Here is a 45,904-nt window from a genome sequence, read left to right on the forward strand (position 1 = left end):
TCCCACGTGAAGGCGGGGTCTCCGACGGATCCGGAGGCCCCGCCCCTCGTGCTCCCCGCCACGTCCGTCTCCGCCGCGCCCCCGTCAGCTGCTGCCCGGCGCGTGCGAGGGCGGGAGTGCGGGAGCGTCCGTGGTCGTCGTTCCGGCCGGTGCCGCCGCCAGGGTGCCCTGCTGCGCGGACGGTTCCGGGGACTGCTGAGGGAGTTCCGGGGGAGGCGTCGGTTCGGGTGCCGGGGTCACCTCCTGCGGGTCACCCGCCGGGGTCCGGCCCAGCTGGTCCAGGGCCTCCTGGGCGGGTGGGGCGTCCAGAGGGCTGAAGTGGGGGTTCGTGCGCAGCGCCTCCTCCAGGTGGCGGCGGGCCGGGCCGTGGTTCCCCAGCCTCTGTTCGATCATGCCCAGGTGGTACGCGTACAGGGCCGTCCCACCGCCCGTGTCCGCCGCCTGCTGCGCGTATGCCAGCGCGCTCTGCGAGTCGCCCGATCTGTACAGCGCCCAGCCCAGCGCGTCCGCCACTGCCGCGCTGTGGTGCTGTCGGCCCCACTCCGCCCGCAGCAGCTCCACCGCCCGCGACGCATCACCGTGGTCGGCCTCGAAGCGGCCGAGGAGGAGGGACTCGTCGACCCCCTGGCCGCTCTCCTGGGTCAGGGTTCCGCGGAGCTTCGTGTACTGGCCCCGGGAGTCGTCGTCCAGCCCCAGCGACTCGTACAACTCACCGAGTTCCAGCATGTATGCGGGGCTCGGGAGCCGGGACAGCGCCGCCCGGTAGTCGCGCTGAGCCTCGTCCGTACGGCCCAGGGCCGCCAGCGCCCGCGCCCGGCCCGCGAGCGACGGAGAGTGGGCGCGGTCCGTCCGCAGGGCCGCGCTGTACTGCGCCACCGCCTCCTCGGACTCGCCCCGCTCCCAGGCCAGTTCGCCCAGCCGGAACAGGCAGTCCGTCTTCTCGGCTGGGGTGGCGGCCCGGTTCGCCGCATCCTGCGCGACCGCCAGGGCGTCCTCGCGCCGGCCCTCGTTCCGGTACATCTGCGCCGTCCACGAGAGCGCCGGCACGCCCGAGCGGAGCGCCGTGAACTTCTCCACCGCCCGGCCCGCCGCCGTGTACTGGCCGAGCCCGTTGTACGCGTCGATCAGGACCGGGTACGCCGTCCAGTCCTTCGGCCGCCGGGCCCGTACCGTCTCGCCCCACTTCTTCGCCGTGACGAAGTCGTGCCGCGCGTTGGCGAGCGCCGCCAGCCCCACCCAGGCCGCCGTGTTCCCCCGGTCGCCCGGCTGTGCGTCCAGCGAGCGCCTCAGCGCCTGCTCCGCCCGTCCGTAGTACGCCACGTCCGCGGAACGCCGCCCCCACTCCACGTACGCCGATCCGAGCACCGCCCACGACCGCGCGTCGGACGGATGCGTGCCCACCCAGCTCTGCCGGTCCCCGATCAGCGCCGTCAGATCGGCGAGGGAGACGGGGGCGCCCGCGTTCGTCGCCGTCAGGGCGCGCATGACCGGTCCCGGCACGGGCGGCGGCGCGGCTTCCTTCTCCTCGTCCGGTACGGACACGACCGCACCCGTGACCAGCACGGCAGCCGCCACCGCACCGACCGCGGCCCGGCGCAGCGTCGTGTGCAACGAGACCGGCGGGAGTTCGGCCGGCGCCGCGGGGTCCGGGGTGGGCGGCGGTTCGGAGCCGGGGAGCGACGACGTCTGCGGTGGGCGGTCGTACGGATCGGATGAAGGGGGCGCGTGATCCGACTGGGGGGACTCCGGAGGCTGCTGCGGCATGACATCCATGTCGATCACTCTGCGTCAGTATGAAGATCGCACCGTGTTGTGCGTACGCTGCCGCAGACGGGTTCACACCATTGGCCCCGGGTGTCACGCTTGGATCATGGACGATCTTCTCGAACGACTGCGCGCGGGCCTTCCCGCCGAGGCCCTGATCACCGATCCGGACGTCACGGCCTCGTACGCCCGCGACATGGCGAGCTTCTGTGACGCGGGCGCTCCGGCCGTGGTGGTGCTGCCGCGCACGGTCGAGCAGGTTCAGCACGTCATGCGCACGGCGACCGCGCTGCGTGTGCCGGTCGTCCCGCAGGGTGCCCGTACCGGCCTGTCGGGCGCGGCCAACGCCTCCGACGGCTGCATCGTGCTGTCCCTGGTCAAGATGGACCGGATCCTGGAGATCAACCCGGTCGACCGGATCGCCGTCGTCGAACCGGGCGTCATCAACGCCGTGCTGTCCCGCGCGGTCAACGAACACGGCCTGTACTACCCGCCGGACCCGTCCAGCTGGGAAATGTGCACCATCGGCGGCAACATCGGCACCGCGTCCGGCGGGCTCTGCTGCGTGAAGTACGGCGTCACCGCCGAGTACGTACTCGGCCTCGAGGTCGTCCTCGCCGACGGGCGCCTCCTGACGACCGGCCGCCGGACAGCGAAGGGCGTCGCCGGATACGACCTCACCCGGCTCTTCGTCGGCTCGGAGGGCAGCCTCGGCATCGTCGTCCGCGCCGTGCTCGCCCTGAAGCCGCAGCCGCCGCAGCAGCTCGTTCTCGCCGCCGAATTCCCGTCCGCGACAGCCGCCTGCGACGCCGTCTGCCGGATCATGGAGCGTGGCCATACTCCGTCACTCCTCGAACTGATGGACCGTACAACGGTCCAAGCCGTCAACACGATGGCCCACATGGGTCTCCCCGACTCCACCGAAGCGCTGCTCCTCGCCGCCTTCGACACCCCGGACCCCACCGCCGACCTCGCCGCCGTCGCCGCACTCTGCACCACCGCCGGTGCCACCGAAGTGGTCCCCGCGGCCGACGCCGCCGAGTCCGAACTCCTCCTCCAGGCCCGACGGATGTCGCTGACCGCCCTGGAGACCGTCAAGCCGGCCACGATGATCGACGACGTGTGCGTGCCGCGCTCCAGGCTCGGCGCCATGATCGAGGGGACGGCGGCCATCGCGCAGAAGTACGACCTCACCATCGGCGTCTGCGCCCACGCGGGCGACGGCAACACCCATCCCGTCGTCTGCTTCGACCACACCGACGCCGACGAGTCGCGCCGGGCCCGCGAATCCTTCGACGAGATCATGGCGCTGGGCCTCGAACTCGGCGGCACCATCACCGGCGAACACGGCGTCGGCGTCCTGAAAAAGGAATGGCTGGCCCGCGAACTGGGCGAGGTGAGCGTCGAGATGCACCGGGGCATCAAGGCGGCGTTCGACCCGCTGGGGCTGCTCAATCCCGGCAAGGTCTTCTGACGCCGCCGACGGGCGAGCTCAGCGCCACGCAGAGGACGTCGCGCCGCTCGATCGTGGCCGGCCGGATCCGGACGTCCCCGTGCCCGCAGGGCCGGAACACGCCCTCGACCAGCAGATCGCGGGCGAACGTCCAGTGCACGGGGAAGTCGGAGCCGATGTGAAAGACGACGTGCACGGCGTACGGATCCTCCGTGCGGTATGTCAGCCGGGCCGGGACGCGGATGCTCCGCTCCGGCGACAGGACCAGCTCGAGTTCCAGGTCGCGTTCCACAACGGTGTGCATGAGTGCGTCCTTTCGGTGCCGGTGGACCGGTCCCCTGACCGGCCCGCACCTGGAGAGAGCACCTTCCCCGCCACCTATGACGCGACTTCCGGAAAGAACTTCACCCTGACCGGAAAGTGCTCCAAACGCCGGGACCGGCCCGGGGGTACGCGGCTGTCTGATAGATGTGGTCCGTTGACTTGAGGCTTCGAAGAGATACGGGACCACGGTGATGAGCGCCCCAACCCCGGCACCCGGTGACGACAGGCCCCGCGAGGGGTATTACCCCGACCCGTCCATTCCCGGATATGTCCGGTACTGGAACGGCACTTCGTGGGTTCCCGGTACGAGCCGTCCCGCGCCCCAGCAGGGCGAACCGACGGCCGCGACGCCCTCCGAGGGGGCAACGCCCGAACCGCAGCCGCAGCCTTCGGCACCGATGCCCGCCCAGGCATCCGGCCCGACCTACGCGCCGGTGGACGAAACCGGTCCGGTCTTCCTCGACGAGGAGCCGAACGACAGCAACCGACCCGAACCCTCGTCCGCCTGGCAGGCCGACGCCTCCCGGCAGACCGGCTTCGGTGGGGAACGCGACCGGCGGGTGTCCTGGGGTGGCACAGGCGGTACGGGGCAGCCGGGCGGGGCCGGAGCAGCGGGCCAGGTCCCTGCGGACCGCGGGGCCCCCGCCGACCGGGCCCCCGCGGACCCACGCCTGCCCGCGCCGCAGGACCCCACGGGCGGTGCGCTGCCGGGCATGCGGGGCGGCAACAGCCAGGCCCCCGAGCGAACGGTCGCGATCCGGGCCGACCGCCCGGCCGAGCCCGGAGGCGGCAGCGGTGAGGCGGGGCGTCCGCCTGCCGACGGTACGGCCACGATCCGCCCCGTGGGACAGGGGGGCCGGTCGCCCCGTCCCCGCAACGCAAAACAGGAACCGGCCGACGGGACGATGTCGATCCGCGCGGTTCCCCCCGGCACCGGCGCCCCGCTGCCCTCCGCAGCGGCCCTCGCGCCGGCCCCGGTGCCCGCACTCGCGCCCGCCCCGGCCAATCCGCTCACCCCGGGCCCCGGCGGCGCCGCCGCCTCCTGGGCGCAGCAGGCCCACCAGCCGGACGCGCCCCAGCAGGCCGCCCACCCGCAGCCCCAGCCCCCGCAACAGCGGCAATTCGGGCCCAAGCAGTCCCAGCAGGCCGTGCCGCCCCAGCAGCGTGTCGGTGCGCAGGCGGCTCAGCCGGACGGCCCTGTCGTGCCCTGGAAGCCCCCGGTCGACGACCACTTCCAGCAGCTCGCACAGGCGCGGGCGGCCGCTCGCCCCGCCGGGCTCGGCAAGCGGTTCGCCGCCCGGCTCGTCGACACGGTCGTGCTGGGCGCGCTCGTCGGCGCGATCGGGTTCCCGCTCGTCTCGCGGGCGATGGACCACATCGGCGACAAGATCGACGCGGCGAAGCTGTCCGGCCGGACGGTCACCGTCTGGCTGGTGGACTCCACCACGGCCGGGCTGTTCGGCGGGGTGCTCGGTGCGTTCCTGGTGCTCGGCGTGCTGTTGGAGGTCCTGCCGACCGCGAAGTGGGGCCGTACGCTCGGCAAGAAGCTCTGCGGTCTGGAGGTACGGGACATCGAGTCCCACGGGGCGCCCTCCTTCGGTGCCGCGCTCCGCCGCTGGCTGGTCTACGGCGTGCTCGGTCTGCTGGTCATCGGCGTGGTCAATGTCCTGTGGTGCCTGTTCGACCGCCCGTGGCGGCAGTGCTGGCACGACAAGGCGGCACACACCTTCGTGGCGGGCTGACGACGAGCACGACGACGCCGCGCGGGCGACCCGCGCGGCTGACGGCTCACCGGGTGAGCGGCTGCTCCGTGCCGCGTTCCCCCGAACGCACCTGAGCCGTTGCGGGCACCCGCGGGCCGGGGTGCACTGCCCCCATGAGCAACGATCAGCCGACGTCCGGCCAGCCTCCCGAGGACGACCCGTTCCTCAAGAAGCCGCAGGGGCCTCAGCCGCCGTCGTCGGGTTCGCCCTACGACAGCGCTCCGCCTCCGCCGCCGCCGTACGAGCCCGGTCCCTACGGCGGTGGCCCGTACGGCGGCCCGGACCCGCTGGCGGGCATGCCGCCGCTCGGCGAGCCCGGCAAGCGGATCCTGGCCCGGCTGATCGATTTCCTGATCATCTCGATCCCGCTGTATCTGATCTCGCTGCCGTTCGGCGGCCCGGTCGAGGTGTCGCCGAACAACACCAATGGCAACTACGACAACTTCAGTAACGCCTTCAACCAGACCTACAGCGGCCGTCAGCTGCTCTGGTCGCTGATCGGGCTCGTGGCCTACGTGGCGTACGACACGTACTTCACGCACAAGGACGGCCGCACCGTCGGCAAGCGGCTGCTGAATCTGCGGGTCGCGATGCTCAATGACGGCCGTGTGCCGGACACCGGTGCCGCGTTCCTGCGGGCCGTGGTGCTGTGGCTGCCGGCGCTGCTGTGCTGCCCGTGCCTGTGGTGGCTGATCAACATCGTGCTGATGTTCACGGACAAGCCGTACCGCCAGGGGCTGCAGGACAAGGCGGCCAAGACGGTGGTGGTCTCGACCGCCTAGCCGACGTCCGCCTAGGTCCGCCCGAGAAGCGTGCCGCCGGTTGCCAGGTCAGCGGCGCAGGGAATGCTCACCCACGCGCTCGGCGGTGCGGGCGGCCGGGATCCTGGCCGGCTGGACGTCGTCGAGCTCGATGTCCTCGGCTGCGCCGACGGTGGAGACGGCGCCGTGGTTCGTACGAACCGCGGTCGCCGTCTTTGCCGTTTTCGCCGCGTTCCCTGTTTTCATCCGCAGCGGCAGGGGTACGGTGACGGCCACCAGCAGACCGAGCGCCAGTGCCGCCGTGCCGATGACGGCGATGCCGACGCCCGAACTCGTGCGGGACAGCAGGAGCATGGCGAGCGTCGAGAAGACGACGGTGACCGATCCGTAGGAGAGCTGTGCAGCAGTGGGACGCGGCATGGCAGTATCCGTCCTCGGGGCATCGGAAGGGGCAGTCTCTCAACGCGGTCGCACTGTCAAGCGACTCTACGACGGTGGATGCCCTGGAGGAACCGGTAGTAAGCGTGACCTAACCCACGGTGCCGGTGCATGGGGGGCGCACTGAGTCATCCAGTGCGTCAAAGGGGGGCATTGGCGCGCCGGTCGCCCGTTCGGTGAACGTCCGCATAACGGAACTGCACTCCCGCATAATGCACTTGGCCTGTTCAAGTCAAGATCTGTCTTTTCTCGTGTAACTCCGGTCGAATGACGTCACTTGTGACGCGTATCCGCGCGCGGCCTCCTCATCACTCCCGGGCCGCAGCCGCGAGCGCCGGGGAGGACTGCATCAAGTGACCACTAAGAGAAGGACGCTCCGCGCCGCGGCGGTTGTCGTGGCCATGGCCGCCACCGCTGCCACGGCGTCGACCTTCGCCACCGCACAGGCCGATGACAAGGCGTCAGGCGCCGCCGCATCCAGCATCGACCGCCGCGACCCGGGGTCGGCCGAGGGTAACGCGCACAACCTGAAGGGCCCCTTCAGCGAGCAGCAGGACGCACAGCGTCAGGCCGCCCTGGAGCAGGTCGTGTCCGGCGACAAGAAGGTGTCGAACCGCGACGGCTCCAAGGTCGTCAAGCTCGGCGACAAGAAGTACGTCGAGCTCGGCCGCGAGAAGACGGACAAGATCTTCACGATCCTGGTGGAGTTCGGCGACAAGGTCGACGACACGACCATGTTCGACCCGGACGGCGACGGCCCCGAGCCGCCCGTCAAGAAGTACGGCGGCACGCCCGGACCGCTGCACAACAAGATAGCCAAGCCGGACCCGGCGAAGGACAACAGCACCGCCTGGCAGGCCGACTACAACCAGGCGCACTTCCAGGACCTCTACTTCGGTACGGGCGCCGGCAAGAACTCGCTGAAGACGTACTACGAGAAGACGTCCTCCGGACGCTACTCGGTCGACGGCAATGTCTCGGACTGGGTCAAGGTCCCGTACAACGAGGCCCGTTACGGTTCCAACTACTGCGGCTCGACCAACTGCGCCAACGTCTGGGACATGGTCCGCGACGGAGTGAACACCTGGGCCGCCGACCAGAAGGCCAAGGGCCGTACCACGGACCAGATCAAGGCCGATCTGGCGCAGTACGACCAGTGGGACCGTTACGACTACGACAACGACGGCAACTTCAACGAGCCCGACGGCTACATCGACCACTTCCAGATCGTCCACGCCGGTGAGGACGAGTCCGCCGGCGGCGGCGTCGAGGGTTCGAACGCCATCTGGGCCCACCGCTGGTACGCGTACGGCACCAACGCCGGTGCGACCGGCCCGGCCTACAACAAGGCCGGCGGCACCCAGATCGGTGACACCGGCATCTGGGTCGGCGACTACACCGCGCAGCCCGAGAACGGCGGCCTGGGTGTCTTCGCCCACGAGTACGGCCACGACCTCGGTCTGCCGGACCTCTACGACACCACCAACCGCGCCGAGAACTCCGTCGGTTTCTGGTCCCTGATGTCGGCCGGCTCCTGGCTCGGCACCGGTAAGAACGCCATCGGTGACCTGCCCGGCGACATGACCGCCTGGGACAAGCTGCAGCTGGGCTGGCTCGACTACGCCTCGGCCAAGGCCGCGACGAACTCGGTCCACAAGCTGGGTGTCTCGGAGTACAACACCAAGGACAAGCAGGCGCTCCTCGTCTCGCTGCCCGACAAGCCGGTCACCACCGCTGTCACGAAGCCCGCGGAGGGCTCCAAGCAGTGGTGGAGCGACATGGGCGACAACCTGAACAACACCCTCACCCGTTCGGTCGACCTGACCGGCAAGTCCAAGGCGTCCCTGGACCTCGCGGGCTTCTGGGACATCGAGAAGGACTACGACTTCCTCTACACCGAGGTGTCCACGAACGGTGGCACCAGCTGGACCGCGATCGACGGCACCGCCGACGGCAAGGCGCTCCCGCGCGACGCCAGTGACAAGCCGGCCCTGACCGACGTCTCCGGCACGTACCGGAAGCTCTCCTACCCGCTGGACGCCTACGCGGGCAAGAAGATCGACATCCGCTTCCGTTACGCCACTGACGGCGGCGCGGGCGGTGTCGGCTTCGCGGCCGACACCATCTCGATCACCGCCGACGGCGCCGTGATCTTCTCGGACAACGCCGAGGGCGACGACAACGGCTGGACCGCCAAGGGCTTCTCCCGCGTCGGTGAGTCGTTCACCAAGGACTACCCGCAGTACTACATCGCGGAGAACCGCCAGTACGTCTCGTACGACCAGACCCTCAAGGTCGGCCCGTACAACTTCGGCTTCTCCGCGACCCGTCCGGACTGGGTCGAGCACTACCCGTACCAGAACGGTCTGATGATCTGGCTCTGGGACCAGTCCCAGAAGGACAACAACGTCTCCACCCACCCGGGCAAGGGCCTGATCCTGCCGATCGACGCGCACGCCAAGCCGCTGAAGTGGGCTGACGGCACCGTCATCCGCAACAAGATCCAGCCCTTCGACGCGCCGTTCAGCTGGCAGCCGACCGACGGCTTCACGCTGCACAAGGCCGACGTGGCGGTCAAGATCAAGTCCCAGCCGGGCGTCCCGGTCTTCGACGACCACGAGGGCACCTACTGGTACGCGGAGAACAAGACCGGAAGCGTGAAGGTCGCTGACACCAACACCCGGATCACGATCGTCAGCGAGCCGCTCAGCGGCTCGACGGTCACGGTCAAGGTTGGCGCCTCGCACAAGTAATTCCGCATCACCGCAGGTCAAAGCATGATCGGCCGACGCCCTCTAGCGGGCGGCGGCCGATCGTGTTTAGGTGCCTCTTATTCGGATTCTTATTGACGCGATGTCTCACGGGGGAGTGTGGAGCATGGCAGGCGGAGGATTCAGCACGTTGCCGAACGGCAGTGTGGTGGTCGCGATCACCCTGAACGGCCCGGCGGACGGGACGGGCCCGGGAACCCCGGTCCGGGTCCTGGTGCACGCGGCGAACCGGGCCCGCGCACTGACGCGCCTGCGCAATGTGGGCCTCCGGGCGGTCTACCTCCGCGGCAACGCGGAACCGCCCACGCCGGACGAGATCACGGCGGTGCTGCACCACCCGGACGGCCTGCTCTGGCGAGCGAGACCGGCGAACGCGCAGGAACTCTGGCACCCCATCCGGGCACTCCTGCGCCCACCGGTACCGGTCCACCAGTCCTGAGGGCGCCTGCGTCCCGCCCTGCCACGTCGAGCGGTCCGGTGCCCCAGAACAAGACCCGGGCCGCAAACCGGCCCGCACATCGAGCGCCACGCCGGCAAGGACAAGCCCGTCCGGCGATCGAGGACAACGCGGCCGCCGGACGGCCCCGGCAACCGCCCCCGCCCTACACCACCGGCTTGCCGGAGAGCTCAACCCCGGCCTCCCGGAGCTCCTCCAGCGCCCGCCCCGTGCTCGCGGCGGCGACCCCCGCGGTCAGGTCCAGCAGCACATGCGTCGCGAACCCTTCCCGGACCGAGTCCAGCGCCGTCGCCCGCACGCAGTGATCCGTGGCGATACCGACGACGTCGACCTCGGTGACCCTCCGGTCCCGCAGCCACTGCGCGAGCCCCACCCCGTTCTCGTCGACCCCCTCGAAGCCGCTGTACGCCGCCGCGTACGCCCCCTTGTCGAACACCGCATCGATCGCGCCGGAAGCGACCGCCGGGGCGAAATTGGGGTGGAAGCCCACCCCCTCCGTGCCGGCGACACAGTGCGCGGGCCAGGAGTGCTCGAAGTCGGGCTGTGCGGAGAAGTGGTTGCCCGGGTCGACATGGTGGTCACGGGTGGCGACCACATGGCGGTATCCGGCCTGGGCCTCACCGATCAGGTCGGTGATGGCGGCGGCGACATCCGCGCCCCCCGTCACCGCGAGGCTGCCGCCCTCGCAGAAGTCGTTCTGAACGTCCACGACGATCAACGCGCGGTGCATGGCGGGTGTCCTTCGTTGGGGAAGAGAAGCGGGGGAGGAGAGCGGAACGGTGAAGTTCGGGGGCTGCAATTCGAGCCTAGAGACAAAGACCGCCTTGCGGGAGAGGGCGTATCGCTGCTAACAGCGACCGTCGCCTTCCCCCAGTACGTTCACACGAACTCCGTCGGAATCACCGGCTCCCCCTTGGACAGCTGGATCGCCGACATCGGCAGCCCCCGCCGCGCCGCCATATGCCGCTCCCGCGCCGTGTCCAGCGACTCGCGCGCGATCACCTCACCACCCCTGACCAGCTCGGCCAGCAGCTGTCGGTCGGCCAGCCCGTCGGGCACCGGACCGGTGCCGACCACCTCGGCCTCGGCCACTCCGTTCTCGTCCAGTCGCCGCGCGGCCCACTTGCGACCGCCCATCGAGGACTTCGCCCCCAGCGACTTCTTCGCAACCGGCCGCAGCGGTTCCGCGGGATCGGCGGAGCTCGCCCGGGCAACCAGCTTGTAGACCATGGAGCAGGTCGGCTGCCCGCTGCCGGTGACCAGCTGCGTGCCCACGCCGTACGCGTCGACCGGTGCCACGGCCAGCGACGCGATCGCGTACTCGTCCAGGTCCGACGTCACCACGATCTTCGTCTCGGTGGCGCCCAGCTCGTCCAGCTGCTGCCGCACCCGGTGCGCGAGGAGCAGCAGGTCCCCGGAGTCGATCCGGACGGCCCCCAGCTCGGTCCCGGCGAACTCGACCGCCGTACGGACCGCCTCGGCGACGTCGTACGTGTCGACCAGCAGCGTCGTCTTCCGGCCCAGCGAGTCGACCTGCGCCCGGAACGCGTCGCGCTCGTTGTCGTGCAGCAGCGTGAACGCGTGCGCGCTCGTCCCGACCGTCGGGATGTGGTAGCGGAACCCGGCCGCCAGATCGGATGTCGCGTCGAAGCCGCCGATGTACGCGGCCCGCGCCGACGCCACCGCGGACAGTTCATGGGTGCGTCGTGCACCCATCTCGATCAGCCTGCGCCCGCCCGCCGCCGCCGACATCCGGGACGCCGCCGCGGCGACCGCCGAGTCGTGATTGAGGATCGACAGGATCACCGTCTCCAGCAGCACGCATTCGGCGAAGGAGCCCTCGACCCGCAGGATCGGCGAGCCCGGGAAGTACACCTCGCCCTCCGGGTAGCCCCAGATGTCGCCGCTGAAGCGGTAGTCCGCCAGCCAGGCGAGCGTCGGCCCGTCGACGATGTTCCGGTCGCGCAGGAAGGTGAGCATCTCGTCGTCGAAGCGGAAGTTCTCCACTGCGTCCAGGACGCGTCCGATGCCCGCGACGACGCCGTAGCGCCGCCCCTCGGGCAGTCGGCGGGTGAACGCCTCGAAGACCGAGTGCCGGTCGGCGGTGCCCGCCTTCAGTGCCGCCTGCACCATCGTGAGCTCGTACTGGTCGGTGAAGAGCGCTGTCGACGGCACACCGACCCGTCGCCCAAGGTCCGCAGAGTTCATGGCCCGGATGCTACCCCTATTTCGTCAGAGTGACGAGATCTAACCGTTTGTGCGATGCCCCCTCCCGGGTGGCAGCATGGGGTAGGTGAGTGTCGCCCCTGTAGAGATCGAGCGCCCCGAATCGGCCGAGGAGAACCTTGTCGTCCCCGAGCCCGACGTGCCCTGGGTGACCCTGGTCCACAACGACCCGGTCAACCTCATGAGCTACGTGACCTATGTCTTCCAGGCCTACTTCGGCTACTCCAAGGACAAGGCCCACAAGCTGATGCTCGACGTCCACCAGAAGGGCCGCGCCGTCGTCTCCAGCGGCAGCCGCGAGGAGATGGAGCGCGACGTCCAGGCCATGCACGGTTACGGGCTCTGGGCCACCCTGACGCAGGACCGCAACTAGCCTCCACCTCTGCCCCGCCCGACCCACCATCGGAGATAACCCATGGCCGGCCACTTCGAGGCCACCCCCGGCGGCGGCGCGGCCGTCGCGCTCGACGAGGTGGAGATCGCGATCCTGCGCTCTCTCGCCGTCCAACTGCTGGAACTGATCGGACCCGGCGACGAACCGGCCGACGGTGCGGACCCGCTCGCCGCCCTGTTCGCCGAAGGGCCCAGCGAGCCGCCGACCGACCCGGCCCTGGCCCGCCTCTTCCCGGAGGCGTACGGCGACGAGGACAGCGAACTGCGCGCCGCGTCCGCCGAGTTCCGCCGCTTCACCGAGAACGACCTGCGCACCCGCAAGCGCGACGACGCGCTCGCCGTCGTACGCACCCTCGACGCGCTCCCGTCCGGCGAGCAAGGCGCCGTCCTCACGCTCAGCGCCGACGAATGCCGCAACTGGCTCGGCGCCCTCAACGACCTCCGCCTCACCATCGGCACCCGCCTGGAGGTCTCCGACGAGGACGAGGGCGGTGAGGGCTCGCTCTACCGGCTGCCCGACAGCGACCCGCGCAAGCCGATGGTCATGGCCTACCTCTGGCTGGGCGCGCTCCAGGAGACGCTCGTCGAGACCCTGATGCCGTAGCGGCCGTCCGGCGGATCAAGGCCGGGGCCGCGACGCCTGGCACGTCCCCACGTGCTCGGCTTCGCTCGAACGGGGGAGGCCCCACGCCCGGCGTTGCCGAAACGCCCGTACGGCTCCGCTGTGCGCATGCTCCGGCGTCCCAGGGCCACCCCGTGGCGATGCACCGCACCGGACGCCGCGACTCACCCGCCTTTCCTTGATCGGGTTTTACCTCCCCTCGGGGCCGGGTCGGAGTGTTCGATCAACAGGCACTCAAATCCACATAACGATCCCATCACCTGAATGGCCTTTTTTGCGGCGATTAGAGGCCCTTGTCCGCTTTTTCCTATGGTGTGCACCACACGATGTCCAATGGGCCACCGGTGACTCCGTGATAAATCTTCACGACCACCCGGGGACGCCATCCCTGTTCCCGGGGGCGCTACCACCGGCGGACCGCCGGTCGCACTCCATCCATATCCGGGGGGATCAGGACCTGATCCGCAGCCGTCAGGCGCGGATCAGCGTGGAGAAAGGCGCAACACATGACATCGGCGCAGGTCGACAAGGGACAGGGCGGCTCGCAGCAGGCCGCGGAAGCCGCAGATGCCACCACCTCGGGCGAGGGCTATCACCGCGCCCTCGGCGCCCGCCAGATCCAGATGATCGCGATCGGCGGGGCCATCGGAACCGGCCTCTTCCTCGGCGCGGGCAAAGCCATCGCCAAGGCGGGACCCAGCCTCATCCTGGCCTATGCCATCGCAGGCCTGGTGATCTTCTTCATCATGCGGGCCCTGGGCGAACTCCTCATGTACCGCCCGGTCTCGGGCTCATTCTCGGAATACGCCCGCGAATTCGTCGGCCCCTTCGCAGGCTTTGTCACCGGCTGGACCTACTGGCTGTTCTGGGTCGTCACCGGAATCACCGAAGTCACCGCGGCAGCCCAGTACATGACGTTCTGGTTCGACATTCCCCCATGGGTGTCCGCACTGATCTTCACGATCATCCTGTACGGCGTGAACCTGATCTCCGTGAAGCTCTTCGGGGAACTCGAATTCTGGTTCTCGATGGTCAAGGTCACCGCCATCGTCGGCATGATCCTCATCTGCGCCGGAATTCTCACCCTCGGCTTCTCCGACGCCGGCGACACCGCGTCCGTCACCCACCTGTGGGCCGACGGCGGCTTCTTCCCGCACGGCATCAAGGGCACCTTGATGACCCTGCAGATCGTGATGTTCGCCTTCCTCGCCGTCGAACTCGTCGGCGTCACCGCAGGTGAGTCCAAGGACCCGAAGACCGTCCTGCCCAAGGCCATCAACACCGTGCCGTGGCGCATCGCCGTCTTCTACGTCGGCGCCCTCATCATGATCCTCGCCGTCGTCCCGTGGACGGAATTCCAGCCCGGCATCTCGCCGTTCGTCGCCGCCTTCCAGAAGATGGGTCTGGGCATCGGCGCGGGCATCGTCAACTTCGTCGTCCTGACCGCGGCCCTCTCCTCCTGCAACTCCGGCATGTACTCCACCGGCCGCATGCTGCGCGACCTCGCTCTCAACGGACAGGGCCCGACGTTCTTCACCCGGCTGACCAGGAGCGGCACCCCGCTCATCGGCACCACCTTCTCCGCCGCCCTCATGCTCGTCGGCGTCTGGATCAACTACCAGTGGCCCGGGGAGGCCTTCACCTACGTCGTCTCCTTCGCCACCATCTCCGGCATGTGGGCCTGGATCATGATCCTCGTCTGCCAGATCCGCTACCGCCGCCTGGCCGACCGCGGAGTGCTCCCGCAGTCCGCCTTCCGAGCCCCCGGCGCCCCGTACACCAGCGTCTTCGCCCTCGCCTTCATCGGCATGGTGATCGTGATGATGGGCATCGACAAGGACGCCAGGATCTCGCTGTACTGCGCCCCGCTCTGGGCCCTGATCCTCGGCATCTCGTACCTGGTCCTCAAGGCCCGTAACCCCCAGAGCACGGCCTTCGCCAAGCGCTGACCCGACCCGGCCGTCCGGCATACGGGCCCCGCGTACCACTCCTCGGTGCGCGGGGGCCGTCTGCTTATCCTGGCGCCATGCTGACCATCACCCAGGAGCTGTACGACCAGATCGTCGCGCACTCCCGCGCGGACCACCCCGACGAGGCGTGCGGCGTGGTCGCGGGCCCGGCCGGAACCGGCCGCGCCGAACGCTTCATCCCCATGCTCAACGCCGCCCGCTCGCCCACGTTCTACGAGTTCGACTCCGCGGACCTGCTGAAGCTCTACCGCGAGATGGACGACCGCGACGAGGAGCCGGTGATCGTCTACCACTCGCACACGGCGACCGAGGCGTACCCCTCGCGCACCGACATCACGTACGCCAATGAGCCCGGCGCCCACTACGTGCTCGTCTCCACCGCCGACACCGACGACGCGGGCCCCTTCCAGTTCCGCTCGTACCGCATCGTGGACGGCGTGATCACCGAGGAGGACGTCAAGGTCGTCGGGGCGTACGAACCCGCCTGACCTCCAGCGGGCCGGGGCGAACCCCCGCCCCGGTCCGCCGCGGCTCCCCGCGCTGCCCCCGACCGTCCACCAGGCGAACGCTCACCATCCACCAGGTGAGATCACATGCCGGACTCCGGACCGGGAATCGATACGATGAGCCCATGGTTCCCCATGACGTGAGCGACAAGACGCCGGGCATGCTGCTCGTCGCGCGCCTGCACGTCGACCTGTGCAGGCTCTCCAGCGCGATCTGTACAAGCCGCCTGCCCGCCGGCCGCAAGGCCTGAGCCGGGCCGCGGCCCCGAGCACCGTCCAGACACACCACCCCCGCGCGGGGGCAGAGCCGCGCGCCACCACTCCGCTTTCGACAGGAGCCACGCCATGGCCATCGAGGTCCGCATCCCGACCATCCTCCGCACCTACACCGACGGCGCCAAGGCCGTCGACGGCACCGGAGAGACCCTCGCCGACCTCTTCACGGACCTCGACAGCCGCTACAACGGCATCCGTGAGCGCATCGTCGACGGCGACCAGCTCCGTCGCTTCGTGAACGTCTACCTCAACGACGAGGACGTCCGCTTCCTCGACGGAATCTCCACCAAGCTCAGCGACGGCGACAGCGTCACCATCCTCCCGGCCGTCGCCGGCGGCATGAACTGATGCGGTACGACAGCCCGCTCGCCGCAGTGGGCAACACCCCGCTCGTCCGCCTGCCGCGGCTGTCACCGTCGGACGACGTCCGCATCTGGGCCAAGCTGGAGGACCGCAACCCCACCGGCTCGATCAAGGACCGCCCCGCGCTCCACATGGTCGAACAGGCCGAGAAGGACGGCCGGTTGACCCCCGGCTGCACCATCCTGGAGCCCACCAGCGGCAACACCGGCATTTCGCTCGCCATGGCGGCCAAGCTCAAGGGCTACCGCATCGTCTGCGTCATGCCGGAGAACACCTCGCAGGAACGGCGCGACCTGCTCGCCATGTGGGGCGCCGAGATCATCTCCTCCCCGGCGGCCGGGGGCTCCAACACAGCCGTCCGCGTCGCCAAGGAACTGGCCGCCGAGCACCCCGACTGGGTGATGCTCTACCAGTACGGCAACCCGGACAACGCGGGCGCCCACTACGCCACCACCGGTCCCGAAATCTTCGCCGACCTGCCCTCCATCACCCACTTCGTGGCGGGCCTCGGCACCACGGGCACACTCATGGGCGTGGGCCGCTACCTGCGCGAACAGAAGCCCGACATCAAGATCGTCGCCGCCGAGCCGCGCTACGACGACCTCGTCTACGGGCTCCGCAACCTTGACGAGGGCTTCGTCCCCGAGCTCTACGACGCCTCGGTCCTCACCACCCGCTTCTCAGTCGGCTCCGCCGACGCCGTCACCCGCACCCGCGAACTCCTCCAGCAGGAGGGCATCTTCGCGGGCGTCTCCACCGGCGCCGCACTCCACGCGGCGATCGGAGTCGGCACCAAGGCGGTCAAGGCGGGGGAGACGGCCGACATCGTCTTCGTCGTCGCCGACGGCGGCTGGAAGTACCTGTCGACGGGCGTCTACACGGCCCCCACGACGGAAGCGGCCATCGAAACGCTGCACGGCCAGCTCTGGGCGTAAGAGGAGCTCACACCAAGTCGCCGTACTCCGTCCCGCCCCCGGCCGCCGGACCCGCCGGAATTCCAGCGGGTCCGGCGGCCGAGGGCTTTTTCGACCGTCACCCGATCCCGCGCACCCGCTCCCACACCGCCGGGTCCACCGTCCCCACCCGCCGCCGGAACCCCCGCACCGCCACATCCCGCAGCTCGTCCGTCTCCAGGAAACTCGCGCGCCCCTGCGCGTCCCCCACCGAACCCGGCGGCAGCGCGATCACCCCGGGCCGCTCCTCGTGGTGTTTGCTGGTGATCTTCGCGACGAGCGCCGCACCGTCCCGAACCGACAGCACCAGACAGGGCCGGTCCTTCGCCCCCGGCCCGTCCTCGTACGGAACCTCCGCCCACCAGATCTCACCCGGCCGCGGCGCCCGTTCCGGCCCGCCCCGCGGCCCTTCCCGCCTGCCCGGCGGACGCGTCTGCCGCGCAGAACGCCCACCAGGGCGCTGACGCCCCCGCCCGAGCCGCCCCCGCCCGTCGGCAATCGCGGCAATGAGAGCGAGCAGTACGACCACGGCCAGAGCCGGCCACCAGGACATGTCCATGCCCCGACGGTACCGGCGCCCCCGCAGGCCCGCTCTCCGCACCCCGCTCTCCGCACCCCGCCCTCCGCACCCGCTTCCATCGAACCGGTGACAGAGCAGGTGAGTTCGCCCACAACGGCAGGCCCCAGAGGAGCGACCAAGTGTTTCGCGCCTTACGCTCAACAAATCGCACGAACCCTCCCCGTTCCCACGTCTCGGAGGTTCACGCTCCATGAAGCTCACCGTCGTCGGCTGCTCCGGCTCGTTCCCGTCCGCGGGTTCGGCATGTTCGAGCTACCTCGTAGAGGCCGACGGCTTCAGGCTGCTCCTCGACATGGGCAACGGCGCCCTCGGTGAGCTGCAGCGCCACGTCGGTCTCTACGACCTCGACGCCATCTTCCTCAGCCATCTCCATGTCGATCACTGCATTGACATGTGCGCGTACTTCGTCGTCCGCTACTACCGGCACGACGGCGGACGTCCCGCGTCCATCCCGGTCTACGGCCCCGACGGCACCGAACAGCGACTGACCACCGCCCACGCCGACACCCCGTCCGACCGGTCCATGGGCGAGGTCTTCGACTTCCACACGCTGAAGCCCGGCTCGTTCGACATCGGCCCCTTCTCGGTCCGTACGGAGAAGGTCTGTCACCCCATCGACGCCTTCGGTATCCGCATCGAGCACGGCGGCCGCACCCTCGCGTACTCCGGCGACACCGGTATCTGCGAGGCGCTGGACGAACTCGCGGAGGGCGCCGATCTGTTCCTCTGCGAAGCATCGTTCGTCTACGGCAAGGAAGACATCCCGGACCTCCACCTCAACGGCCGCGAAGCAGGCGAGATCGCCGCACGCGCGAAGGTGGGACGGCTCGTCCTCACTCACATCCCGCCGTGGACGGACGCGGACCGCAACCTGGCCGACGCCCGCACGGTCTACCGCGGACCGGCGGAGCTGGCGGTTCCGGGCGCGGTCTACGAGATCTAGTGCCGGGAGGGGCACCAGGGCGTCGGGTACGCACGACGGCCGGGGGCGGAGCCCGGCCGAAGACCTACTTGACGAGGTCTTTCTCGATCTGCGCCTCCAGTTCGTCGGGCTCGCGGCCGGGGGTCTGGAGGTTGAACCGGGTGATGGCGAACCGGAAGATCACGTAATACACCACTGCGAAGCAGAAGCCGATCGGAATGATCAACCAGGGCTTCGTGGCCAGGCTCCAATTGATGACGTAGTCGATCAGACCCGCCGAGAAACTGAAGCCGTCCTTCACTCCGAGCCCCCAGCTCACCGCCATCGAGACACCGGTGAGCACCGCGTGGATCACATACAGAAGGGGGGCGACGAAGAGGAACGAGTACTCGATCGGCTCGGTGATACCCGTCACGAACGACGTCAGACCGACCGAGAGCATCATGCCGCCGACCGCCTTCCGGCGATGCGGTTTGGCGCAGTGGTAGATCGCCAGCGCCGCAGCCGGGAGCGCGAACATCATGATCGGGAAGAAGCCCGTGGTGAACTGCCCGGCCGTCGGATCGCCCGCCAGGAACCGGTTGATGTCACCGTGCACGACCGTCCCGTCCGGTTTGGTGAAGTCGCCGAACTGGAACCAGACGAACGTGTTCAGGAACTGGTGCAGGCCGACGACCAGCAGTGCGCGGTTGGCAACACCGAAGATGCCGGAGCCCAGCCAGTTCAGGTCCACCAGCCACTTGGAGAAACCGGTCAGACCGTCACCGATCGGCGCCCACAGCCAGGCGCACAGGGCGGCGAAGGCCAGACCGACGAACGCCATGATGATCGGCACGAGACGGCGGCCGTTGAAGAAGCCCAGCCAGTCGACCAGCTTGACCCGGTGGTACCGCTGCCAGAACCACGCCGACATCAGCCCCATCACGATGCCGCCGAACACCCCGGGGTTCTGGTACTGGGCGACCGTCACCTTCGCGTTGCCGGTGACGCAGGTGCCGAACCAGGTGCCGCCCGCGGTGAAGGTGGAACCCGGTGCGCAGTCCACCGGGAAGGCGTGCAGCACCGCGTAGTAGACGAGGAAGCCGGTCACCGCCGCGAGCGCCGTCGAACCGTCCGACTTCTTCGCCATGCCGATCGCGACCCCGACGCAGAACAACAACGGCAGTCCGAGACCGGAGTCGAGGAGCGCTCCACCGGCAGCGGCGAAGACCTTCGCGACGTCGTCCCAGCCGAGACCCTCGTCGCCGAACACGTCCGGCTGACCGAGCCGGTTGAGAATGCCGGCCGCCGGCAGCACCGCGATCGGGAGCTGGAGGCTGCGTCCCATCTTCTGGAGGCCCTGGAAGAAGCCGTGCCACCACATCTTCCGTGGTGCTGTGGCGCTGCTCGAGCTCATCGGCATCCTCCCGGAACAGGCCACGTTCGGCGGTCGTCGCAAAGTGGTGCAGACCAGTTGCGGCGCGGTCCGCAACCCGCCCGGAGGACAGAGCACCGGTGATCGTCATCATTGGTGATGATCAGGTTGCTCGCTCGCGAAGTTGGGCCAATCGTGCGTTACCGTGACGAAACGGACCCATGGTGGGTCGGCGCCGGACGTGGAGAACCAGGGAGAACCACATGGCCAGCAAGGCTGAGAAGATCGTCGCCGGGCTCGGCGGGATCGACAACATCGAAGAAATCGAAGGCTGCATCACCCGCCTCCGCACCGAGGTCATCGACCCGAGCAAGGTCGACGAAGCCGCACTCAAGGCCGCCGGGGCCCACGGGGTCGTCAAGATGGGCACCGCGATCCAGGTCGTCATCGGCACCGACGCCGACCCCATCGCCGCCGACATCGAAGACATGATGTGACGACCACTCGCTGAGCCGGCCCGGCTCCGCACCCCACAGGCCCCGAACCCACCAGAACGGGGCCTGCGGCAGACCCCCACCAGCCCCCCTCTGCACCCCCCACCCGGCCCCCGGCACACCCCGACCGGCGCCCACGGCCCAGCCGATAGGCTCGACGCCATGTCTCGTATCGACGGCCGCACCCCCGAAGAGCTCCGCCCCATCACCATCGAACGCGGATGGAGCAAGCACGCCGAAGGCTCAGTCCTCATCTCCTTCGGCGACACCAAGGTTTTCTGCACCGCCTCCTTCACCGAAGGCGTCCCGCGCTGGCGCAAGGGCAGTGGCGAAGGCTGGGTCACCGCCGAATACTCCATGCTGCCCCGCTCCACCAACACCCGCGGCGACCGCGAAGCCGTACGCGGCAAGATCGGCGGTCGCACCCACGAGATCAGCCGCCTCATCGGCCGGTCCCTGCGCGCCGTGATCGACTACAAGGCACTCGGCGAGAACACCGTCGTCCTCGACTGCGACGTCCTCCAGGCCGACGGCGGCACCCGCACCGCCGCCATCACCGGTGCGTACGTCGCCCTCGCCGACGCCATCACCTGGGCCCAGCACAAGAAGCTCATCAAGCACGGCCGCAAGCCGCTGACCGGCACCGTCTCCGCCGTCAGCGTCGGCATCGTCGGCGGCACGCCGCTCCTCGACCTCTGCTACGAGGAGGACGTCCGCGCCGAGACCGACATGAACGTCGTCTGCACCGGCGACGGCCGCTTCGTCGAGGTCCAGGGCACCGCCGAGGCCGAGCCCTTCGACCGCAAGGAACTGAACGAGCTCCTCGACCTCGCCACCAGCGGCTGCGTCGACCTCCACGCCATCCAGCAGGCGGCCCTCGCCCGCACGCTCGGCGAGTAAAGAAGCAACCAAGAACGCGCCACAGAGCGTCGTTACGAGTACGGACGCACGGGTCGAACCGTGCGTCCGTCCGCGTATCCGCACCCGGGGAGGAACCGCACCATGGCCAAGGCCACCCGCCACCGCCGCGTCACCGTCGCGCTGACCCTGACCGCCCTCACCCTCACCGCCGCGGCCGGCTGCGGCGCCGTCGACAAGGCCCTCGACTGCGTCCGTACCGCCGACGCCATAGCCACCAGCGTCGACAACCTCCAACAGGCCGTCTCCAACGCCTCGAACGACCCCACCCAGGCATCCGAGGCCCTCGACAAGATAGACAAGGAACTCGGTAACCTCGGCGACAAGATGGACAACGCCGACCTCTCCAAGGCCGTCGACGACCTCCAGGCCGGCGTCAAGAACGTCCGCGACGCCATCGACAAGGGCGACGCCACCCCGGACATCACCCCGGTCACCGACGCCGCCAAGGAGATCGGCAACGTCTGCACCTCATAGCGGACCCCGCCCGGCACCCCGCGATAATCGGCATATGACCCGCCTGATCCTCGCCACCCGCAACGCCGGGAAAATCACCGAACTCCACGCGATCCTCGCCGACGCAGGGCTCACCCACGAACTCGTCGGCGCGGACGCGTACCCCGAGATCCCCGACGTCAAGGAGACCGGCGTCACCTTCGCCGAGAACGCCCTCCTCAAGGCCCACGCCCTGGCCCAGGCCACCGGCCACCCCGCGATCGCCGACGACTCCGGCCTCTGCGTCGACGTACTCGGCGGCGCCCCCGGCATCTTCTCGGCCCGCTGGGCCGGCACCCACGGCGACGACCGCGCCAACCTGGACCTGCTGCTGGCCCAGCTCTCCGACATCGACGACACCCACCGCGCCGCCCACTTCGCCTGCGCGGCAGCCCTCGCCCTCCCGGACGGCACGGAACGCGTGGTCGAGGGCCGCCTCCTGGGCACTCTCCGCCACACCCCGGCCGGCACGAACGGCTTCGGCTACGACCCGATCCTGCAGCCGGAGGGCATGACCCGGACCTGCGCGGAACTGACGGCGCAGGAGAAGAACGCGATCAGCCACCGGGGGAAGGCGTTCAGGGCGCTGGTGCCGGTGGTGCGGGAGCTGGTGGGGTGACAGCACGATGCCGGGTCTCCTCGGAGGAGCCCGGCATCGGCTTCGTATGGTGCGCCCGGTCGGACTCGAACCGACACAAAACACGACTACCTAAAAGTCGCCGCTCACCAGTTGGCGTACGGGCGCAAACCAAAGCAATGTTACTGCTTCTTGGGGGATGATCGGGAGCGATTGGCGAATGTATCCGTCTGGCTGTGGCAGGACGGACAGAGGTACCGCAGGTTCTCGCGGCGATTGTCCAGCCGGTCGCCATTGATGTGGTCGATCTCCAGCACCAGGCACCTGCCCCGCCAGACATCGCCAATGCCACACGCTGCACACTCGTGCGGAACGTTCAGGTCATCAAGCGCGCGTCGCAGATGAGCGGTCCTCGTCCGGGGCGAGGGCGGGTCGAGCCGCCTCAGGATCTCCCCCGCAGGTTTGCGATAGGGAGAGGAAGATCCGAGGAAGTGGCCCTGCCCTGTGAAGTGTTCGGTTGAAATGCTGTGCGCTTCGATGCTGCGCTTCACGAGAGCGCGACCGGCGCCGTTGTCGGCACGACCCAGAAGCTTGAGTATGCCTGCGAAGCTGAACGAGGCCTCCACGGCAGCCACCAGCTCGTCTCGGTTCAGGTAGGAGCGCACTCCGCTGCCGAGCGTGGCGCCGAGTCTGCGCATCAGATCCACCATGCTGGATGACTCGGCTGCAGCCGACGCCAGCCGCTCGCGCGTGTACTGGGGACTTTTCACGCCGCCTTCTGCTTCCGCCCGCGGTAAGTGTCGGTCACCGAGTGGCAGTTGGGGCAGAGGAACTGCAAGTTCTCCGGTCGGTTGTCCCACCAGTCGGCGTTCTTGTGATCCACCTCAAGCCGCAGTGGTTTGCCGTTCCATACGGCGCCTGTCCCGCATTCGGCGCAGAGCTCCGGTATTCCGAGCCGAAGGAGTTCTCGGCAGAGTCGTGAGCGTTGGATCCGCCCGTCCTGCGGAGAGCCCAGAACGAGTAGGTTGCCGCGTGAACCTTTCGCGCGGCCTCGGCGCATCGTGAAGTGGGATATGTCGATGCCCAGTGACGCGATCCGCCTGCTGATGTGCGTGTGGCTACCGCCGACAGGGTTGATCCCCAGCCGTTGCAAGACCTCTCTCACCGATGCGGACGCTGCAACCGATTCCCGCAAAGATTCCTCCGAGTACCGCACCCACTTCTTCGGGAAGTGGGAGGTATCGATGTTCGCCGCTCTCAGCTTCTCGCGCAGGTATCGCCTGCTGCCCGCAGTGGGTGTGCCCCCGCACCAGCGGACCGCGTCGTCGTAGTTGGTTGTCTCGCGTGCCGCCTCTTCGAGCAGCTCTCGCGTGTATCGAACCGCCATCGATCCCCTCCGTATCCGACCGCGCGTTCGCGGCCTCGTCCGGAGCAACGAACCGTTTATCGGATGGTCACGTCCGATATGCGGCGAGATGTGGAACGGTCCGCACCACTTCGGCTGAAGCGGTGCGGGCCGTTCCCGGGGGACGGGGCTTCTGCGCGGTCATGGCGGTCGCAAACCGATGGGGAGCGAAAACGCGATGCCCGTCACAGGGGCGTGGCGTCGGTCAGATGCCGAGGTCCTTGATGATTTTGGCGACGTGGCCGGTGGCCCTGACGTTGTAGAGGGCGCGCTCGACCTTGCCTTCTTCGTCGACGACGACGGTGGAGCGGATGACGCCCGTCACCGTTTTGCCGTAGGAGTTCTTCTCGCCGTACGCGCCGTATGCCTCGAGGGTCTCCTTGGAGGGGTCGCCGACGAGCGTGACCTTGAGGTTTTCCTTCTCGCGGAACTTGGCGAGCTTCTCGGGCTTGTCGGGGGAGACGCCGATGACGTCGTATCCGGCGCCGGCCAGGAGTTCCAGGTTGTCGGTGAAGTCGCAGGCCTGCTTGGTGCAGCCGGGGGTGAGGGCGGCCGGGTAGAAGTAGACGATGACTTTGCGTCCCTTGTGGTCGGCGAGCGAGATGTCGTTGCCGTCGGCGTCGGGGAGGGTGAAGGCGGGGGCGGTGTCGCCGGGCTGGAGTCGCTCGCTCATGGTTCTCCTCAGGGGCGTGTGGGCTGTACGGGACCGAGCGTAATAGGGGTGCCGTCGGGTGTGCGGGCGGCTGAGCTGACAGACTGGCGCTGAAGGTTTACCGGACGAGGACCACGGAGGCGGCGCAGTGTCGGATGCCAGGACCCCTGCGCAGATCGAGGCGGACATCATCAGCAGGCGTGAGCAGCTTGCGGTGGTGCTCGATGAGATCGGGGTGCGGGTGCACCCGAAGACGATCATCGGTGATGCGAAGGCCAAGGCTGCCGAGGCCGTGGACCGGACGGCCGGGCGGGCGTTCGTCGCGGTGAATCGGACGATGTCGGACGTGAAGGCGCAGTTTGTGTCGGAGGATGGGGCGCCGCGTCTGGAGCGGGTGGTTCCGGCGGCGTTGCTGGCGGCCGGCGTGGTGGGGCTGCTTGTGGTGTCGGCGCGGCGCAAGAAGCGCTGAGAAGGCTGACCCCGGGGGCGTGCGGGACGGCTGCGGGCAGGTAGGTTTCGGGGCGTGAGCGAGAACACCGACGACAAGCTGCCCATTCGCATGCTGCATGACCGCGTGCTGGTCCGGTCCGATACGCCTGAGGGCGAGCGGCGTTCGGGCGGCGGCATTCTGATTCCGGCGACTGCTGCGGTGGGGCGCCGGCTGGCCTGGGCCGTGGTGGTTGCGGTCGGCCAGAATGTGCGGACGGTGGAGCCGGGCGACCGGGTGCTGTATGACCCGGAGGACCGTGCCGAGGTCGAGGTGCGGGGTGTGGCGTACGTGCTGATGCGGGAGCGGGATCTGCATGCGGTGGCGGCGGACCGGTTCGAGGGTTCGGTGGATTCGACCGGGCTGTATCTGTAGCCCTGTAGCCCTGTAGCCCTGTTGTCTGCGAGATGTGTGGCGTAAGGCCTGGTGACACCCGTCACCAGGCCTTTTGTATGCTCTTTGCTATGTTGGTGGGACCCCGACGAGACGCGCCGTACCGGGTTTCCGCAAAGACGACGCACCTGTGATGTCCGTGTGTTTGTGGTGTTCGGAGGTGCCGTCGTGGCGTGGGTTCTGCTGGTTGTTGCCGGTCTGCTGGAAGTGGGCTGGTCGATCGGGATGAAGTACACGGATGGGTTCACCCGGTTGTGGCCGAGTGTGTTCACCGGGTTCGGGATCGTGGCCAGTATGGTGCTGTTGTCGCAGGCGGCGAAGTCGTTGCCGATCGGTACGGCGTACGGCGTGTGGGTCGGTATCGGTGCGGCGGGGGCGGCGGTGCTCGGCATGGTGGTGCTGGGTGAGCCGGTGACCGCCGCCCGGATTTTCTTCGTGTCTCTGTTGCTGGTGGCTGTGGTGGGGCTGAAGGCGACGTCGGGGCACTGAGAGGAGCCCCGTAGGTCACTCGTTCGGGGTCCCCAGGGTGTCGTCGGCGCCCTGCGGGAAGAGTTCTTCGATGCCGCCGTTGTCGTTCCCGAAGATGTCCGCGCTGCCGCCGTCCAGGGGGCCGGCGGGCGGTGCCGGGGTGGCGGGGCCGCTGCCGGCGGGGTTGGTGGGCGGGGTGCTGGGCGGGCTGCTCGGCGGTGGGCCGGACGGTGTCTCGGGCGGGGTTCCGGTGTTGGTGGGGCCGGTGCCTTCGCCGGTGGGCAGGGTGGGTTCCTCGCCGCCCCTTTCGAGTTCGAGGTCGAATTCTTCGATGCTGCTGCCGTTGAGTGCGGCGCCGGTGTACTGGGCCCAGGTCCGGGCGGGGGCGCCTGCGCCGCTGACGCGGGACAGGCCGAGTGCTCCGTAGAGCGGTTTCTGTACGCCGGTGTCGGGGTCCTGGCCCATGACGGCGATGACGGTCGCGAGGTTCGGGGTGTAGCCGGCGAACCAGGCGGCCTTGTCCTCCTCGGCGGTGCCGGTCTTGCCGGCGGCGGGGCGGCCGGCGCCCTGGGCGGCGGTTCCCGATCCGTTTTCGACGACGCTCTGCAGGATCGCGGTGGTGGTGTCGGCGGCTTCGCGGCTGACGGTTTGCTCGGTGTGACGGCCGGGGAGTGCGAGTTCCTCGGCGTCCTTGCTGATCTTGTCGACGAGGGTGTAGGTGCCGTGCTTGCCGTGGTTGGCGAGTGTCGCGTAGGCCTGGGTCATGTCGAGGACGCTGGCGGTGGCGGTGCCGAGTGCGATGGACGGCGAGGCGGTCAGGTCGGGGGTGTTCTTGGGGATGCCGAGGCCGATGGCGGTGTCTTCGACGTTGCCGGGGTCGACGTCCTCGGCCATCTGCGCGTAGACGGCGTTGACGGACTTGTCGGTGGCGGCTCGGACGGTGATGGGTCCGTAGCTGATGTCGTCCTCGTTGGCGGGGGCGTATCCGGTGGGTCCGTTCGGGCCCTGCACCATGCGTCTGTTGGTGCCGTCGTAGAGGGTGTTGGGGGCGATGCGCCGGCCGTCCTGGGTGGTGGACCGGTTGGCGACGGCGGCGGTGAAGACGAACGGTTTGAAGGTGGAGCCGACCTGGTAGTCGCGGCGGGTGGCGTTGTTGACGTACTGCTTGGTGTAGTCGATGCCGCCGTACATGGCGACGACCCGGCCGTTCGAGGGGTCGATGGAGGCGCCGCCGACGCGGACGTTGCGGTCGGCCGGGCGCTCCGTGCTCGTCATCGACATCACGTTGTCGTTGACGGCTTTGACCAGGGCGTTCTGTTTCTTCTTCTCCAGTGTGGTGGTGATGCGGTAGCCGCCGGTGGCGAGCGTGTTCTCATCGATGATCTTGTGGGTGGTGAGGTAGTCCTTGACGGCCTGGACGATGTAGCCGCGCTGTCCGGAGAGTCCGGTGGAGGTCTTCACCTTGTCGGGCACGGGGAACCGCATGGTGGCGCGTTCGGATGCGCTGAGCCAGTTCTCCTTGACCATGCCGTCGAGTACGTAGTTCCAGCGGGCGACGGCCGCGGGCTTGTTCTCGGGGTGGACGACGACGTCGTAGGCGCTGGGGGCGTTGAGCAGGGAGGCGAGGTACGCGCCTTCGGCGGCGGTGATGTCGCCGATGTCCTTGCCGTAGTACGCCTGGGCCGCGGCCTGGATGCCGTAGGCGTTGCGGCCGAAGTAGCTGGTGTTGAGGTAGCCCTCGAAGATCTGGTCCTTGCTCACTTCGCGGTTGAGCTTGATGGCGATGAAGAACTCCTTGGCCTTGCGCATGAGGGTCTGTTCCTGGCCGAGGTAGTAGTTCTTCACGAACTGCTGGGTGATGGTGGAGCCGCCCTGTGTGCCCTTGCCGGTGAGGGTGTTCCAGCCGGCGCGGAACATTGCCTTGATGTCGACGGCGCGTTCGGAGTGGAAGTTCCGGTCCTCGGCGGCGAGGACGGCGTGCTGGACGGTGAGGGGGACCTGGGCGAGCTGGATGTTCTGCCGGTTGATCTCGCCGTCGCGGGCGATGAAGCTGCCGTCCTTGTAGAGGTAGACGTTGGACTGCGCGGTGGCGGTGGGGTTGGCGGGTGGGATGCCGACGAGCTGGTATCCGGCGATGAATCCGCCGATCAGGACCAGGGCGATGACGAGGAGCGTGGCGAGCGTCACCCGCCAGGTGGGGACGGCTCGGCGCCAGCCGGTGCGTCCGGGGCGGTTCTTGCTTCCCTTTTTCTTCCCGCCGGGGGCGGCTGGGCCTGCGGGGGCGCCGGTGCCCGCAGAGGGGTCCCTCGGGGCCCAGTTCCCATTGCCGGGCTCCCCGCTCTGCTGCTGCGGCTCGTCGCTCATATCGGTGGAGGCTCCTCGGCTGCGGTCAATTCCCTCATAGTGCCCTTTTCTGTGGAATAAGCCCCGGATCGACCCCGGGTCGACCTGCGATCGCTCCCGGATCGGCCGTCGAAAAGCGGTCGCGGTGGCTGTTCCCGCCGCACTAAGGTCGTGCGCTTTGGTGTCCAACGCGGTTGGGCGCACGAGTGCGAACGAGCGCGGGGGTGATGGGGATGCGGTTGTACGCGGTGGTTGCGGCGGGCGGGTTCCGGCGCCATGCCACCTACCGGATCGCGACGGCGGCGGGGGTGTTCACCAACACCGTCTTCGGTTTCATCCTGGCGTACACCTATACGGCGCTGTGGGACGAGCGTCCGCACCTCGGCGGATACGACCTGTCCCAGGCGCTGACGTATGTGTGGCTGGGGCAGGCGCTGCTGGCGACCTCCGCGATGATGGGCGGCGGTTTCGAGGACGAGTTGGTCGAGCGGATCCGTACCGGCGATGTGGCGGTCGACCTCTATCGGCCGGTCGATCTTCAACTGTGGTGGCTGGCCGGTGACTTGGGGCGGGCTGCGTTCCAGTTGCTGGCGCGGGGCGTCGTGCCGATGGTGCTGGGGGCGCTGGCGTTCCCACTGGCTCTGCCCGGCTCGCCGGGGGTCTGGTTGGCGTTCCTGGTTTCGGTGACGCTCGGGGTCGTGGTCGGTTTCGCTCTGCGCTATCTGGTGGCGCTCTCCGCGTTCTGGCTGATGGACGGGGCGGGTGCGGCACAGATCGCGTTCCTGGCGGGGCTGTTCTTTTCGGGGCTGCTGCTTCCGCTGACGTTGTTCCCGGGGGCGCTGGGCGAGGTGGCGCGGACGTTGCCGTGGTCGGCGCTGCTCCAGGTGCCGGCCGATGTGTTCCTCGGGAAGCACACGGGGTGGGGGCTGGTGGAGGCGTTCGCTTTCCAGGGTGGCTGGGCGCTGGCGTTGTTGCTGGCGGGGCGGTTGGTGCAGTCGGTGGCGACACGGAGGGTGGTGGTTCAGGGTGGCTGAGGTCACCGAGGTCTCGAGGGCCGTCGAGGTTCCCGACGCGGTGTTCGCCGAGCGGTCGAGGCTGGTCGAAGGGGTTCGTGCGTACGGGCTGATCGTCGCGATGTGGCTGCGGTCGACGATGGCGTACCGTGCCTCGTTCGCCATGACGGCGTTCGGGAACTTCGCGGCGACGGGCTTCGACTTCGTCGCGATCCTGCTGATGTTCGCGCACGTCGACGAGTTGGGCGGCTACACGCTGCCGGAGATCGCCCTGCTGTACGGGGCTTCGGGCACCGCGTTCGGGCTGGCCGATCTGGTGCTGGGGTCGATGGACCGGCTGGGCCGCCGGGTCCGGGACGGCACGCTGGACACGCTGCTGGTGCGCCCGGTTCCGGTGCTGGCCCAGGTGGCGGCGGACCGGTTCGCACTGCGCAGGCTGGGGCGGATCACGCAGGGGCTGCTGGTGCTCGGTTACGGGCTGGCGGTGCTGGACATCGCGTGGACGCCGCTGAAGGTGGTCATGATTCCGCTGATGCTGCTGAGCGGGGCGGCGGTCTTCGGTGCGGTGTTCGTGGGCGGGGCGGCGTTCCAGTTCTTCGCGCAGGACGCGGCGGAGGTGCAGAACTCCTTCACGTACGGCGGGAACACGCTGCTGCAGTACCCGCCGACGGTCTTCGCGAAGGACCTGGTGCGCGGGGTGACGTTCGTGGTGCCGCTGGCCTTCGTGAACTGGCTGCCCGCGCTGTATGTGCTGGGCCGGGAGTACCCGCTGGGGCTGCCGGAGTGGGTGGCGTTCCTGCCGCCGGTGGTGGCGGGGGTGTGCTGGGTGCTCGCGGGGGCGGCGTGGCGGGCGGGGCTGCGCTCGTACCGGAGCACGGGCAACTGAGGACGAGCGGAGCGAGGACGGGGCATGACCACGGGTACGGGTTTCATTGAGCTCGACGGTGTCGAGAAGGTCTTCGAGGTGCGCCGCAGGACGGGTTTCCTGCGCAGCGAGCGGCGCGAGGTCCGCGCGGTCGACGGGATCGGCTTCCGGGTGGAGCGTGGCGAGATGGTCGGCTACATCGGTCCGAACGGCGCGGGCAAGTCGACCACCATCAAGATGCTGACGGGCATCCTCACCCCGAGCGGCGGGCGGCTGCGGGTCGCGGGCATCGACCCGTCCAGGGAGCGTACGAGGCTGGCGCACCGGATCGGTGTGGTCTTCGGCCAGCGCACCACACTCTGGTGGGACCTGCCGCTGCGCGACTCGTACCGGCTGGTGCACCGGATGTACCGGGTCCCCGACGCCCGGTTCCGGGAGAACCTGGACCGCTGTGTCGAACTCCTGGATCTGGGAGCGCTGTTGGATGTGCCGGTGCGGCAGCTGTCGCTCGGGCAGCGGATGCGCGGCGACATCGCGGCGGCGCTGCTGCACGACCCGGAGGTGCTGTATCTGGACGAGCCGACGATCGGTCTGGATGTGGTCTCCAAGGCCAAGGTCCGTGGATTTCTTCGGGACTTGAATGCCGAGCGGGGTACGACGGTGCTGCTCACCACTCACGATCTGACGGACATCGAGCAGCTCTGCCGTCGGGTGATGGTGATCGACCACGGCCGCCTGATGTACGACGGTGCGCTCGCCGGGCTGCATGAGGTAGGCGAGAGCGAGCGCACGCTGGTTGTGGACCTGGAGCGTGAACTCCCGCCGATCCGCCTGGAGTCGGAGCCTTCGGTGCGTACGGTGAAGGTGGAGGGGCCGAGGCAGTGGCTGGCGTTCCCGGCCTCGGAGTCGGCCGCGCCGCTGGTCGCCCGGATCGCCGCGGACTACCCGCTGGTCGACCTGTCGGTGCGGGAACCTGACATCGAGGCCGTGATCGCGAGGATGTACGCGTCGGCCACCGCCCAGTAGATCGGTGACGGGAGCGCACGCGTTTTCAACAGGCTGCGCGGTATGACACGTGAGCTTCCGGGCATGCGTGCTTCCGACGCCGAGCGTGAACGTGTCGCCGAGATCCTGCGCGAGGCGGTGGCCGAGGGCCGGCTGGACCGGGAGCGCGGGCGTGAGCGGGGGCGGCTGGAAAAGGGCCAGGGCTAGGGCCGTGACCCGCGCTGCTCCTCTACGACTGCACGGCGAGCGCCCGCTTGGTGTGCGGCGCGGGCCGGCCCCGAGGGGCCGGCCCGCGCTGTTTCACGGGGACAGGGTCACGGGGTCTTCTTCAGCGTGAAGTTGCCGGTCGTCGTCTCCCCCTTCTTGAGCTTCACAGTGGTGACCACCGGCTGGTAGCCGTCCTTGGCCACGATCACGGTGACGGGGTTGTTGCGGGTGTCGAACCACAGGCCGAAGGTGCCGTCCTTGGCGGTCCGCAGGGTGTAGCTCGTCGTCGAGGCGTTGATCTGGATGGTCGCCCCGGCCAGTGGCGCGGTGCCGCCCTTGCCGTCCGCGCCGAGCACGGTGCCGGCGTACTTGCCCCAGTCCTTCGGCGGGTTGACGTGCATCTTCACGCCGACGTCGGCGACCGAGTACGGGGTGTCGGTCTGGACGGTCAGCGCCGCGGTGTAGTCGCCGGGCTGGGTGACCTCGGGGACCGTGGCGTCCAGGCCGACGGTGATCGTGGTGCTCTCCCCGGGCTGGAGTGTCACCTTGTCCTTGCTCGTGGACAGCCAGCTGACGTCCGAGGACTCGCCGCCCTGGTCGTAGCCGGGCAGCACCTCGACGGTGGACACCGGCGGCGTCGAGCTGCCGCCGGGGTTGCCGCCGACCTTGTAGAAGCCGGAGGCAGCTCCCACACGGTAGACGCTGGTGTTGGCGTTGGGCAGTGCGGTCCAGCTGCCGGTGCCCGGGTCGAAGGCGTAGCCCTGGTTGGTGATGGCGGCGCTGTTGTTGACGACACCGCTGGAGACCAGCAGCTTGCCGTTGCCCACGCTGTACGCCGAACCCCACAGGTCGGCGGGCATGTCGACGACGGGCGACCAGCTGTCGGCGCCCGGGTCGTAGACGTAGGCGTGCTTGGTCGTACTGCTGCCGCTGCTGCCACCGGCGCAGTAGAGCTTGCCGTCGATGCCACCGCAGGACTGCCAGGAGATCGGCTCCGGGTAGGAGGCGATCTGGGACCAGCTGTCGGACGCAGGGTCGTAGACCGTGGCGTCCGTGGTGCCACAGCTGCTGGTGCAGCCGCCGACGACGTACAGCTTGCCGCCGAGCACCGCGCTGCCCGAACCGGCGTACGGCTTGGGCGAGGACGCCTTGGTGGACCAGCTGTTCGACGCCGGATCGTAGACCTCCAGCTTGGCGTCGGGGTCGCCGTCGGCACCCCAGCCGCCGACCACGTACAGCTTGCCGCCGATGAAGCCGTGGGCCGGGTTGCCCTCGCGGGTGTCGGCCGCGGAGGCCAGCTTGGTCCAGGAGCCGCTGTCGGGGTCGTAGGCGTACAGCGCGTTGGTGTCCGCGCTGCCTGTGTAGCCGAAGGCGGAGTAGACCTTGCCGCCGTAGAAGGCGACCGCGTTGTCCTGCACAGCGGTCGGCAGGTTGGCCACCGGCTGCCAGGCGTCACCGGCCGCGTTGGCTGCCGGAGCCGCATCCGAGGTCTTGCCCTTGCTGAGGGCCAGCGGGGAGTAGTTGCCCTTCACCAGGTTGAGCGGCGCGCCGCCCTTGGCCTGCTGGGTGAAGCCGCCCGGCTGCTCGCCCAGGGTGAGGCTGGCAGGCGCACCGCCGGTGTTCTTCACCGTCAGGTTCTGGGTGGCCTTCTTGCCCCAGTCGACCGTCTTGTCGATCGAGCCGGGGGTGAACGCCAGCTTGCCGGCCTTCAGGCTGAAGTTCGCCTTGTTGGTGCTGTCCGCCGCCACGCCCACCGACTTGTCCAGGTCGGCGTAGTGCGACTTGGAGGCGGTGAAGGTGTGGCTGCCGGTCTTGGAGGTGAACATCCAGTAGAAGCCGCCGCCGAGCGCCGGGTCGTCCGGGGTGGCCGCGGTGATGGCCTTGTCCTGCGAGGCGTCGGTGTTGACGACAGTGGCGCCGACGACGCCCTCGTCGGTGTTGGCGTCCTTCACGGTACCGGCCACCAGGCCACCGTTGACAGGCTCGTAGGTCCGCTTGCCCACGAACACGTTGTCGAGCTCCCACCAGTAGCCGTAGCTGCCCGTGAAGTGGAACCGCAGCTGCACGCCGGGCTTCCGGGCGTAGTCGGTCAGTGGCAGCTCGACATGGGCAGGGCCGGTCAGGGTGGTGGTGCGGTTCCAGATGTTGGTCCAGGTCGCACCGCCGTCAGTGCTGACGTCGATGTTGCCGGTCTGGTTGCTGTAGCTCTTGTAGTCGGTGTCGAACTCCAGTTGCGGGCTGTCGTTGCCGGTCAGGTCGAAGACCGGCGTGATCAGCGAGCTGTCCTGCTTCTTGCCGCTGCCGATCTTGTCACTGTCGACCATGGCGAAGGCGCCGGAACCGCCGGTCTTGTTACCCCGGTTACCGAAGTCGTTGAAGGCCCAGCCGCCGGTGGTGCCGTCGGCGTTGACCACGCTCCAGCCCTCGGGGGCGCCGGCGGTGGAGTCGAAGGGCTCGGTCGGGCCGGACCGCTTGACCTGGTAACCGGGCGCCGTGGCCGCCTGGGCGTCCACCGGGACCGCGACGTTCACGGTCTGCGCCGCGTCATCCACGGTCACCTGCTTGGTGACCGCCTGGTAGCCGGGGTACACGGAGGTGAAGTGCAGGGTGTAGTCAGCGCCCTGCGGCAGGTCGACGCTGTACGCACCGGTGTACGGGTCGGTGAAGACCGGGGCGCCGGGCACGTCATCGATGGTGATCTTCGTGTAGAGCGGCCAGCCGTGGCCGGAGCCGTCGGTCACCTTACCGGTCACGGTCTGCCGGGCCACCGCGTCCAGCGCGAAGTCGGTCGTGACGGTACCACCGTCGACGACGACGCTGTGGGCCTTCTTGGGCGCGTACCCGTAGGCGTACGCGGCCATGTTGTAGGTGCCAGGCGGCACCGTCAGGTTGTAGTGCCCCTGGGCGTCGGTGGTCGCCCGGTAGATACCGGCTACGACGGAGGCGCCGGAAAGCGCCTTGCCGGAGCTGTCGGTGACGGTGCCGGAGACCTCGCCGTGCGGGCCGACGCGGAAGGCGGCGAGACCGTTGGGCGTGCCCAGACCGGTCGGGCCGTCATAGCCCTGACCCGCGGTGCAGAGGTACGACGGGTTGCAGCTGCCGTTGGAACCCTGCGTCACGTCATTGAGCGCGGACGGCTTCTTGTACGGGTACGAGTTCGGGTAGCTGCCCTCGGCCGGGGTGCCGGCCGCGGCGTACGCACCCGCGATGATCGGCGACGAGGCACTGGTGCCGCCGTACACGGACCAGCCGGATCCGCCGTAGGTCTGGTACACCGAGACGCCGGTGACCGGGTCGGCGACCGCGGCGACGTCGGCGACGGCCCGCTTGTCACAACCCGTGTCGGTCTGGAAGGCCGGCTTGGGCTCGTACAGCGAACAGCCCGAGCCCGGACCGCCGTAACTGTTGTGCCACACCGACTCGGACCAGCCGCGGCTGGTGTTGGTGTCCCGCTTCAGGGCGGTACCGCCGACCGAGGTCACGTACTGCGAGGCGGCCGGGTAGGAGACTCCGTAGTCGCTGTCGCCGGAGGAGGCGACCATGGCCACGCCCGGGTGGTTGTAGTGGGCGTCCAACTCCGTGGTCTCGGACGGGTCCTCACCGCTGCCCGGCGTGGAGTCGTAGCCGGTTCCGTAGGAGTTGGACACGTACTTGGCGCCCTGCGCGACGGCCTGGTCGACGGCCGCGCCGATGTCCTCGAAGCTGGCACTGTCGGCCTCGACCAGCAGGATGTGGGCGTTGGGGGCGGCCGCGGAGACCATGTCGAGGTCGAGCGATATCTCGCCCGCCCAACCGGCGTTCGGCGCCGGGTAGTTCGTGCCACCGCGCTGGTCGATCTTCTTGAAGCAGCCGTTGTCGGTGGTGCAGGCGGGCAGGCCGTACTGCTGGCGGTAGACGGCCAGGTCGGCCTCGGCGGTCGGGCCGTCGTAGGCGTCGACGATGGCTATCGTCTGGCCCGCTCCGCCGTTCGCCGGCAGGTTGTACGCGCCCTGCAGGTCAGCGGGGCCGAAGCCGTTCGGCGTACTGGCCGTCGGCTGGACGCCCTTGACGCCCTCGATGTCGGTGCGACGCAGCGCCAAGCAGCTGAACTCGCCCTTCTTGGGCGTGCTGCAGACCTGTTCCACCCCAGGATGCGTCGCGGTGGCGGCGGTGCCCGGAGTGGCTGCTGCGGCGCCGGTGGCGGCCTGGGCGGCGGGGAAGCCCGCAACCGTGACGGCGACGGCCGCTGCGGTTAAAGCAGCCAGCCGCGCGGAGATCTTCCGCGCGGCCGGTCTCGAATTCCTCGATGTGCGCAATGTGTGACTCCATACTGTTGAGCTGGGGGTCGACCCTTGCGCTGGTTCTCGGTCGACAGCGGATGGAATTCACCCGCCGGGACGACCCTCAACCATGATCATGTCCTTGACAAGAGAGCATGCGATGGCGGATACATGACATGGCGTGAATCCGCCGGTGCCATGCGGGGGAGATTTCCCGACGGAACGTCACAACTTGTTTACGCCGTGCGCACAAGCGGACGCCGATGGACACCCCAGCCAGTGCCCCTGGCTGGACGACGTGATGACGCCCCCGGACGACCCGTACCGGCACGACGCGTCCCCGGGAGCAGCGGCGGAGCGGCTGAGGGTGCCCATCCGTGCTACGTCCGCAGTCCCGGCACCGGGGAGCCGGCGGTCGACGGCCGGAGGACCGCGCAGAGCGGCCGGGGCCAGGGGGCCCGCGCCGCCGTCACAGCTGGCCGGACGTGGGCCGGTCCCGTTCCAGGGCATCGGGAACTCGACGTGCGTCCCGGGAGTAGGTCAGGTAGGGACAATGCGTACGGGACACCGGGGGCGATGCGTACGCGGACGGGTGGAGCGGATGGAACGGATCGATCGGACCGGACCCGGGGAACAGGGTGCGGGGCAGACGCAGCACGCCCGGAAGCAGGTGGCGGGCGCGCCCGGTCCCGCGCCCGGTCCCGCGCCCGGCGGCCGCCCGGCCCCCCTCGCCTCGTTCGCGTACACCGCGGCCGACGAGGAGAAGCGTCGCGGCGTACGCCGGATGAAGACCACGGCCACGGGCCTCCTTCTGCTGGTCGCGCTCGTGTACATCCTCGCCACCTGGGCGAAGAACGCGGGCGTGGGCGGCTGGCCGGGCTTCGTCGCCGCGGCCGCCGAGGCGGGGATGGTGGGTGCGCTGGCCGACTGGTTCGCCGTCACGGCGCTGTTCAAGCGTCCGCTCGGTCTGCCGATCCCGCACACCGCCATCATCCCCACCAAGAAGGACCAGCTCGGAGCCTCGCTGGGTTCCTTCGTGGGCGAGAATTTCCTCTCCGGCGATGTCGTACGGAGCCGTATCCATGCCCTCGGTATCGGTGGGCGGCTGGGTGCCTGGCTGGCCGAGCCGGACCACGCCGACCGGGTCACCGCCGAGCTGTCGACCGCGCTGCGCGGTGCGCTGACGGTGCTGCGGGACTCCGATGTGCAGGCCGTGGTGGGTGAGGCGATCACACGGCGGGCCAACGCGGCGGAGATCGGCCCCGGGCTCGGCAAGATGCTGGAGAAGATCGTCGCGGACGGCGGTCACCGCAAGATGGTGGACCTGATCTGTGTGCGCGCCCACGACTGGCTGGTGCTGCACGGCGATTCGGTGATGGACGCGGTGCAGGGCGGGGCGCCGGGCTGGACGCCGCGGTTCGTCGACAAGCGGGTGGGGGAGCGGGTCTACAAGGAGCTGCTGCGCTTCATCACGGAGATGCGGGACATGCCGGAGCACCCGGCGCGCGCTTCGATCGACACGTTCCTGACGGACTTCGCGTCCGACCTTCAGACCGACTCGGACACCCGGGCGCGGGTGGAGCGGCTGAAGTCGGAGATCCTGGGGCGCGGCGAGGTCCAGGAGGTCATCGCGTCGGCCTGGTCGTCCCTACGCACGATGATGATCGCGGCGGCGGAGGACGAGCAGAGCGAGCTGCGGCTGCGGGCGCGCGCCTCGCTGCTGACGTTCGGCGCGCGGCTGGCGACGGACGGGCGGATGCAGGCCAAGCTGGAGGGCTGGCTGGAGGACGCGGCGGTGCATGTCGTCACGAGGTACCGCGCGGAGATCACCTCGCTGATCAGTGACACGGTCGCGAGCTGGGACGCGGACCAGACGTCGAAGAAGATCGAGGCACACATCGGCCGTGACCTGCAGTTCATCCGGATCAACGGCACGGTGGTGGGTGCGCTGGCGGGCCTGCTGATCTACACGGTGTCGCAGGCGTTCGGCGCCTGAGCACCGTCCCCCGGCGAGGGTTCCGGGTGCGTACCCGTCCTGTCGTACGGGTACGCACCCGGCTTTGAGGCCGCGGGGGAGTGCTCTTGAATACGGGCCCCGGCGCGCCCGCGTTCAGTGTGCTGCGGGCCTGATGGGAAAAAATTTCTCAGGCGGCGCGGCGGGTGACCGCCCACGACGCGGCGGCGACGGTGCCCGCCACGGTGAAGACGGCAGGCCAGGCGCCGACCTTCTTGGCCAGCGGGTGCGATCCGGCGAACGCGGCGACGTACGCCGTGGTCAGTGCGACGGCCGCACGTGGTCCGGCCTGCCGGTTCCACTCGTACGCGGCGACTGTGCCCGCTGCGGCGAGCGCGACCCCGCCGAGCGGCCGCTTCTTGGTCCACCGCGCGACCGCGTACCCGCCGACGAGTCCGCTCGCCGCCACTGCCGCCGTAGGAACCTTTGCCATCGCCGCCACCTTCGCCTTCTCGTGTTGTGGCTCTTGTTGTGGCTTCCGAGGCTAACGCGGTTGGCGGACACCCGGGCCCCCAGGGGGTGCACAAGCGTTTACCCTTGGGGGTGAACGTCTGTGCACCCCTTGGCTTCCACCGCCACCGCCGAGCACCCCACGGAGATCGCATGCCCGCGGACACATCTGCCCCCGACGGGGCAGCCGCCCGGACGCCGACCCCGCACCACCCCCGTTTCGCCGTGGGCGTCCTCGCCTTCTGCGGGGTCGTGGTCGCGGTCATGCAGACGATCGTCGTCCCGCTTCTGCCGCACATCCCGGCCCTCACCGGCGCGACCCCCGCCGCCGCGAGCTGGCTGGTCACCGTCACCCTTCTCACCGGCGCCGTCTTCACGCCCGTCCTGGGCCGGGTCGGCGACATGTACGGCAAGCGGCGGGTGCTCGTCGCCTCGCTCGCGGTGCTGGTCACCGGTTCGGTGCTGTGCGCGGTCAGCTCCCACATCGGCGTACTGATCACCGGCCGCGCCCTCCAGGGCGCCGCGCTCGCCGTCGTACCGCTGGGCATCAGCATCCTGCGCGACGAACTCCCGCCCGAGCGTGTCCTCTCCGCGGTCGCCCTGATGAGTTCGACGCTCGGCATCGGTGCGGCCGTCGGGCTGCCGGTCGCCGCGCTCGTCGTCGAGCACTTCGACTGGCACACCATGTTCTGGGTGTCGGGAGTGATCGGCCTCATCGACATCGTGCTGGTGCTCTGCTGTGTACCCGAGTCCCCGCTGCGCTCGCGCGGCCGTTTCGACGCTGTCGGCGCGCTCGGGCTGTCCGCCGCCCTGGTCTGTCTGCTGCTCGCGGTGACACAGGGCGCCGACTGGGGCTGGACGTCGGTCCGTACGGTCGGACTGCTCGTCGCCGCCGTCGTGGTGGCGCTGCTCTGGGGCGCGTACGAGCTCCGCGTGACGACGCCCATGGTCGACCTGCGGGTCTCGGCCCGCCCGGCCGTCCTGCTGACCAACGTCGCAGCTCTGCTGATCGGCTTCGCCTTCTACGCGAACTCCCTGGTCACCGCGCAGATGGTGCAGGAGCCGAAGGCGACCGGTTACGGGCTCGGCGCCTCGCTCGTCGTCAGCGGACTGTGCCTGCTGCCGGGCGGCGTGTCGATGGTGGCGCTCTCGCCGGTCTCGGCACGGATCTCCGCGGCGTACGGACCGAAGGTCAGTCTGACGCTGGCGGCCGGGATCATCGCCGTCGGCTACGTGGTGCGGTACTTCACCAGCCACAGCCTGTGGCTGATCATCGCCGGTGCGACGGTCGTCGCGTCGGGCACGGCCATCGCGTACTCGGCGCTGCCCGCGCTGGTGATGCGCGGGGTCCCGGCCGGCGAGACGGGCGCGGCCAACGGTCTCAACACGCTGATGAGATCGATCGGGCAGGCGTTCTGCAGCGCGACCGTGGCCGCCGTCCTGGCCGGCCTGACGTTCCGGGTGGGCGGCCGGACGGCCCCGACGCTCCACGCGTATCAGCTGGTCTTCCTGATCGCGGCGGGCGCGGCGCTGCTGGCGCTGACGGTCACATTGTTCCTGCCCGGCAGGCGTACGGCCGGTACGGGTACGGTCGGAGAGAGCCGCGGCGACCGCAAGGGCGGTGCGCGGACGATCACGATCGAGGAGGGCGCATGACCGGCAGCCAGGCCACCGCTCCGGCTCCGGCCCCCATCGACCCCGGCACGGGCCGGGACGCGATTCTGCGGGCGGCCCGGCGGGCGTTCACCCAGCGCCCGTACGCGGAGGTGACCATCCGGGGGATCGCCGCCGACGCGGGAGTCAGCCCCTCCCTGGTGGTCAAGCACTTCGGCCGCAAGGAAGAACTCTTCAACACGGTCGCCGACTTCGGCCCGGCCGCCGAGGAGCTCTTCGACGCCCCGCTGGACGAGCTCGGCCGCCACATGGTGATCACGCTCGTGCGCCGCCGCCGCGAACAGCAGATGGACCCGCTCCTGCGCGTGGTGTTCTCCCTCGGCAATCGGGACGAACGCTCGCTGTTGCGCGACCGCTTCCACGAACAGGTCACCGAGGCACTGACCGCCCGCCTCCCCGGCCACGAACGCGCCCTGCGCGCCGAACTGATCGCCGGCCACCTCCTCGGCCTCGGCGCCACCCTGAGCCTGCACCGCGAGGGCGCGGGTGCACTGGCCACCCCCGAACACCTCGCGGACCTGTACGCGCCCGCGCTCCAGACCCTGATCACGGGCTGAGAGCGGCACGATCCGCGGGTGCGGTGTGCCGCTCCAGACGGGTCCGGATGCCCGAGTAGCCCGGGCATCCGGATGCGGCATTCACAAACTGCCGCGTGTTGATCGCAAACTCACTGCGCTGGAGCCTCAGCGACCATGGCCGCCGCCGCCGAAGCCGTGGTCACCGCCGAAGCCGTGGTCACCGCCGAAGCCATGGTCACCGCCGAAGCCATGGTCAAAACCGAAGCCATGGTCGAAGCGGAAGCCATGGTCGAAACCGAAGCCATGGTCGAAGCCGTCGTGACAGCGGAATCCCGAGTCCCAGCCGTCACCAAACTGGCAACCCCAGCCCCAGCCGCCGTCGTGAGACGGGACGGAGGCGACGGCGGACGACGGGGGAGAAGCGGCCGCGCTGACAGCGCCGGCTCCGGCCGCGATAGCGAGGAGGGGCGCCACGCAGACCGAGGCGGCTATTCGCCGCATCCTGGTCGTATTCGCGCGCATGATGATGTCCCCCTTCTGGGGGTCGAGAAGAGATCTCGGGCGTTCGCAGGGGACGCCCATCCGCACCAGATCCTGCGCGCGGGTCTGGTGCGCGGTGATCCACCCATCGGAATTGCTGGCAGCGATTCCCTGGCGGGCTTCAGGATCTTACTATTGAGTACAAGAGGGCTCATACGGTACGAAACGCCTCGTATCGCCAAGATAGGGTCACTCATAGGGCAAAGTCAAAGGGTGCACCAGTGGCTCACAAAGGAGGCACACGGTGGTTACTCCCAGGCAGCAGAACGGCCGTCAGGACACTTTGGCTCCCGAGTACGCCGCCCAGCGCAACCGCATCGTGCCTCGCTCCGGGCGGAGGCGCCGGGAGTCTCACGAAGCCGTGCTCCGAGCCACGAAAGCCCTGCTCAGCGAGGTCGGATATCAGCGGCTTTCCTTCGAAGGCGTCGCACGGCGAGCCGGAGTCGGCAAGGCGACGATCTATCGGTGGTGGCCGAACAAGGCCGCGCTGGTGATCGAGGCCCTCAGCGGGGACGTCCCGCTTCCTCCCATCCATGAGACCGGCGACCTCGAAGCCGACCTGCGAACCGCCGTCCGGCTGACCGTCGAGCTCGTCTCCGCCATGCCCACGTGCCTGATCCTCCCGGCGCTGCTCGCCGATGTGATCGAGGATCCCACCGGTACCGGAGCCTTCGCCGAGCTCATCGAACCCCGCCGCGCGTCGGTCGTGGAAATGCTGGAGCGAGCCCGACTCGAAGGCCGGTTGCAGCCCGACACCGATACCTCACTGATGGTCGACATCTACTCCGGAACCGTCGTCTACCTGGCCGCGGTGAGCCGCGAACCGCCGGGCGAGGCGGTGATAGACCAGATCGTCAGCCTCCTCCTGCACGGCCGCCTCCCGACCCAGACCCCTCCGACAGAAGTGGGCTGCTGAATCGGTTTGCCGACGCCCATGTGGGTCACTTCGTCGGACTCCCCACCTGATGAGCCCGTACGCGGTCCTGGATCCCCCGGGGCGAGGACGGAAAAGCGGAGGCGCCCACGGTCCGCGGCTCCCTAAGCTCGCCCCATGCCACGCCCAGAACTGCGACGAATCAACGCGTTCCTCTCCGCCTTCGCCCGCCGTCAGGCCGCGCAGACCATCGACCTCCCGGGCGGATTCGCCGTACGCGACGACGCCTTCGCGCACTCGCACATGAACAATCAGGTCGTCATCGACGGGCCTGTCGCCCCCGAGGCGCTGCCCGGGATCGCGGACGAGGCGCTGGGACATCTGCCGTTCCGGCTGATCTCCGTCCTCGACGACGAGACGGGGAGGGCGTGCGCGGAGCCGCTGATCCGCGCCGGATACACCCACTCGATCGAGCTGGTCATGGCACACACGGGCCCGGTACCGGCCGGCGGCCGCGCCGAGGAGGTGGACCTCGACGCGATCCGTGCGCCGCTCACCCGGCGCTGGCGCGGCTTCCTCCCGGACGTCGACGACGCGGTCGTACGCCACCTCGTCGACCGCCGCGAGACCCGTCGCCGCGGCGCCGACGCCGTGCACTTCATAGCGGCCCGTACGGAGGAGGGCGAGGTCGCCTCGTGGGCGGATCTCTACCTGGACCCGGCAACCGGCATCGCCCAGATCGAGGACCTGATGACCTCCGAGACCCACCTCGGCCGCGGCCACGCCGACGCGGTCCTTGCCACGGCCCTGCGCATGGCCACCGACGCGGGCTGCGGTACGCGGTTCCTGCTCGCAGACGCGGACGACTGGCCACGCCATTGGTACGAGCGCCGCGGCTTCTCGGTCATCGGGCAGTCGCACTGCTTCGAACGCGGCTGAGGGCGGCTTCGGACGGCGCCGGCTGCGGCACCCCGCACTGGCCGTGGAGGCGGTCAAGTGGCCGGAGCGCGGCCTCGGCGAGCTCAACGACGGAGCAACACCCTTCGCCCCCGTCACGGCTTCCGGCCAGTGACAGGGGTGTGCGGGCGGCTCCTCCCGGGGGAGGCGTCAGTTGGCGGGGGACTGGTAGAGGCCGCGGCCGGCGCGGTGGGCGCGGGAGGTGCCGACAAGTCGGTCGAGTGTGCTGCGTACGGTGTTGATGCTGCCGGGGGTGAGCTCGCGTCCCAGGGCCTTCGTGACGTCACGCGCACGGACGGGGGTGTCGCCGAAGGAGGCCAGGACCTTCATGGCCATCTCGGTGAGGCTGCCACTGTCGTCGACTGCCGGCGCGGCGGGCGCAGCCTTCTTCGGCGCCCTGGCCTTCGAGGGCTTGACGGGCTTGGCGGGCTTGGCGGCCTTGGCAGCGACGGCCTTCTTAGCCGGCTCGCTCTTCTGCTTGGCGGGCGCCTGCTTGCGGCCCTTGGCCACGGGCGCCTTCCGGGCCGTACGGCGAACAGGGGTGGCTGCTGCCTTCTCCTGCGGGGCTTCCGCCTCGACGGCAGAGTCGGTGCCCCCCTGCGCCTGCCGCGGAATCTTAGGAGCGGCGACGTTCTCCGTCTCAGCGTTCGCCGACGGAGCGGGGACGGCGCCGGGCTCACTGCCGACCAGCGAAGGTGCCGGTGCCGGGGGAGCGGTGGACAGCGCCTGCAGAGCGGTCAGAGCGGTGCGCACCGACTCCAGGCGTTCGGTGACCGTCGCGAGTTCCTTCTCCAGAGCCTGCTGATGCTCTTCCAGGCGCGGAAGTTCCGCCTGCAGCAAGGCAGTTGTGGCCTTGACGGTGCTCTGTGTGTTGGTTTCTGAGGTCATGGTGTCGCCCTTCGTTTCCGGCCGACCGTTGCTGACCGACATGTCGCAGCGTAAGGGGCATTGTGTTGTGTCCTGAAATCGCCCCTTCAGTGCGCACTGGCAACAGGCGTCGTCAGCACTGGCCACCAGTCTTCGGGGTCGCCGGAAACCGTAGACGAAGGCCTGCACACCCAAGGTGTGCCTGCACTTCCTGGTGCTCGGCCGCCCGACCTGCTGGACGAAGCGAGGGGGCGGCTGCGCGCGGGCGTACGTGTGGGGAGGAGTTCGCCCACCTGGCAGAACTCTCGTACCTGATGGCCGACGAGGAGCCGCCGGCCGACCTACCCCGAGCGCGGTGGGCGCCGTTGGTTCTACGGTCCCGTCAACTGCCTCGGAGGTGGCGTGTTCTGATACCGGTCGGCACAGCCGGTGAAGAGACCGGCTGTGCCGACGACCCGTGCCGCGCTGCTTCGGCCGGCGGACGGCCGACGTCAGGGCTTGATCGGCTTCACCTTCGTGTCGACGCCGTTCACCCGCACGGTGACGTTCCGTTGGTTCCGCGCCCGGTCGGCCACGATCCTGTAGGACGTGACCTTTCCGTCGCGCCACGCACAGCTGATCTCATAGCCGCCGCGGGCGCGGAGTCCGGTGAAGGAACCCTTGGCCTTCCATTCGTCCGGCAGGGCGGGCAGCAGGTGGATGACGCCGTCGTGGCTCTGCAGGAGCATCTCCGCCACGGCGCCCGAGATGCCGAAGTTGCCGTCCATCTGGAAGGGCGGGTGGTTGCAGAACATGTTGGGCAGCGTGTTGTAGGTCAGCAGTCCGCGCAGCATGATCTGGGCGCGGAGCCCGTCACCGAGGCGGGCGAAGAGGGCTGCCCGCCAGGGCCAGGTCCACGAGCGGCGGCTGTCGCCCGACACCGTCCCAGCCGTGAACGGGACGCCTTCCTTCTCTCCGCACCGTGCCTTGAGCGAGACGAGGGCGGCGGCCGCGAAGCCGGGCGTCTTCGGGGTGATCTGGCGGCCCGGGTAGACCGCGAAGAGGTGTGAGGTGTGGCGGTGGATGTCGGTGGGGCTGTCGATGTCCTCCTGCCACTCCTGCAGCTGACCCCACCGGCCGATCTTGTTCGGCGCGAGGCGCGCCTGCATGTTTTTGACCTTGGCCCGGTAGCCGGCATCCGCCTCGAGCGCCGCCTCGCAGTCGACGAACGTGGACTGCATGCGCGTGTCGAACCCCTTGCCTTCCAGCACGACTTCCCCGATCTGGAAGCCGGTGGACGACTCGCCGGGGGTGAATGTGAGCCGGTAGGTGCGGTAGGCCGTGCTGTTGGTGATCCGGAAGGTCCGGGTCTCGCCGCGGCCGGCAAAAGGCGCGCCGGGGTTCTGCGTGTCGAGGGTCACCCAGGCTTGCCCGTCCTGCGATGCCTCGAGTGCCCATCGCCGGGGGTCGTCGTGCGGGCGGTCCGGGGCCGCCGTCAGCGTGTACGAAGTGACGGCGGTCGCGGTGGACAGGTCGGCCTGCCAGACGACCGCCGGTGCGACGGCGTCGACCCGCCAGACCGTGGCCGGATCGCGGTCCACCGAACTCGAGATGTCCGTGGCCTGACCGGATCCCTCGGAGTGCCCGCTGGGCGACGACAGGTACATCGAACCGGCCCCGCCGAGGTCGACGCCGGACAGACCGATCTCGCTCACCTGGAAGTGGCTGACCCCTGCTTCGGGAACGAAGTCGAACCGGTAGAAGCGGTAGGCCGCGGTGTCGGCACAGGTGAATTCCTTCGTCTGGAAACGGCTCTCGAAGGGCGTCGCCAGAGTGCGGCTGTCCAGTGTGGTCCAGGTGGCGCCGTCGGCGGAACCGGAGAACGTCCAGTCCTGCGGGTCGCGCTGCGGCACGTCGTTGGCACTCGTCAGACGGTAGGACGCGACCTTGACGGGGTCGGGGAGCTCGACCTGCCACTGCACCTTCGAGCCGGGCGCCTCGATGCACCACTTGGTGCCCGAGTTACCGTCGTACGTCTTGTCGACGCCCTCCGCCGAGGAGGTGCGGTACGGCCCGCCCGGGGCCGTCACCTTCGCACGGCGATCGAAGGTGGTGGTCCGCCAGGAAATCCCTGGCGGCCGGCTGCCGACGGAGCCCCATGGCACGCACCGCCCATCACCTTCCGCCTTCGCGGACGAAGAAGTCCCGCAGCGACCTGCCGGGAGCCCCGTGGCACTTGGTGGCGCTCCGGGATCTCCGCTACAGCGCCCGCTGTCTGGCCGCGGCGGCGCGCGAGTCCCACCGGCCTTGGCCCCACGCTGTCCGACGACGGGTGGATGTCTAATGCTTCCCTCGCCACAACCGCGACCGCGGGGTCTCGCGATGGTCCCGCCCTGGAGGAGCGCCGGGCCCGACACGGTTCGCGAAGATCAACGGGACGTCGGCGGCCCTGCCGGCTGAGAGCCTGTCGGGTGGCCGGTTGATTACGCTGCGATGAGGTCCTCGATGGTCTTGGTTCGGGCGGTCTTGCGGTGGGATTCATGGCTCCACCGTG

General features: G+C 69.3%; 44 protein-coding genes, 1 tRNA gene, 2 pseudogenes and 1 riboswitch. Of the genes and pseudogenes, 30 read left to right on the plus strand and 17 right to left on the minus strand.

Features of this window, described 5'->3' with window-relative positions; translation table 11 throughout:
- Window positions 1-84 precede the first annotated feature (84 nt).
- A complete protein-coding gene (locus ACGFSA_RS18975; protein WP_393305671.1) occupies window positions 85-1,773 on the minus strand; it encodes a tetratricopeptide repeat protein in 1,689 nt (562 codons plus the stop codon).
- A 97-nt stretch (window positions 1,774-1,870) separates the two neighbouring features.
- On the opposite strand from ACGFSA_RS18975, the gene ACGFSA_RS18980 reads away from it, so the two are divergent.
- On the plus strand, window positions 1,871-3,238 hold the full coding sequence (locus ACGFSA_RS18980) for an FAD-binding oxidoreductase (protein WP_393305586.1): 1,368 nt from the start codon (window positions 1,871-1,873) through the stop codon (window positions 3,236-3,238).
- A 4-nt stretch (window positions 3,239-3,242) separates the two neighbouring features.
- Here the strand turns inward: ACGFSA_RS18980 and ACGFSA_RS18985 are convergent.
- A pseudogene (locus ACGFSA_RS18985) lies at window positions 3,243-3,521 on the minus strand (SsgA family sporulation/cell division regulator); the annotation flags it as partial.
- Window positions 3,522-3,732: 211 nt separating this feature from the next.
- Here ACGFSA_RS18985 and ACGFSA_RS18990 point away from each other — a divergent pair.
- Window positions 3,733-5,283 (plus strand): RDD family protein, encoded by a 1,551-nt coding sequence (locus tag ACGFSA_RS18990; RefSeq protein WP_393305588.1) that lies wholly within the window; start codon window positions 3,733-3,735, stop codon window positions 5,281-5,283.
- A gap of 134 nt (window positions 5,284-5,417) precedes the next feature.
- Entirely contained in the window at window positions 5,418-6,086 is a 669-nt protein-coding gene (locus tag ACGFSA_RS18995) for an RDD family protein (protein ID WP_393305590.1), read from the plus strand.
- Window positions 6,087-6,134: 48 nt separating this feature from the next.
- Here the strand turns inward: ACGFSA_RS18995 and ACGFSA_RS19000 are convergent, their stop codons facing one another.
- Window positions 6,135-6,485 (minus strand): hypothetical protein, encoded by a 351-nt coding sequence (locus ACGFSA_RS19000; protein WP_393305592.1) that lies wholly within the window; start codon window positions 6,483-6,485, stop codon window positions 6,135-6,137.
- 371 nt (window positions 6,486-6,856) lie between these two features.
- Here ACGFSA_RS19000 and ACGFSA_RS19005 point away from each other — a divergent pair, with 371 nt between their 5' ends.
- Window positions 6,857-9,256, plus strand: a complete 2,400-nt coding sequence (locus tag ACGFSA_RS19005) for an immune inhibitor A domain-containing protein (RefSeq protein WP_393305594.1) — start codon at window positions 6,857-6,859, stop codon at window positions 9,254-9,256.
- 124 nt (window positions 9,257-9,380) lie between these two features.
- A complete protein-coding gene (locus tag ACGFSA_RS19010) occupies window positions 9,381-9,713 on the plus strand; it encodes a hypothetical protein (protein WP_393305596.1) in 333 nt (110 codons plus the stop codon).
- Window positions 9,714-9,876: 163 nt separating this feature from the next.
- Here ACGFSA_RS19010 and ACGFSA_RS19015 read toward each other — a convergent pair whose 3' ends face one another.
- Entirely contained in the window at window positions 9,877-10,461 is a 585-nt protein-coding gene (locus ACGFSA_RS19015) for an isochorismatase family protein (protein WP_393305598.1), read from the minus strand.
- Window positions 10,462-10,610: 149 nt separating this feature from the next.
- On the minus strand, window positions 10,611-11,939 hold the full coding sequence (locus tag ACGFSA_RS19020) for a nicotinate phosphoribosyltransferase (RefSeq protein ID WP_393305600.1): 1,329 nt from the start codon (window positions 11,937-11,939) through the stop codon (window positions 10,611-10,613).
- Window positions 11,940-12,024: 85 nt separating this feature from the next.
- Between ACGFSA_RS19020 and clpS the strand changes: the two genes are divergently transcribed.
- The 7 genes from clpS to ACGFSA_RS19055 all read left to right on the plus strand — a co-directional run bounded on the left by clpS (window position 12,025) and on the right by ACGFSA_RS19055 (window position 17,022).
- Window positions 12,025-12,330: an ATP-dependent Clp protease adapter ClpS gene (gene clpS, locus ACGFSA_RS19025; protein WP_018555894.1), complete on the plus strand. Its 306-nt coding sequence runs from the start codon at window positions 12,025-12,027 to the stop codon at window positions 12,328-12,330.
- 42 nt (window positions 12,331-12,372) lie between these two features.
- The gene (locus ACGFSA_RS19030) at window positions 12,373-12,954 is read left to right on the plus strand and encodes a DUF2017 domain-containing protein (protein WP_393305603.1); all 582 of its coding nucleotides are present in this window, start codon (window positions 12,373-12,375) and stop codon (window positions 12,952-12,954) included.
- Window positions 12,955-13,478: 524 nt separating this feature from the next.
- A complete protein-coding gene (locus tag ACGFSA_RS19035; protein WP_393305605.1) occupies window positions 13,479-14,921 on the plus strand; it encodes an amino acid permease in 1,443 nt (480 codons plus the stop codon).
- A 77-nt stretch (window positions 14,922-14,998) separates the two neighbouring features.
- Window positions 14,999-15,430, plus strand: coding sequence for a Mov34/MPN/PAD-1 family protein (locus tag ACGFSA_RS19040; RefSeq protein ID WP_393305607.1), 432 nt, complete (start codon window positions 14,999-15,001; stop codon window positions 15,428-15,430).
- A 143-nt stretch (window positions 15,431-15,573) separates the two neighbouring features.
- The gene (locus tag ACGFSA_RS19045) at window positions 15,574-15,699 is read left to right on the plus strand and encodes a putative leader peptide (RefSeq protein ID WP_268250412.1); all 126 of its coding nucleotides are present in this window, start codon (window positions 15,574-15,576) and stop codon (window positions 15,697-15,699) included.
- Between the two features lie 94 nt (window positions 15,700-15,793).
- Window positions 15,794-16,072 carry a MoaD/ThiS family protein gene (locus ACGFSA_RS19050; protein ID WP_358857702.1) on the plus strand — a complete coding sequence of 93 codons (279 nt, stop codon included), beginning with the start codon at window positions 15,794-15,796 and terminating at the stop codon, window positions 16,070-16,072.
- On the plus strand, window positions 16,072-17,022 hold the full coding sequence (locus ACGFSA_RS19055) for a cysteine synthase (RefSeq protein WP_327246117.1): 951 nt from the start codon (window positions 16,072-16,074) through the stop codon (window positions 17,020-17,022). Before ACGFSA_RS19050 ends, ACGFSA_RS19055 begins: the two co-directional genes overlap by 1 nt.
- A gap of 97 nt (window positions 17,023-17,119) precedes the next feature.
- Here ACGFSA_RS19055 and ACGFSA_RS19060 read toward each other — a convergent pair whose 3' ends face one another.
- Complete coding sequence (locus ACGFSA_RS19060) at window positions 17,120-17,599, minus strand: type II toxin-antitoxin system PemK/MazF family toxin (RefSeq protein ID WP_393305611.1); 480 nt, start codon at window positions 17,597-17,599, stop codon at window positions 17,120-17,122.
- A 211-nt stretch (window positions 17,600-17,810) separates the two neighbouring features.
- On the opposite strand from ACGFSA_RS19060, the gene ACGFSA_RS19065 reads away from it, so the two are divergent.
- Window positions 17,811-18,563, plus strand: a complete 753-nt coding sequence (locus ACGFSA_RS19065) for an MBL fold metallo-hydrolase (RefSeq protein ID WP_393305613.1) — start codon at window positions 17,811-17,813, stop codon at window positions 18,561-18,563.
- 64 nt (window positions 18,564-18,627) lie between these two features.
- Here ACGFSA_RS19065 and ACGFSA_RS19070 read toward each other — a convergent pair whose 3' ends face one another.
- A complete protein-coding gene (locus tag ACGFSA_RS19070; RefSeq protein WP_393305615.1) occupies window positions 18,628-19,938 on the minus strand; it encodes a PTS transporter subunit EIIC in 1,311 nt (436 codons plus the stop codon).
- Between the two features lie 221 nt (window positions 19,939-20,159).
- Here ACGFSA_RS19070 and ACGFSA_RS19075 point away from each other — a divergent pair, with 221 nt between their 5' ends.
- From ACGFSA_RS19075 to rdgB, 4 genes are all read left to right on the plus strand, one after another.
- Window positions 20,160-20,393, plus strand: coding sequence for a glucose PTS transporter subunit EIIB (locus tag ACGFSA_RS19075; RefSeq protein ID WP_037692518.1), 234 nt, complete (start codon window positions 20,160-20,162; stop codon window positions 20,391-20,393).
- A gap of 159 nt (window positions 20,394-20,552) precedes the next feature.
- The gene (gene rph / locus ACGFSA_RS19080; RefSeq protein WP_393305618.1) at window positions 20,553-21,290 is read left to right on the plus strand and encodes a ribonuclease PH; all 738 of its coding nucleotides are present in this window, start codon (window positions 20,553-20,555) and stop codon (window positions 21,288-21,290) included.
- 102 nt (window positions 21,291-21,392) lie between these two features.
- Window positions 21,393-21,785 carry a hypothetical protein gene (locus ACGFSA_RS19085; protein ID WP_393305620.1) on the plus strand — a complete coding sequence of 131 codons (393 nt, stop codon included), beginning with the start codon at window positions 21,393-21,395 and terminating at the stop codon, window positions 21,783-21,785.
- Between the two features lie 34 nt (window positions 21,786-21,819).
- The gene (gene rdgB, locus ACGFSA_RS19090) at window positions 21,820-22,422 is read left to right on the plus strand and encodes an RdgB/HAM1 family non-canonical purine NTP pyrophosphatase (RefSeq protein ID WP_393305622.1); all 603 of its coding nucleotides are present in this window, start codon (window positions 21,820-21,822) and stop codon (window positions 22,420-22,422) included.
- A gap of 47 nt (window positions 22,423-22,469) precedes the next feature.
- On the opposite strand, the gene ACGFSA_RS19095 is transcribed toward rdgB, so the two are convergent.
- The 4 genes from ACGFSA_RS19095 to bcp form a co-directional block, all read right to left on the minus strand.
- Window positions 22,470-22,548 (minus strand) — tRNA-Leu (locus ACGFSA_RS19095).
- Between the two features lie 14 nt (window positions 22,549-22,562).
- On the minus strand, window positions 22,563-23,150 hold the full coding sequence (locus tag ACGFSA_RS19100) for an HNH endonuclease (RefSeq protein ID WP_393305624.1): 588 nt from the start codon (window positions 23,148-23,150) through the stop codon (window positions 22,563-22,565).
- A complete protein-coding gene (locus ACGFSA_RS19105; protein ID WP_393305626.1) occupies window positions 23,147-23,767 on the minus strand; it encodes an HNH endonuclease in 621 nt (206 codons plus the stop codon). Before ACGFSA_RS19105 ends, ACGFSA_RS19100 begins: the two co-directional genes overlap by 4 nt.
- A gap of 223 nt (window positions 23,768-23,990) precedes the next feature.
- Window positions 23,991-24,458 (minus strand): thioredoxin-dependent thiol peroxidase, encoded by a 468-nt coding sequence (bcp, locus tag ACGFSA_RS19110; RefSeq protein WP_366135696.1) that lies wholly within the window; start codon window positions 24,456-24,458, stop codon window positions 23,991-23,993.
- Between the two features lie 127 nt (window positions 24,459-24,585).
- Between bcp and ACGFSA_RS19115 the strand changes: the two genes are divergently transcribed.
- The 3 genes from ACGFSA_RS19115 (at window position 24,586) to ACGFSA_RS19125 (ending at window position 25,806) form a co-directional block, all read left to right on the plus strand.
- Window positions 24,586-24,906 (plus strand): DUF3618 domain-containing protein, encoded by a 321-nt coding sequence (locus ACGFSA_RS19115; protein ID WP_393305629.1) that lies wholly within the window; start codon window positions 24,586-24,588, stop codon window positions 24,904-24,906.
- Between the two features lie 54 nt (window positions 24,907-24,960).
- Entirely contained in the window at window positions 24,961-25,299 is a 339-nt protein-coding gene (locus ACGFSA_RS19120; protein ID WP_030923137.1) for a co-chaperone GroES, read from the plus strand.
- 75 nt (window positions 25,300-25,374) lie between these two features.
- A riboswitch (guanidine-III (ykkC-III) riboswitch) is annotated at window positions 25,375-25,446 on the plus strand.
- 39 nt (window positions 25,447-25,485) lie between these two features.
- The gene (locus ACGFSA_RS19125; RefSeq protein ID WP_393305631.1) at window positions 25,486-25,806 is read left to right on the plus strand and encodes a DMT family transporter; all 321 of its coding nucleotides are present in this window, start codon (window positions 25,486-25,488) and stop codon (window positions 25,804-25,806) included.
- A 15-nt stretch (window positions 25,807-25,821) separates the two neighbouring features.
- Here ACGFSA_RS19125 and ACGFSA_RS19130 read toward each other — a convergent pair whose 3' ends face one another.
- Window positions 25,822-28,149, minus strand: coding sequence for a transglycosylase domain-containing protein (locus ACGFSA_RS19130; RefSeq protein ID WP_393305633.1), 2,328 nt, complete (start codon window positions 28,147-28,149; stop codon window positions 25,822-25,824).
- 212 nt (window positions 28,150-28,361) lie between these two features.
- On the opposite strand from ACGFSA_RS19130, the gene ACGFSA_RS19135 reads away from it, so the two are divergent.
- The 4 genes and pseudogenes from ACGFSA_RS19135 to ACGFSA_RS19150 form a co-directional block, all read left to right on the plus strand.
- Complete coding sequence (locus ACGFSA_RS19135; RefSeq protein ID WP_393305635.1) at window positions 28,362-29,162, plus strand: ABC transporter permease; 801 nt, start codon at window positions 28,362-28,364, stop codon at window positions 29,160-29,162.
- Window positions 29,155-30,027, plus strand: coding sequence for an ABC transporter permease (locus ACGFSA_RS19140; RefSeq protein WP_393305637.1), 873 nt, complete (start codon window positions 29,155-29,157; stop codon window positions 30,025-30,027). The genes ACGFSA_RS19135 and ACGFSA_RS19140 overlap by 8 nt, the downstream gene beginning before the upstream one ends.
- Before the next feature lie 24 nt (window positions 30,028-30,051).
- The gene (locus ACGFSA_RS19145) at window positions 30,052-31,032 is read left to right on the plus strand and encodes an ATP-binding cassette domain-containing protein (protein ID WP_393305639.1); all 981 of its coding nucleotides are present in this window, start codon (window positions 30,052-30,054) and stop codon (window positions 31,030-31,032) included.
- 42 nt (window positions 31,033-31,074) lie between these two features.
- A pseudogene (locus ACGFSA_RS19150) lies at window positions 31,075-31,191 on the plus strand (DUF1707 domain-containing protein); the annotation flags it as partial.
- 134 nt (window positions 31,192-31,325) lie between these two features.
- Here ACGFSA_RS19150 and ACGFSA_RS19155 read toward each other — a convergent pair.
- Window positions 31,326-35,342 carry a carboxypeptidase regulatory-like domain-containing protein gene (locus ACGFSA_RS19155; RefSeq protein WP_393305641.1) on the minus strand — a complete coding sequence of 1,339 codons (4,017 nt, stop codon included), beginning with the start codon at window positions 35,340-35,342 and terminating at the stop codon, window positions 31,326-31,328.
- A 34-nt stretch (window positions 35,343-35,376) separates the two neighbouring features.
- Here ACGFSA_RS19155 and ACGFSA_RS19160 point away from each other — a divergent pair, with 34 nt between their 5' ends.
- A complete protein-coding gene (locus tag ACGFSA_RS19160) occupies window positions 35,377-35,520 on the plus strand; it encodes a hypothetical protein (RefSeq protein ID WP_393305643.1) in 144 nt (47 codons plus the stop codon).
- A gap of 558 nt (window positions 35,521-36,078) precedes the next feature.
- Complete coding sequence (locus tag ACGFSA_RS19165) at window positions 36,079-37,473, plus strand: DUF445 domain-containing protein (RefSeq protein WP_393305645.1); 1,395 nt, start codon at window positions 36,079-36,081, stop codon at window positions 37,471-37,473.
- Window positions 37,474-37,621: 148 nt separating this feature from the next.
- Here the strand turns inward: ACGFSA_RS19165 and ACGFSA_RS19170 are convergent, their stop codons facing one another.
- Window positions 37,622-37,924, minus strand: coding sequence for a hypothetical protein (locus tag ACGFSA_RS19170; protein ID WP_366692168.1), 303 nt, complete (start codon window positions 37,922-37,924; stop codon window positions 37,622-37,624).
- 170 nt (window positions 37,925-38,094) lie between these two features.
- Here ACGFSA_RS19170 and ACGFSA_RS19175 point away from each other — a divergent pair, with 170 nt between their 5' ends.
- Window positions 38,095-39,597: an MFS transporter gene (locus tag ACGFSA_RS19175; RefSeq protein WP_393305647.1), complete on the plus strand. Its 1,503-nt coding sequence runs from the start codon at window positions 38,095-38,097 to the stop codon at window positions 39,595-39,597.
- The gene (locus ACGFSA_RS19180; RefSeq protein ID WP_393305649.1) at window positions 39,594-40,172 is read left to right on the plus strand and encodes a TetR family transcriptional regulator; all 579 of its coding nucleotides are present in this window, start codon (window positions 39,594-39,596) and stop codon (window positions 40,170-40,172) included. Before ACGFSA_RS19175 ends, ACGFSA_RS19180 begins: the two co-directional genes overlap by 4 nt.
- 126 nt (window positions 40,173-40,298) lie before the next feature.
- On the opposite strand, the gene ACGFSA_RS19185 is transcribed toward ACGFSA_RS19180, so the two are convergent.
- The gene (locus ACGFSA_RS19185; protein WP_393305651.1) at window positions 40,299-40,655 is read right to left on the minus strand and encodes a hypothetical protein; all 357 of its coding nucleotides are present in this window, start codon (window positions 40,653-40,655) and stop codon (window positions 40,299-40,301) included.
- A gap of 262 nt (window positions 40,656-40,917) precedes the next feature.
- On the opposite strand from ACGFSA_RS19185, the gene ACGFSA_RS19190 reads away from it, so the two are divergent.
- On the plus strand, window positions 40,918-41,589 hold the full coding sequence (locus ACGFSA_RS19190; RefSeq protein ID WP_393305653.1) for a TetR/AcrR family transcriptional regulator: 672 nt from the start codon (window positions 40,918-40,920) through the stop codon (window positions 41,587-41,589).
- Window positions 41,590-41,724: 135 nt separating this feature from the next.
- The gene (locus ACGFSA_RS19195) at window positions 41,725-42,486 is read left to right on the plus strand and encodes a GNAT family N-acetyltransferase (RefSeq protein ID WP_393305655.1); all 762 of its coding nucleotides are present in this window, start codon (window positions 41,725-41,727) and stop codon (window positions 42,484-42,486) included.
- A 168-nt stretch (window positions 42,487-42,654) separates the two neighbouring features.
- Here the strand turns inward: ACGFSA_RS19195 and ACGFSA_RS19200 are convergent, their stop codons facing one another.
- Together ACGFSA_RS19200 and ACGFSA_RS19205 are read right to left on the minus strand one after the other, a co-directional pair.
- Window positions 42,655-43,392, minus strand: a complete 738-nt coding sequence (locus tag ACGFSA_RS19200) for a hypothetical protein (protein WP_393305657.1) — start codon at window positions 43,390-43,392, stop codon at window positions 42,655-42,657.
- A gap of 470 nt (window positions 43,393-43,862) precedes the next feature.
- The gene (locus ACGFSA_RS19205; protein WP_393305659.1) at window positions 43,863-45,440 is read right to left on the minus strand and encodes a glycoside hydrolase family 95-like protein; all 1,578 of its coding nucleotides are present in this window, start codon (window positions 45,438-45,440) and stop codon (window positions 43,863-43,865) included.
- Window positions 45,441-45,904 lie beyond the last annotated feature (464 nt).

The organism is Streptomyces sp. NPDC048496 (genome assembly GCF_043200055.1).
Taxonomy (GTDB): domain Bacteria; phylum Actinomycetota; class Actinomycetes; order Streptomycetales; family Streptomycetaceae; genus Streptomyces.

Coding starts and splice junctions, on each gene's coding strand:
- ACGFSA_RS18990 (WP_393305588.1), top strand. CDS start 3,733: ATGAGCGCCCCAACCCCGGCACCCGGTGACGACAGGCCCCGCGAGGGG.
- ACGFSA_RS18980 (WP_393305586.1), top strand. CDS start 1,871: ATGGACGATCTTCTCGAACGACTGCGCGCGGGCCTTCCCGCCGAGGCC.
- ACGFSA_RS19195 (WP_393305655.1), top strand. CDS start 41,725: ATGCCACGCCCAGAACTGCGACGAATCAACGCGTTCCTCTCCGCCTTC.
- ACGFSA_RS19040 (WP_393305607.1), top strand. CDS start 14,999: ATGCTGACCATCACCCAGGAGCTGTACGACCAGATCGTCGCGCACTCC.
- ACGFSA_RS19045 (WP_268250412.1), top strand. CDS start 15,574: ATGGTTCCCCATGACGTGAGCGACAAGACGCCGGGCATGCTGCTCGTC.
- ACGFSA_RS19030 (WP_393305603.1), top strand. CDS start 12,373: ATGGCCGGCCACTTCGAGGCCACCCCCGGCGGCGGCGCGGCCGTCGCG.
- ACGFSA_RS19175 (WP_393305647.1), top strand. CDS start 38,095: ATGCCCGCGGACACATCTGCCCCCGACGGGGCAGCCGCCCGGACGCCG.
- ACGFSA_RS19200 (WP_393305657.1), bottom strand. CDS start 43,392: ATGACCTCAGAAACCAACACACAGAGCACCGTCAAGGCCACAACTGCC.
- ACGFSA_RS19180 (WP_393305649.1), top strand. CDS start 39,594: ATGACCGGCAGCCAGGCCACCGCTCCGGCTCCGGCCCCCATCGACCCC.
- ACGFSA_RS19130 (WP_393305633.1), bottom strand. CDS start 28,149: ATGAGCGACGAGCCGCAGCAGCAGAGCGGGGAGCCCGGCAATGGGAAC.
- ACGFSA_RS19065 (WP_393305613.1), top strand. CDS start 17,811: ATGAAGCTCACCGTCGTCGGCTGCTCCGGCTCGTTCCCGTCCGCGGGT.
- ACGFSA_RS19035 (WP_393305605.1), top strand. CDS start 13,479: ATGACATCGGCGCAGGTCGACAAGGGACAGGGCGGCTCGCAGCAGGCC.
- ACGFSA_RS19070 (WP_393305615.1), bottom strand. CDS start 19,938: ATGAGCTCGAGCAGCGCCACAGCACCACGGAAGATGTGGTGGCACGGC.
- ACGFSA_RS19145 (WP_393305639.1), top strand. CDS start 30,052: ATGACCACGGGTACGGGTTTCATTGAGCTCGACGGTGTCGAGAAGGTC.
- ACGFSA_RS19085 (WP_393305620.1), top strand. CDS start 21,393: ATGGCCAAGGCCACCCGCCACCGCCGCGTCACCGTCGCGCTGACCCTG.
- bcp (WP_366135696.1), bottom strand. CDS start 24,458: ATGAGCGAGCGACTCCAGCCCGGCGACACCGCCCCCGCCTTCACCCTC.
- ACGFSA_RS19000 (WP_393305592.1), bottom strand. CDS start 6,485: ATGCCGCGTCCCACTGCTGCACAGCTCTCCTACGGATCGGTCACCGTC.
- ACGFSA_RS19010 (WP_393305596.1), top strand. CDS start 9,381: ATGGCAGGCGGAGGATTCAGCACGTTGCCGAACGGCAGTGTGGTGGTC.
- ACGFSA_RS19165 (WP_393305645.1), top strand. CDS start 36,079: ATGGAACGGATCGATCGGACCGGACCCGGGGAACAGGGTGCGGGGCAG.
- ACGFSA_RS19135 (WP_393305635.1), top strand. CDS start 28,362: ATGCGGTTGTACGCGGTGGTTGCGGCGGGCGGGTTCCGGCGCCATGCC.
- rph (WP_393305618.1), top strand. CDS start 20,553: ATGTCTCGTATCGACGGCCGCACCCCCGAAGAGCTCCGCCCCATCACC.
- ACGFSA_RS19105 (WP_393305626.1), bottom strand. CDS start 23,767: ATGGCGGTTCGATACACGCGAGAGCTGCTCGAAGAGGCGGCACGCGAG.
- ACGFSA_RS19015 (WP_393305598.1), bottom strand. CDS start 10,461: ATGCACCGCGCGTTGATCGTCGTGGACGTTCAGAACGACTTCTGCGAG.
- rdgB (WP_393305622.1), top strand. CDS start 21,820: ATGACCCGCCTGATCCTCGCCACCCGCAACGCCGGGAAAATCACCGAA.
- ACGFSA_RS19170 (WP_366692168.1), bottom strand. CDS start 37,924: ATGGCAAAGGTTCCTACGGCGGCAGTGGCGGCGAGCGGACTCGTCGGC.
- ACGFSA_RS19050 (WP_358857702.1), top strand. CDS start 15,794: ATGGCCATCGAGGTCCGCATCCCGACCATCCTCCGCACCTACACCGAC.
- ACGFSA_RS19055 (WP_327246117.1), top strand. CDS start 16,072: ATGCGGTACGACAGCCCGCTCGCCGCAGTGGGCAACACCCCGCTCGTC.
- ACGFSA_RS19020 (WP_393305600.1), bottom strand. CDS start 11,939: ATGAACTCTGCGGACCTTGGGCGACGGGTCGGTGTGCCGTCGACAGCG.
- ACGFSA_RS18975 (WP_393305671.1), bottom strand. CDS start 1,773: ATGGATGTCATGCCGCAGCAGCCTCCGGAGTCCCCCCAGTCGGATCAC.
- ACGFSA_RS19185 (WP_393305651.1), bottom strand. CDS start 40,655: ATGCGCGCGAATACGACCAGGATGCGGCGAATAGCCGCCTCGGTCTGC.
- ACGFSA_RS18995 (WP_393305590.1), top strand. CDS start 5,418: ATGAGCAACGATCAGCCGACGTCCGGCCAGCCTCCCGAGGACGACCCG.
- ACGFSA_RS19060 (WP_393305611.1), bottom strand. CDS start 17,599: ATGGACATGTCCTGGTGGCCGGCTCTGGCCGTGGTCGTACTGCTCGCT.
- ACGFSA_RS19075 (WP_037692518.1), top strand. CDS start 20,160: ATGGCCAGCAAGGCTGAGAAGATCGTCGCCGGGCTCGGCGGGATCGAC.